Here is a 57,671-nt window from a genome sequence, read left to right as displayed (position 1 = left end):
AACTATTTTTTATAGAAAAATGTAGGCATTTACAAGAAGTTTCAATATTATAAGTTAGTTTTAAATTAACTAGATTAAAGGAATTTGTATGTAAATGTAGAATATTAGAATTAATAATAAATATTGTAAGAAAGGAGACGAAATTTTGTACTATGCGCATTCAAATGAAGAAGGGCAATATCAAACGGTTGAGGAGCATCTAAAAAATGTGGGTGAATTATCAGCAATGTTTTCTAAAGAATTTGGTGCAGAACATTTGGGGTTTATTTGTGGAATATTACATGACGTTGGTAAAAATAGCATTGAGTTTCAAAACAGGCTATTAAAAGGTGGGGAAAAAGTAGATCATTCAACAGCCGGTGCACTTGTAGTAGAAAAATTGCTTGGTAAAACTTTTAAAATACTGTTAGGTTATGTTATATCTGGTCATCATTCAGGTTTGATGGATTACGGTTCTGAAGAAGGTGGACTAATGCTTAGATTTAAGAAAAAGATACCAAATTATGAATATGATGAAAAGAAAATAAAAATAGATAAATCAAAAATAATGAAAGAAATACCAAAGAATAAATTTGGAAATGGTGGTTTTACGGTAGGATTTTTTATAAGAATGCTATATTCTTCTTTGGTTGATGCGGACTTTTTAGATACAGAAGATTTTATTCAGATTGATAAAGACAATATCAGAGGTGGTTATGAAAGTTTTTCTGATTTAACTGAAAAATTTGATATATATATGGAAGATAAGAGTAAAAAAGTTGTTAAAAGTATATTAAATGGTTATCGTCAACAAATCTTTAATGATTGTGTAAAAGCCGCAGAGCAAAAGACAAATTTATTTAGTCTCACAGTACCTACAGGTGGGGGTAAAACATTGGCTTCGATGGCATTTGCACTTAAACATTTAAAGTACAATAACATGAAAAAAATTATATGTGTAATTCCATATACTAGTATTATTGAACAAAATGCGAAGGTGTATAAAAATATTTTTGGCGAAAAAAGTGTATTAGAGCATCATAGTAATTTTGATTTTAGCATAAATGGAAATGGAGTTAAAGAAGAGGCTTATAGTATGCAGAAACTAAAGTATGCATCTGAAAATTGGGATATTCCAATAATAGTAACTACCAATGTCCAATTTTTCGAGTCTCTTTTTGCAAACAAAAGTTCCAGGTGTAGAAAGCTTCATAATATATCAAATAGTATTGTTATTATTGACGAGGCACAGATGATACCAATTAAGTTTTTAAAGCCTTCACTAGCTGCTATTAATGAGCTTGTTAATAATTATAATACAAGTGTAGTTTTGACTACTGCTACTAAACCTGATTTTCCAGAAAACTTGTTATCTCAAGAGCCCATAGAAATAATAAATAACCCTGAAACATTATATAAAGCACTAAATCGAGTTGAGGTTGAGTTTATTGAACAATTAAGTGATGAAAAACTGGCTTCAAATATCAATGAATTAAATCAGGTATTAGTCATCGTTAATACTAGAAATCATGCACAAAAGCTATATGAGCATTTACCGAAGAAAAATTTATTTCACTTAAGTGCAAAAATGTGCTCTAAGCATAGAACCGAGATATTAGAGGAAATAAGAGTTAAATTAAAAAATCATGAGTCTTGTAAAGTTATTTCAACTCAATTAATTGAATGTGGAGTGGATATTAGTTTTCCAGTAGTTTATAGAAGTCTTACAGGAATTGATTCCATAGCTCAAGCTGCAGGGAGATGTAACAGAGAAGGGGAACTAGATAAAGGTAAAGTTTATGTTTTTAATTCTACAGAAGACTATGGTAAAGCTATTATGTTTCAAAGTAGAACAGCAGAGTGCGGAAGGCAGGTATTAAAGAATTTTGAGGACCCATTATCATTAGATGCTATATCAGAATATTTTAATCTATTGTATGATGTGGAAAAAGATAGACTTGATGTGAAAAATATTATGGAAAATTTCGAAGAAGGGGCTAAAGACCTAGTATTTAATTTTAATAAAACGGCAAAAGATTATAAGTTAATAAATGAAACAGAGAGTTTAATAATACCTTTTGATAAAGCTGCTGATGATATTATAGAGGCTCTAAAATACACCCAGTACCCAAATAGTCAGGTAAGAAAATTACAGCCATATACTATTAGTATTCATGAGATACAATTAAAAAAGTTAATTGATGAAGGTGTTATAACTATAATATCTGGACGGTTTTATGTGCTTTCTTGTAAGGAAGGATTTTATGATAAAAACACAGGATTAGTATTAGGAAATAAAGAAATGTTAATAATCTAGAAAAAATCAAGTTGTTAGGAGGAGATTTTAGTTATGGCTTATGGCATTAAATTAAAGATATGGGGAGATTATGCTTGTTTTACTAGACCGGAAATGAAGGTCGAGAGAGTAAGTTATGATGTTATAACACCATCGGCTGCAAGAGGAATAATAGAAGCCATTTATTGGAAACCTGCCATTCGATGGATAATAGATAAAATTACTGTAATAAAACCTATAAAATTTGAAAACATTAGACGAAATGAACTACTTGGGAAAATATCAATGAGTACTGTAAAAAGAGCCTATATGGGAAATAAGGAAGTTAAACTTTATCAGAGTACAGATGATATAGTTCAAAGAGCTTCTCTTGTATTAAGGGATGTTTGTTATTATATCGAAGCTCACTTTGAATTAACAGATAAAGCTGGAGAAACGGATACTAAGGAAAAACATTATAATATTGGATTAAGAAGGGCAACAAAAGGTCAATGCTTTCATAGACCATATTTTGGGTGTAGAGAATTCCCAGTAAATTTTGAATTGGCTCAGGGTGAAGATCTAAGTAGTTTTTACGTAAATTCAGAAAAAGATTTAGGTTTTATGCTATGGGATATTGATTTTAAGAATGAGATGTCACCATTATTTTTCAGGCCAACCATGAAAGATGGAGTTTTAGATATTCCAGACCTGCAGGGAGGGGAAAAATTGTGATCTTACAAGACTTATGTAAATATTATGATATTTTATCCGAAGAGCGAGTAGCTGATTTGCCAAGAGAAGGGTACTCAATGGGTAAAATTTCTTTTGTGTTGATATTATCTAAAAGTGGAGAGCTTAATGGGGTTATGGATCTAAGGGAAATGCAAGGTAAAAAAATATTTCCTAAGCAAATGCTTATACCTGAACAAAGTGGACGCGCTGGGAAAAATGCTCCTTCATATTTTTTATCAGATAATGTTAAATACGCATTAGGAATAGGAGATGATGAGAATTTTTCTGCTTTTAATAGATTTAAAGAATTGCATATTAGGTTATTAAGAGATGATAACCCATTTATAAAATTTTTAAATGATTGGAATCCAGCTAAAGCGTATGATAATGCTAAAATCCAAAAATATAAGGATGAATTTGCTAAAAACCCTAATGTTATATTTAAAATTGAAGGGCAAACTGGATATCTTCATGATAATGACGGGATTTTTAATCAGTGGTATAAAAATTCAGATGACAATGAGGATGATATAAAAATGCAATGCTTAGTTACAGGAAAGTATGAAACTATAGCTAAAATTCACACGCCAATTAAAGGCATAAGAAATTCTCAAGCTGCAGGTGCTAGTATAGTATCATTTAATGATAAAAGTTTTTTGTCCTATGGCAAAGAATCAAGTTACAATGCTCCAATCGGAAAAGAATCAATGTTTAAATATACTACCGTACTAAAATACATGTTAAACAATAAAAAATACCATCTTTATGCAGGGGATGCAACAGTAGTATTTTGGGCAGAGAAAACTGGAATATATGAAGATTTAATGGCAGAATTATTTAATCCAAGTGAAGGTAAAGCTGATGAAGTAACCAATGAAAAAGATACGAAAACTAGAGACTTGGCTAAAGATATTATAGAAAAATATTCTATTGGTTTGAATCTTAGACAAGAAAAATACGATTTAGATCCTAGTACCAATGTTCATATTCTTGGGATTTCGCCTAATAATGCACGTTTATCTATAGCCTATTATGAAGTAAACACTTTCGAATATTTTATAAAAAGATTAGCTAATCATTATAATAACTTAAAAATAGTAGGCAATGAAAAGGCAATTCCCTTATGGATTATTTTAAATGAAACGTTGTCTAAAACTTCAACTGCAAAGAAGGTTTCACCAGTATTAAGTAAAGGTCTAATGAACTCAATATTTAGTGGAGATTTATATCCGGCATCTTTATATAATGCCATGATATCGAGGATTAGAGCAGATAGAGATATAAATTATAAAAGGGTTGCCATAATTAAGGCATGTTTGATGAGAAAATACAAACTATCTAAAATAGAGGAGGAGATATCAGTGAGTTTAAATGAAAATAGCTCAAGTGTACCATATCAACTAGGTAGATTATTTGCAGTTTTAGAAAAGGCACAAAAAGAGGCATTGGGAATTACAACTATAAAAGATAGATATTTTACAAGCGCGTCTGCAACACCGGCTTCTGTTTTTCCGGTTATGATGAAATTATCACTACATCACACTACAAAGGCAGAATATGGGGCTAACCTTGAAAACCAAAAGGGACAAATTTTAGACAAGGTGAATGAATTTCCTAAACACCTTTCATTGAATGAACAAGGTGAATTTATAATAGGATATTATCATCAAAATCAAGCATTTTATGTTAAAAAGGATAAAAAAGGAGAGGTTAAATAATGAGTGAAGTAATGAGTGAAGTAATAAATAAGAGGTATGAATTTGTTTTACTATTTGATGTAGAAAATGGTAATCCTAATGGAGACCCAGATGCTGGGAATATGCCAAGAATTGATCCTGAAACTGGACAAGGAATTGTTACTGATGTGTGTATAAAGCGTAAGATAAGAAACTATGTTGAAATTGCAAAAGAGGACATTCCTGGATACGATATTTATGTTAAGAAGGGTGAAGCTTTAAATTCTCAACATAAAAAAGCATATGATTTTTTAGGTATAAAGACAGATTCTAAAGAGGTAGCAAAAGACAAAGAATTACAAAAGAACTTAACGAAATTTATGTGTGATAACTTTTTTGATGTTAGAACTTTTGGAGCTGTAATGTCTACACAAGTTAATTGTGGAACAGTAAGAGGCCCAGTACAGATTAATTTTTCAAAGAGTATAGACCCTATTTTCCAACAGGAAGTAACTATAACCAGAATGGCTGTAACTAAAGAAGGAGAAGAGAAAAAAACGGAAATGGGAAGAAAACACATCGTTCCTTATGGTCTGTATAGAGCAGAAGGGTATGTCTCAGCTGAACTTGCTCGTAGGGTAACTGGATTTACTGAAGATGATTTGGAATTACTTTGGGAAGCGTTAATTAATATGTTTGAGCATGATCATTCTGCTGCAAGAGGTAAGATGGCAACAAGAAAACTTATTGTTTTTGAGCATGAGACTTCTCTTGGAAATGCACCTTCTCATATTTTGTTTGATAAAGTAAAAGTAAGTAATATAAAAAGCCCTGCTCGTAGTATCCAAGATTATGAAATAGTTATTGATAAGAGCGAAATACCTGGCGTAAATATAATTGAAAAATTATGATGTATGGTGAGGAGGATTTATTATCACTTTCTGGAATTCAGCATTATTATTTTTGTAAGAGACAATGGGCTCTAATTCATATAGAGCAGCAGTGGGCTGAAAATAGAGCTACCATGGAGGGGCAGGTTTTGCATGAAAAAGCTGATGATCCATTTTTAGTTGAGAGTAGAAAAAATATGTTCATCAGTCGTGCTATACCCTTGGTTTCTTATAAACTTGGTTTTTCGGGAATTGCTGATATTGTTGAATTTAAAAGTTCCAAAGTAGGAATTGAAGTCAAAGAAAGAAAAGGTAAATGGATACCTAATATTGTTGAATATAAGCATGGAAAACCTAAAGAGGATGATCGTGATATTGTCCAATTGGTGGCACAGGCATTGTGTATTGAAGAAATGCTAGGTTGTAAGTTAAACTCATCAGACTTGTTTTATAATGTAACTAAAAGAAGAATTAAGGTAGAAATAAATGATGATTTAAGGAATAAAGTAATAGGGATATCAATGGAAATGCATAAAGTTTATGATGGAAAAGTCACTCCTAAAGCAGAGGTTGGGAAGCACTGTAAAAGTTGCTCTTTGGTAGATATTTGTATGCCTAGACTAACGAGTAAAAAAGTTAGCGTTGCAAATTACATTGAAAAATACATTAATAGGGGGAGTGATGAAAATTGAGAAATCTATTGAATACTCTTTATGTTACAAATCCTGAAGCCTATATTTCAAGAGATGGAGAAAATGTTGTTATTAAGGTAAAGAATATTGAAATGCTTAGGCGGCCTATACACATATTAGAAGGCATTGTATGCTTCAATTATGTAGGAATAAGTCCCAAACTTATGAGCTTGTGTGTTGAAAACAATGTCGAGGTTTCTTTTCTTAATGAATTTGGTAAGTTTATGGCTAAGGTAACAGGCAAAGTGAAGGGTAATGTACTTTTGAGAAGGACTCAGTTTAGATATGCAGATGATAAAGAAAAATCCCTTCAAATATCTAAAAATTTTATAATTGGGAAAATAGTAAATTGTAAAAGTGTAATTAGCAGGGCACTTCGGGACCATAGTGACTCTGTTGATATTGAAAATATGAGACATACTTTAGAAAAGCTAACTTCCGCTTTGGGAAATGTTAAAATTGCTTTAAGTAATGACGAATTAAGAGGCATAGAAGGAGAAGCAGCTAGAACATATTTTTCTTCATTTAATAATCTTATATTACAGCAAAAAGAAGATTTTTACTTTGTAGAACGTAACAGGAGACCACCTAAGGATAATATTAATGCTTTACTTTCTTATGCTTATACACTTTTAACATATGAGATGGTGAGTGCTTTAGAAACTGTAGGGCTAGATCCATATGTAGGATTTATGCATGTTGATAGACCAGGCAGAGTGAGTTTAGCACTTGATATGATTGAGGAATTAAGATCTTACATGGCAGACCGATTTGTAATTTCATTAATTAATCGAAGACAAATTTCAGCTAAAGGATTTATTGTAAAAGAAAGCGGTGGTATTATTATGGATAAGGATACTAAAAATATATTTCTAACTGCTTGGCAAAAACGTAAGCAGGAGGAGATAACACATCCTTTTCTAAATGAAAAAATAGAGTTAGGCTTATTACCATATGTACAGGCAATGCTGATGGCTAGGTTTTTAAGGAATGATATTGAGGAATATCCTCCATTTTTTATGAGTTAGGTGGGTGAATAATCTTGATGGTTTTGGTAACTTATGATGTAAATACCGAAAGCGATGGTGGAAAAACAAGGTTAAGAAGAGTAGCAAAAGTATGCGTTAATAATGGTCAGAGGGTTCAAAACTCTGTTTTTGAATGTTTGTTAGATCCAGCGCAATTTGTAGCTCTAAAGAGTTCTTTATTTAAGATAATTGATAAGGATAAAGATAGTTTAAGATTCTATCTTTTAGGGAAAAAATGGGAAAGCAGAGTTGAGCTAATGGGTAAAAATAACACTTACCATCCTATTGATGATGTAATTATTATTTAATATCTGCGAAAGGTAAGCAAACACGAAAACCCGGAAGGTTCGCTGTTAAAAACTGATAAATAATGAGTCGTAATTGAAATTATATTAAATGTCAATTAAAAATGCTAATATTATTAAAAATATTTACTGATTTCTTAATGAATTATGTTAATATTTTAAGTAATATAATTTAAATGTTCTATTATGCGGTCGCATCCTTCACGGGTGCGTGGATTGAAATCTTAAATCAAAGAAATAAAAAAATACCTTAGGCTGTCGCATCCTTCACGGGTGCGTGGATTGAAATTCTATGTTTATTAGTTTGTTTAATAAGCAGAGATAGTCGCATCCTTCACGGGTGCGTGGATTGAAATTGCAAAAAATGTATAAGCATTTGATGGTAAATAAGGTCGCATCCTTCACGGGTGCGTGGATTGAAATGTTAGAATTGCATAGGGTACTGGAGGGATATTAGTGTCGCATCCTTCACGGGTGCGTGGATTGAAATCTCGATAACATTCCAAATATCTAAACCTACTAGTTGTCGCATCCTTCACGGGTGCGTGGATTGAAATCTAAACTCTTCAATAAGGTATATGAATAAATTTATGTCGCATCCTTCACGGGTGCGTGGATTGAAATTAATGTTAATTTACCTACCAACCTAATTATTACCGTCGCATCCTTCACGGGTGCGTGGATTGAAATAGAAGAAATAATAGCAGAACAACAACAAAAAGAAGGTCGCATCCTTCACGGGTGCGTGGATTGAAATTGTCAATACTTTTCTTTTATATTTTACATTTATTTGTCGCATCCTTCACGGGTGCGTGGATTGAAATCGCTGTAGCCTTTGCTTCCATTTTTTCTATATTCGGTCGCATCCTTCACGGGTGCGTGGATTGAAATTAAATTTATGGCAGAAGTTAAAGAAAAAACTGGCGGGTCGCATCCTTCACGGGTGCGTGGATTGAAATATTAAAAACAATTAAAACGATGATGACTTCAGAAGTCGCATCCTTCACGGGTGCGTGGATTGAAATCCAACGAATCAATACCTTCAACAAATATTATATAGTCGCATCCTTCACGGGTGCGTGGATTGAAATGCATATAGTCAAAGATGTTTTTATCCATTGTCTATGTCGCATCCTTCACGGGTGCGTGGATTGAAATACCTTTTGAGCTTTTATTTGTTTTAAATCCTGTTTAGTCGCATCCTTCACGGGTGCGTGGATTGAAATTAAACAATCCAGGTACAGTAACTCCACCTGCCTTGTCGCATCCTTCACGGGTGCGTGGATTGAAATAGCTTTAAAAGTTTTAATGGCAACTATGAATGTTTGTCGCATCCTTCACGGGTGCGTGGATTGAAATCTAAAAGTTTTGAGGCTAGTAAAACTGAAAATATAGTCGCATCCTTCACGGGTGCGTGGATTGAAATACTTAAAGCTTTTGCAATAATTACGTCCATATTTTGTCGCATCCTTCACGGGTGCGTGGATTGAAATTAAATTAAGAAGTTTAAGTGGCAAGACCCCAACTGTCGCATCCTTCACGGGTGCGTGGATTGAAATAACAATTATATGTTTCTTACGCTAGGTTAGGTCTTGTCGCATCCTTCACGGGTGCGTGGATTGAAATAAGATTATTGGACTTTATTATCACTGGATAAAATGTCGCATCCTTCACGGGTGCGTGGATTGAAATCACCTCATCCTGCTAATAAAATCATAAAAGAATCAGTCGCATCCTTCACGGGTGCGTGGATTGAAATCTTATATCATTTATATTCCCACACCATGCTCCATTGTCGCATCCTTCACGGGTGCGTGGATTGAAATCAACTATCTTAGGTATTTTGGCAGGTGCAAATGTAGTCGCATCCTTCACGGGTGCGTGGATTGAAATCCCTTTCAGTAGTCAAGGATCTCTTGACTACTCCTGTCGCATCCTTCACGGGTGCGTGGATTGAAATTCTTATAAATAGCTGTAATAACGCAGAAATGAATAGTCGCATCCTTCACGGGTGCGTGGATTGAAATGCCTTTGGATACGGTTAGTTTCTTCTTTATCAAACGTCGCATCCTTCACGGGTGCGTGGATTGAAATTAATGCTATGCCTCTAATATCTAAGTCAGATCCCTGTCGCATCCTTCACGGGTGCGTGGATTGAAATATTAGAAATATTATCATCAGTTGCTAACATTATAAGTCGCATCCTTCACGGGTGCGTGGATTGAAATAATTGTAACATTTTCAACTAGTCCAATGTAGCGAGTCGCATCCTTCACGGGTGCGTGGATTGAAATAAATGTTATAATGAAACTATAAGGAGTGTGTTATTGTCGCATCCTTCACGGGTGCGTGGATTGAAATTGCTTAAAATTAAGTAAGGGGTGAGGATATGCTAAGTCGCATCCTTCACGGGTGCGTGGATTGAAATGTAAAAAGGATAGTAAATATACAGCGCATATAGAATGTCGCATCCTTCACGGGTGCGTGGATTGAAATACAATATTTTATTAATTCATAGGGTATTTTTAAAGTCGCATCCTTCACGGGTGCGTGGATTGAAATATATAATCACTATAGTACAAATCGAAAAATATTTGTCGCATCCTTCACGGGTGCGTGGATTGAAATAATGATTTATTGCATAAGCTCCAATTATATTAGTGTCGCATCCTTCACGGGTGCGTGGATTGAAATCAATTTTAACCACCGCCTTTTTAGGAAAGGGAAAGTCGCATCCTTCACGGGTGCGTGGATTGAAATCTTCTTTTCAAAAGACCTTGCTTCTTCTTCTGCTTGTCGCATCCTTCACGGGTGCGTGGATTGAAATCTTAATTAGTTTTAGTGCTTCATGCTGTGTATATTGTCGCATCCTTCACGGGTGCGTGGATTGAAATTGTCTTTATTATAGCACAATATATAAAAAACTGTCGTCGCATCCTTCACGGGTGCGTGGATTGAAATGTTAAAATCATCCCAACTCATGAATACACTCCCAAGTCGCATCCTTCACGGGTGCGTGGATTGAAATACAATAAAGGAGTTGATAGAGTGAGATGTATAAAGAGTCGCATCCTTCACGGGTGCGTGGATTGAAATATCTAACATAAATAATACTGGTAGTCCTTTACTGGTCGCATCCTTCACGGGTGCGTGGATTGAAATTTTAAGAATATATCTAAAGAAGAATTACAAATGTGTCGCATCCTTCACGGGTGCGTGGATTGAAATATCCACAATAGGTATATTTGCGGTGCCTGTATTGATTGTCGCATCCTTCACGGGTGCGTGGATTGAAATTAAAAATACAAAAATAGTTACCACTGAAATAAGTAGTCGCATCCTTCACGGGTGCGTGGATTGAAATTTTATAGTCTATTCCACAACATTCAGTAGTTTGTCGTCGCATCCTTCACGGGTGCGTGGATTGAAATCTCAATATCGGTGTAGAAGTAGTCAACATGTCTTTGTCGCATCCTTCACGGGTGCGTGGATTGAAATCAATAGTAAGCGTCAAACCTTACCCACCTTCTAAAATACATATATGCATGAAAAACTAGAAATAAAAACCCCACACCTTCCATTGAAGTGGGGGAATTAATTTATGCTTTTGCACTTTCTAATTTTTCAATCTCTGTTTCAGCTGGCGCTTTACAAATTTCCGGTATAGTTGCTGACCAAGGAAGTAACTTATCCAATGAATTCACGTCAGTTATATCAGTATTAGGCAGTTGCTCAAAGAGGTAAGTTAAATATTCATAAGGTTTTAAATCATTTTCTTCTGCTGTTTCGATGATACTATAAATTATGGCACTAGCCCTAGCTCCGCGTTGAGAATTACTGAACAACCAATTTTTTCTTCCGATTACAAATGGTTTTATTGATCGTTCGGCTCTATTATTAGTTAGCTCTAGTCTTCCATCCAGGAGAAATGCTTCTAGATTAGTCCATTGATTTCTACAATAAGTAATGGCCTTTCCAAGCGAACTTTTGGGTAGTACTCTCTTGCTTTGTATATTAAGCCATGACGAAAAAGCCTCCAAAAGAGGTTTGCTTTTTTCTAAACGAGCCTCAAAACGTTCTTCACCCGTTAGAGCTGATGTGGCATGCTCTATAGAGAAAAGCTGATTACAGAAGTTCAATCCCTTTGTAGCTTCCAGTGCTGCTTTGCTTTTTTTATCTGGTACTGCTTTTAGAGTATCTGTAAAGTATCTTCGGGCGTGAGCCCAGCATCCAATTAGTTTGACATTAGGTATCCCATGATACCCTGCATAGCCGTCCACATGGAGATATCCTTTAAAATTTTCTAAAAACTTACGTGGATATTTACCGGCCCTTGTGGTTTGATACTCATATAAGACAATTTGAGTCTCATTATCAACTCCGGTACGATATAACCACATGTAAGAATCAGATTGCGCGGATCGCCCTGGCTCATTTAATACCTGCAATCTAGTTTCATCTGCATGAAGAATATCATTCTTTAGTAAATTAACATGCAAACGATCATACACAACCTTAAGCCAATTATTACTTCCATGCATCATCCAGTTAGCCATGTTTTGCCTAGATATTTCTATATCCAAACGACCAAACATCTTCTCTTGACGATATAAAGGCATAGCATTTACATATTTTTGAACCATTATGTATGCCATTAGTGAAGGTGATACTAGGCTTCCTGGTAATATTGATTTTGGCATTGGAGCAGTAATTACAGGGGTATTTATTTCGTTTTGTTCGCAATTACGGCAGCTGTAAACATATTTAATATGTTTTACAACTACTACTTTGGCAGGAATTATTTTAAGCTCTTGTCTTATTTCCGTGGTCATCTCATGTAGAATATTACCACATTGATCACATATGCGTTCCTCATCAGTAAGACGGTACTCTATAACTTCAACTGGAAGTTTTTTTAGGTCAGCGTCTCGTTTCCCAGCTTGTTTTTTGCGCTTATAGGTGATTTCTTCTACAGTAGGTTCAGGAATTTTTGAATCAGCTTCTTTTTCAGCTTCATCAAATAAAAAATTAAGCTGATCCATATCTGTTTTTTCACTAGAGGTTCCAAAACGTTTCTGTTGGCTTAATCGAAACTGTTCTTCATACCAATTAAGCTTAGCAGTTAGTTCCTCAATCTGAAACTCTTGCTTAAAGCACCGATTTTTCAGGTCATTTAATGTATATTCAGTTTCAGTATTTGCAGGAGAATTTTTAGAAATTTCCATTCATTATCACCCATATTTCATTTGATTTCTTTCTTATATTATAACATATTTCACACCTAAAAGAAAGAAAAATATGCTCTGAAGCACTGGTTCTAAAGGCTTTTAAGCATGCTGCTAATATGGATTTTTGTTTTATATTTATCACTTTTTATCAAATGATTATTCGCTCTGTTACTGGTTTATGTGCTTGCTTTTGTTCTAATGTTAAGCCATCTAATAACCACCTAAGTTGCCTTTGACTTATATTTAATGTTTCACCTTCTTTATTAGAAGGCCATTTAAATTTTCCTTTTTCTAGACGCTTGTAGTGAAGCCAGAATCCATCATTTTCCCATTCTAATATTTTTAGCTTGTCTTTGTTTCTATTAGAAAAAACAAAAAGGAATCTGGAGAAAGGATCTAGATTAAAGCTTTCCTGAACTATAATTGCTAAGCCATCAATATTTTTACGGAAATCAGTAGCACCACAAGCAAGATAAACGTTATCCACTATATTATCTCCTAACATAGTGATAACAACAGTTCTGTCACCTTTAAAAATAAATTCTTATTAAAATCTGAATTTATCTCCATGGATGCATTACCTATATTCACAATTAAGGGTTGTTCTTTAGATATGACTTTCAATTCAGAGGTGTCAACTGAAATCCAACTAGTTGATTTTTCAGTTACAGTGTTGTTTGGTTTGAATACCCGAATCCAGTAACGTAGCGTAGCCGGTCTAATCTTTTTTGATTCGCACCACATTGTCGCTGTTTGGCCACTAGCTTTAAAGTCTGCCACTCGTTGTTCCCAAATATAGCTAACTTTTGTTCTTGACATAACAATAACCTCCTTGCTTTGAAGTTATTATCTCACGAATTCAAATGCAAAGAAATGTGGGTAGTATTTGACGCTTACAATCAATAAAAGATATATTAGATTTGGCAGATGTAGAAGTCGCATCCTTCACGGGTGCGTGGATTGAAATTCTAAATCCAGTAGTAGTTGAACCTATATATACAGTCGCATCCTTCACGGGTGCGTGGATTGAAATCAACATTAGGTTATGGAATGACAGGCAGAGAGATAGTCGCATCCTTCACGGGTGCGTGGATTGAAATCCAAAAGAGAACTCGAAGTAAGCAAATAATTTTACGGTCGCATCCTTCACGGGTGCGTGGATTGAAATTTTTTATTCCATGTAAAGGATGGACTTTTTTCACTGTCGCATCCTTCACGGGTGCGTGGATTGAAATTACTTTATTCGACCTTATTATATATAATATGTGCGTCGCATCCTTCACGGGTGCGTGGATTGAAATTTTAGTATTTGCAGGTACTTGAATATTTAAATTAGTCGCATCCTTCACGGGTGCGTGGATTGAAATTCTTTGTGTTATTATATATTTTAAACCATAAAATTCGTCGCATCCTTCACGGGTGCGTGGATTGAAATCTTTATACTGGCATAATCCATTATTTATATTAATGTCGCATCCTTCACGGGTGCGTGGATTGAAATCAGTTCAGTTTTGTATCAAATGTAGATTTAGAAATGTCGCATCCTTCACGGGTGCGTGGATTGAAATTTACCATAGAACTAATAGTTTATAAGGTTAATAATGTCGCATCCTTCACGGGTGCGTGGATTGAAATCTCAGTAATTCTATCAAAGTCACTTTTAAATATTGTCGCATCCTTCACGGGTGCGTGGATTGAAATTTTTTTGATGTGCTTTTAGGTATTTCAAACTCTGGTCGCATCCTTTACGGGTGCGTGGTTTGAAATTTTTGATACTCTCTTACTTGTCTGTTAATAATTCTACGTCGCATCCTTCACGGGTGCGTGGATTGAAATTTTTAAGTTCAAAACCTTTAGAGCTATCGCTCCAGGGTCGCATCCTTCACGGGTGCGTGGATTGAAATAAACAATATAGGTTCTCTCCCTATGCTCCGCTGAGTCGCATCCTTCACGGGTGCGTGGATTGAAATTCCTGTAGCAAATACAGCGTTTGAAGCTGCGGACAAGTCGAATTTTCACATGTTATCTTCAACAAATATGGTGTTTTGTACATTGAAAAAAGCAGCTCCATAAATGCACGCATTTTTTTCTTTGAATTTGTAGATTAGATTATGTTTATAAACTTAAGGTTTCAAATCTCAATGTAATAAGCAAAGTGTTCGGTTGGAGTATACCGCAGACGAACTTGAACTAATAGCCTTCAAAGGGGCATTATATGGCGGTGAATATACATATAATTAGTTCGTCTAATATATCGACTTTAAACGAACCGTTATATAGAATTATCTAAAAGAAAATCAAATTTAAAAAGAAAGAAACACATGGAGCCAGAAGGTTCCGTTTGGGTTAATATAACATTTTTTAATGGTTTTTATAGTTTAGAACTACAAAATAATCATATGAAACATATGGTATAATTAAGAAAATAAGTTAATTCAAACTTGTAAAATATAAAAAAACCAAAAGCAATTAAATAAAAAAAGTTGGAGGTCCTGTTGTTGGGTTTATTAAAAGTAAAAAATGAATTTTTTTCTCCTATTATATCTTTCATTAATGATAATAAATTTATTAAAGCTTGTTTAATTATAAGTGCAGGTGCTTTAGTATTTTTATTAGGAACCAAAGTTGGAGCGTCTATAAAGATGTAAACCATGCATGAAAGTAGTGCATATTTTTTAAAAGGATTGTAGATCTATAATATAGAATAAGATAATTAAGCAAGTATTTTGTAGGGGGGAGAACTTTTTGAAAAAGAAAGTAGGTTTTGCTGTTTTAGCAATAATGATTATTTCACTATTCTCAATGTTTTTAATTATTAAATTTGGTAACGGTGTAAAAACAATAGAGGAAGCCGTAATCACGCCTGGTTCGCCATTAAGTATTATCCATGAAGAAAAAACTGATAAAGGAAGTATTGTATTTTGTAATACTGTAGGTTTTGATAGTTTATTTACAGCCATCGTAAGGAAAACTTTAAGCGGTTATAAGACTGTTTATACTGGTTGGCAATCAGATATTAAACGTGTAGCAAATACTTTTGGAGTATCCTACACATATTTTCCTAACATAGAAAAAACTTCACTTCCCATATATTTCGGAATCATTGGTAATACTGATATTAAGCAAGTGAAAATTGTAGAAAAGAAGAGAAATATTGAAGGTCAAGCGAAGATTATTAACGCTAATGGAACAAGAATATGGCTTGTATATATGAATAAATTTCAGGGTTCAGATTTTGATATAATTGGTATTTCAGCAGATGGTAAAGAATTAACTAAAATAGACGGCGATATATCTCCATATTATGCAGAGCAAAAACCATTCTAAGGTTTTAAATAATTAATATACTTTAGTTCGGAATGTTCTAATATTCCGTCGCAAGTAACCCCATATCTAATGATGTGGGGTTTAATATATTTAGTTTATATTAATATTCTGAAAGTAATACAATGGTAATTATGATTCAATATATATTATTAGTCGAAATTATATTTTACTGTGTTCTAAATAAGGTTTTGGGAATAATAGTGAGAAACAATAAGCTTGTCCAATTCTTGGCTAACTAATATTGTTCTTTCATCCAAAGGTCCTTTTTCATTTATAAGTTTTATTAATTCATCTCTTAATTCTTCCATAATCTTCCTCTTTCTTTAACAATATGTTTTTTTCAACAACCTTATCCATTATATTGCAAACTTTACATTTTTACAATATAAAATATAAAAATTACAATATTAAAACTATTCAAAAAAAACAAAGTGAGCAATTAAGCCACTTTGAGGACTATTTAAAATTACTTAGAACACTACTTTATGAACCAGTTGGTTTCAGGTGAACATGTTAACGTCTTGCTAATCTATATTTAACAAAACAACTGCATATAAAAATTATTGAAGTGTTTTTGTTAAATTTATATTGAAAAAAAATTATATATAATGTATAATTAATTTAACACATATACTGCATATTAAAACAAGTGAAGAATATTTGTTAAAGAGGTGAAAGTATGAATGAAATAATAAAACAAGAAATTAAAGAATTATTTTTCGAAAATAAAGGCTATGCTACAACAAAAGAAATATCAGACAAGGGTATAAATAGATATTATGTTAGTACCCTTGAAAAATCAGGTTTTATTTCAAAAATAAAAACAGGATTATATAAGTGGGTAGATTATGATTTTCAATTCAATTTTGAATTAGTTGATGTATTTAAAATAGTCCCTAAAGGTATATTGTGCCTTACCTCGGCATTAGCTTATCATGATTTAACAACGATTAATCCTTGGCAGTATGAGATTGCTATAGAAAGAAGCAGTAAAGTTATAATTCCTGAGTATCCACCAATTAAACTTCTATATTTTTCACAAAAACAACTAAATTTAGGTATTGGCAATATAGAAGTAGATGGGCATTTAATTAAGATATATGATATAGAAAAGACAATATGTGATTGTATAAGATATAGAAATAAAATTGGAATTGATATTGTTAAAGAAGCAATTAATGAGTATATAAAAAAGAAAGATAGAAACTTTAACAAATTAATGAAATATGCTGAAGTTTGTAGAGTTCAAAAAATACTAAAACAGTATTTGGAGGTGCTTGTATGAGTATGTCAATAAAAGACATTACTGCATCGGTAAGAGCAAGACTTGCGATTATAGCAAAAAGGAACAAAGAAGTTTCGATTCAGTATTACTGTTATACATGCAAGAAAGAATATTATATAGATTGTCTATTTCAAAGTATTGTGAGCGATTTATATTAAAGGGTGGACTATTAATATTCATGTTAACAGAGTATAAGGGAAGACCTACAAAGGATATAGACTTTGTAGCAGAAAAAATATCAAATGATATAGAAAATATAAGGAAAGCATTTTCAGAAATATGTAACGTTCAATGTGAAGATGATGGACTAGTTTTTAGTGGAGATGAAATTGAAGTTGAAGAGATAAAGAAAGATGTAGACTATCACGGTATAAGAGTAAAGACCAATTGTTTTTTAGGTAATGCGAGAAAGGTGTTACAACTAGATATTGGGTTTGGGGATGTTGTTGTTCCAAAGCCACAAATGATGTAATGTCCAATCTTACTTGATATGAAAGCACCAGTAATAAAAGTATATTCTTTAGAGTCCATTATTTCAGAAAAGTTTCAAGCTATGATTTCATTATCAGTAATTAATAGTAGAATGAAAGATTTCTATGATATATTTACTCTTTTAAACAATAACAGTTTTGATGGAAGGAAGCTGCAGGCGGCTGTAGATGAAACATTGCAAACGAGGCACACGATTATTGAAAGAGAAAATATTATTTTCACAGAAGACTTTATGAAAGATGTGAATAGAATTAAAATGCGGGAAGCTTTTTTAAGAAAAATAAACTCTGTAAGTATTGAGTTTGATGAAGTTATGAGAGAAATTATAATATTTCTTAAACCCATTTATGATGTAATTGTTCATGAAGAAGAATTTTTCGAGTTTTGGGATCATAATAAGAAACAGTGGGGTAAGCATAAAAATAATATAGAGAAATAGGATAGCTATTCTGGTTTAAATAGTAAGCAAGATTATAAACTGATATGTTAACATATTTTGGCCTAGTGTAACTAATCTAGTTTATAGTAATTATAAAAAAGATATTAGTAATAAATTCTGAAACAAAAGGAGCCATTGGACTATTCAACGTTAGATTGTTGAGCTTTACAGCGGAATCTCCTTGCATGTAAGGTAATATGCGACTATAAGTATCAAGAGTTATAATAATACTGCTATGGCCAAGTCTCTCAGAAACTACTTTAGCAGTTGTGCCACTGAGTAAAAGTAGAGCTAGATGTGTATGCCGCAAATCATGGAATTTTATTTTGCAAATGTTAAGTTCAGTGATGATTTTAGTCATCTGTCTTAGAAAGTTTCTAGAAATATAGCCAGGGTCATAAGGTTCATCATTGTCCTTGTAGCAAACAAGATGACACTCTTTATATTCGAATCCAAGTGAAGTTTGTAAAACGAATTGAGCAATACTAGTAGGAATGAAAGCAAGTTCAATGTGTTCAATATAAACTGAACTGTCAGGGGTCATAAATAAGTGTGTCCATATTTAATTTCATATGCAGACATAGAAGAGCAGAGAGAATAGATTGGATAAAATCAGTGTTGCAAGATGAGTATGCAGAGTTATATGAGGGATATGATAGCAAAAGCAAAACCTGTGATAATAGTAGAAGAGTAGCTATAATAACAGAAGATGATTATTTTGTCATTATAAGATTCACAAATGGATTAAAAAGAAAAATGACCACTGATTCGGGTTCAGTAGTCGAAACCTTTATATATCCCAAACTATAAGTAAAGAATTATTTGAATAAAGTGTAACACAATGTAATGACAAATGTAATACAGATCTATTGTTGTTTGGAGTACATTTAGTTGATTTAGGGCATAATTATATTCTGATGCCAATACCACATCACTATTATATGCCTAAAAAACACTTGCAAAAGTACGAAAAAGCACCGTTTGTAAATTATTTACAAACGGTGCTAGATATTTTTCTGTAGCATTATTATATGGAGGCATTTTATTAATAGTTAATCTTGGTATTGAGATAAATATATTCTTAGTATTTTAATTACACGTGTAGATTAATGTTTAATTAATTAACTATTTTAGATCTATTATCTACTGTATGATCTACTTGAACTATTATTTGAATTACTTCTTGAATTACTCCTGGAACTACTTCTTGAACTACTGCTTGGACTTATATCTGATATACTTAAATTGCTATATGATTCGCTCAAATTACTATAAGATTCACTATTGTATTCATCTCTTATTCTGTAGTTTCTATGACCTTTACATGATTCATCCTTTAAATTATACATAAAGGCAACTCCTTTAATTTATATTTTATTTAGACTGATATTAAGTTAAGGTTCTTAACTTAATATATATTATGCCCAAGCCCTATATTTTGTTAGTAGTTATTATTGATGATCCAAAAATATTTCTTTTATAAATTTTTCGAAGTTTTCTAATTGGGAATATTTATTGCTTTCATATATATCTGTTGCAGTTAATATGGTGTTATACTTTCTAGAACTTAAGGATGGCATTTTTTCATATTCATTTTTTTCGTATAAATTTCTTAGAGTAGCACCTATTAATAAAAGGTTTTCATAGTGTTTACCGTTAGAAAATCCTCTTATTTTAGAGGGGTCATTGTTAGTAGGTCCAAAGAATAATGATTTAGCTAGCCATCCTTTGTTAGCTTTGCCAACTCTTGTAGTTTTAGTTAAAATAAGATTTATATATGGTGTAAATTCTATAAAACTTCCTTTGTGTGTCTTTATACCAGCTATTGGATACCATAACCCCTTTATTTTTCCGCTATTGGTTCCAGAAGATCTATAAAAAGCTAAGGTTACTGTTTCCATGGTATCATTAAACATAATACCTAAATCTATTAAACCTATCATCCTAAAAGGATCTAAAGTGTAGATATTTGCCCTAAAACTTTTAGGATACATTTTATATATGCTAACTGAATTTGGCATTATACATTCCTCCTTCCTTTAGAAGTGAAATATAATTTTTTTAATATGAAATAACAAAACTTTATTTATTTATCTAATTAATTTTCTTTAACTTTGCTAGATCTTGTCTAGCTTCTTCAAGATTTTTATACTCACCATCAAGTCCCATAAGCTTCTTTAAAAAATGTCTTTCTTCCTCCAATAGATCAAGTTCTTCATACCAAGGTTTTTCTTCTTCTGAATCTTCGCCCACATAAGAGGAATAATATAGATGAATTAAAAAATCAGAAAAGAACCAATAATCTACTTCTTTTGTATATCTTTTATTATCTATGAATCTTGCCAATCCAAAGTCAATTAATAATAATTCTTTATTATCATTAACAATTACATTAGAAGTTCTAATATCTCGGTGTACAATATTTTCATTATGCAATTTTTTTATCAAATCTAAAAGCTTATCAGCAATTTCGTAAATATTCTCTTTGGTAAATTCATATTGGGTTTTAGACAATATTTGATGAAATGTATTTCCCTCCATATATTCTAATATATAGCCTTCTCTATCCTCATCTTCAAATCTTGAAATAAATTTAGGAAAACCTAGATAATTATCTAAATGTCTCAATATTTTTTCCTCATAAAACAATTTTTTTCTAGTATATTCAAGTTCTTCTACCTTCAATTGTTTTATTACACATTTTTCACCTTTATCATTTACTCCTAAATATGCAATACCATAACGTCCTTCACCTAAAAATTTCTCAATAATATATTTATCTAGCACTTCTCCTTTGTTATAATACTTGTCCATATTCTTATCACCTATTCTTTTAAAAATTTAGAATAAGACTATACTTGTTAATACTGATTTGGTCATTTAAATTTCTTATAACTACATATACCATTAAAATATTTTCAACATAAGAGTTATATATCGAAAATATGTTCCATTAAATCAAATCAGTATTTTTAAATGCCTTTATTATAAATTTACAATAGGTTGATTAAGGAGCTTGTACAGAATATAGCTAGCATATACTCTATATATTTAATATATTCTATTAAAATATTTATGTGAGCAAAAATAAAAACATAAGCACACGTCAAAATTCAATGTAAACTATGGGGAAACAGGGTTCGGAAGGTTCGACTCCTATCTGATGCATCATACAAGAAACCCTAGAAGAGTTAATGCTTCTAGGGTTTCTTTATTTTCTTTAATTTTTAATAATAATGTAGAAAATTAAGTTGCAGAGATTGAATTATCATAACTTTTAAATTTAGAAAACTTATTAGATATTTTTATTATTACAAATCTTATTTCGATATTCCATAGGTTTCAAACCAGTAATACTTTTAAAGAGTTTATTGAAATAAGTTACGTCTGTAAAACCTATCATTGCTGAAACCTCATAAATTTTGTATTGGGGTTGAACTAATAGTTTTTTAGCTTGGTCAATACGGATTTCACTTAAGATATCAATGAAGGTGCTACCAGTCTCTTTTTTTATAAGTTTACTAAGGTACCAGGTACTGATATATAAATAGGCTGATACATCTTTTAAGGTTAAACCCATATTTACATTATCCTTCATAAAAGACAGGGCTTTAACTACAAGAAGCTTAGAACTTTTTTCGTTAGTATTAAGTGATTTATCTTCTGTAATTGTAACTCTATTACTTAAACTGTAATCTTCTTTAACCTTTTTTTTCAAATTTTCAAAGATTTCTTCATTTGATTTTAATTTTTTAAGTTCAATAATAGCTTCTTCAACGGAGAGGATTATTTCCTTAGTATTTGTGGGTTTAAGAAGAAACCTAAAGGCTCCAAGTTTAATAGCTTGTTGGGCATACTCAAAATCTCTAAAGCCAGATAATATTATTACTTTACATTCATGCTTATGTTTTTTTAATTTAGAAATCATTTCTAAACCATTTAAACCAGGCATCCTAATGTCAGTAAATACAATGTCGGGCTCTTTTGATAAAAGCATTTCTAGACCTTCGTCACCGTCTTCAGCTTCACCTATAACCTTGCATCCCAACGTTTCCCAATCAATAACAGTTTTTAGACCTTCTCTTATGATTTCTTCGTCATCAATTATAAGTACTTTATACATTTAAGATACACCCCTTTCTATATGTTTACGGGTACTGTAATCGTAACAATAGTCCATATACCTTCCTTACTTTCTATTTTTAGTCCGTAGTCTTTACCATAAAGCAATCTAATTCTTCGATGCACGTTAATTATACCTATTTTAGAATTATCCAAGAAATTTTCATGTCCTGAAAATTTATCATCGCTCATAGCTTCTATTAGGGCTAATAATTTGTTTTTTTCAATACCTAAACCGTCATCTGCTACAGTAATAATTAGTTGATTATTTTCCTTTTTTATTGTAATAGTTACTGTTCCTCCACCCTTTTTCATTTCAAGTCCATGGTAGATTGTGTTTTCAATTATAGGTTGAATTAAAAGCTTAGGAAGTCTGTTATTAAGGGCATCTTCATCAATATCTAAAATAAATTCTATTTTCTTTCCAAATCGTTTCTGGATTAAGAATTTATAGCTTTGGATGTATTCGATTTCTTTAAAAATAGGAATAAATTTTTCGTTGCTCCTATTTAGGTTTGCTTCTATAATGTACGAAAAGGCAGAAATCATTTCACTGACCTCATCATCGCCATGAATTTTTGCTTTCCAGTTAATGGACTCAAGTGTATTATATAAAAAGTGAGGATTAATTTGAGCTTGCAGCGCATTAATTTCAGATTGCTTCATTACAAGTTGTTCTTTATATACGGTATCAATTAGGTTCTTTATATTTTCCGACATTTTATTAAAGGTACCAAATACGAAACCAAATTCATCCTTACGATTACTTTCTATTATTACACCAATGTTACCATTTTCTATTTCTTTCATTCTTTTTATTAATAGATTTAGTGGACGTATCATTGTACTATGTAAATAATTTATAAGTAATAGGCAAATAGGAAGGGTAGCAATACAAAGAAGTATACTAATTTGGGCTACTTTTCGGAGATCTTTAAATAATACATTTCTTGAAATTCCAACAACAAGTTTCCAATTGGCCGGTTTTATTGTGTCATATATCATATATATAGAATCATTTTTAGTCTTTATCTCGCCTTCACCTTTGTCTAAATTAGAATCAAGGAAAGATTGTATGGACTTATTAGAATTTATATCAAAACTATTATTTATAAATATTATTTGACCATCGCTGCCATAGAGGCCTAGAGTTTGCTTAGAGTCAATTATTATATTATTGAATACCTCCATAAAATACTGATTATCTATTTTAAAGGCTAAAAGCCCCACTACCTTATTCACATCTAATGGGTCGTATATGGATTTTGCCAGGTATATATCATTTATTTTACCGTTTTTACTTACTACAGACCATACTGGAGAGCCTTTCCCTTTTATGGCTATCTCATTTAATTTATCTATGTTGGCATAACATTCTGTAGTAGCAACAAAAGATCTGTTTGCTTGAAAAACTTTTCCACTCTTAGAATATTTGATGAGAATTTCGTTTAGCTCATATTTAGAAAAAAGTAAAGATTGTAAATACTGTTGAAAATTATTTTCATATATAAAATCTAAATTATTAGTATTAATTAAGGTATTTGTATCAATTATTTTACGGTCATAAAAAAGCTGTATTGAAAAAAGGGTAAGCTTGTGCATTCTGTCTGAAAGCGATTGAGTTAGTTGCGCTGCTGCACTTTGATAGTCAACTATAGCTTTTTTTTTAATCATTTTTGAATAATTAATATATCCTAAATATCCAATAATTATTGTAGGATAAAGAATAAATAGAATTGCAATAATAATAAGCTTGGATTTCATAGAATGTTTTATCATAATAAAAGTCCTTTCATAATATGATTTAATTTTTAGTATGTTTTATATTATTATACATTATATTGCGCTGGATGAATTAGAAATTCTATGATTTCGTTTACAAGCCAAAATAAACAAATAAATGCCAATATTAACAGATTTAATGTTTTTGGTATGGATGATATAATATGTTTGTAAGTTGATAGTAGACATGAAAACATTTACAAAACTAACTTAAAAAGATTCAATCAGTATTGTTAATAAGAGTAAATCTCATACTTTGATATATTAATAATATTGTAGAAATAAAAAATAGGGGGATATCAAAATGAAGAAATCCAAAAAATTGATTTGTTTGATTATGACAACTGCTGTTTTATCTTCAGCTTTAGTTGGATGCGGTACCAAGAATTCGGGTACAACTACAAGTACAACAGCTGTTGCGGAAAAAGAAGTAACAATTAGAGTAGAAACAACTTTTACTGGTGCAGACCCATACACAGAAGTATGGCAACAGGCTATAAAAGATTTTGAGGTGAAAAATCCTAAAATTAAAGTTATAGACGAAGCTACTTCTGCTGCAAGTGAGGCTTTTAAAACTAAAATAAATACTGATTTTGCCTCAGGTAATGAACCAGATGTAACATATGGATTTAACGGCGCAGCTGGGAAACCGCTTGTTGATTCCGGTAAGGTAATTTCTTGGGAAGATGAATTAGCTAAAGATGCTACTTGGGCTGGAAACTTTAAGAAAGCGGGTCTGGATGCAGGTAAGTATGATGGTAAGCTTTATGCACTTCCTTACATTGGATTTTTTGAAGGAGTATGGATAAATACCGATTTATTTAAGAACAACGGACTTGAAATCCCTAAGACTTATGAAGATATTTTAAAGGCTATTCCAGTACTTAATGCAAAGAACATAACCCCAATCGCTTGTTCTTTTGCTGAAGAACCACATTATTTAATTGAGACATTATTACTTTCACAAGGTGGAGTAGAAGGTCATAATAAATCATTTGATGCCAGCTGGGCTCCAGCACTTGCACTGGCTAAAGATCTCTATGATAAAAAAGCATTTACAAAAGATGCCTTAACAATTAAACAAGCTGCTTGTGCTCAGATTTTTGCTGATAAAAAAGCTGCAATGTTTATTTCGGGTTCTTGGTCAGGTGGAGCATTTCAAGGAATAGAAGGTGTTAACGTAATACCGTTCCCTCTAGTACCGGGTGCAAAAGCTAATGCTAATGACATCATCGGTGGTACAGGAACAGGGTGGTATGTAACTAAGGCTCTTAATGACGAGAAAAATGGAGCTGGTATGAAATTTGTTAAGTTTATGACTCAGCCAGAGATGCTTGCGAAATTTGCTGAAAAAGGTGGGGTACCACTACTAAATGTACCAGTTTCAACTACAGGTGGTAAACTTTCAAAAAATATCGGTGACTTTATGACCAGTGCCACTAGCATGTCTAGTCCTGCTGGAGATAATATGAATCAGGAAGCATTTACAACTATATGGAAAGGTATGCAATATATAGTTGCTGGAAAGAAGACTTCACAGCAAGTACTTGATGAAGCACAAAAACTAGCAAAATAATTAATATTTAGTAATAATATCTCAAATCAGTAATACACAATGCACAATAGATAATGAATCTGTGCATTGTGTATTTTAAAATAATGATTCAAGGAGTAATGAATATGATTTTAAAGAATAAGAAATATGCTTTTCTATTTTTAGCACCAGCTCTTACTTTAATTACGATTTTTCTATTTAATCCGTTAATCCAAACTGTTTATTTTAGCTTAACTGATTGGCATTATTTTTCAATGAAAAAGTCTTTCATTGGACTGGAAAATTATCGGAGACTTCTACAAGATCCAGTAGTTGGAATAGCAATTAAAAATACATTATTATTAATATTATTATGTATTATATTTGAAATTGGAATAGCGCTACTTCTTGCTATGTTAATGGACGGAGTTAAGAGGGGTTTTAAGATTTATAGAACAATTTTCTTTTTTCCGGTTGTAGTATCAGGTTCTGCAATTGGACTTTTGTTTTCGCTCACATACCAGTATGATGCAGGTCTTTTGAATAACATTTTAGGTGTATTCGGTATATCAAAGATAATATGGCTAACTGAAAAAACTTCAGCTATACTTTCTATGGCACCATATATTTGGCAAATGACTGGTTTTTATTTTGTAATATTTATGACTGCACTTACAAAAATACCAAGCGATATATATGAATCAGCATCTTTGGATGGTGCAACAGGGTTTGCCAAATCAATATATATAACTCTTCCACTTATACGGGATGTAATAATTACAACTATTGCCCTGGTAATTACATCAGCTATAAAGGTTTTTGATATTATATTTGTAATAACGCAGGGAGGTCCTATGAATTCAAGTCAGGTATTAAGCACGTATATATATCAAACTACATTCCAATCTATGAATCAAGGATATGGGTCTGCACTATCTATTCTTATGGTTGTTATAGGAATTGGACTTACTATTATTACTACATTAATGTCAAGGAAAGAGCCGATAAGTTATTAGTTGTTTATGAAGGGATGTTAGAGTATGTTAAATACAAAAGTTTCAAAAGATATTTATATAGAAAAAAAACATAATAAATCAAAATTTAAGATGTCTAAGGTTATTACACATTTTATATTAATGCTATGGGGTATAACAACAATTGCACCAATAGCATGGGTTATTATGAATAGCTTTAAGAGTTCATCTGAAATAATTTCCAGCGCTCTTAGTTTTCCTGCTAAAATTAATTTCGATAACTTCGCTGCGCTTGGGAAATATTCTCAAATAGATATTCCTAGGGGATTTTTTAATAGTCTTGTTATTTCGGGCAGTGTCGTTGTATTAGTGTTATTTTTCGGAGCTATGGCTGCATTTGTATTAGGAAGATTTAAGTTTTTTTTAAATGGTCCAATAATGGTACTTTTAGTTGCTAGTATGCTTGTTCCACAATTTGCAGTTATTATTCCTAATATTAAAATATTGCAGTTTTTTCATTTTAATAACACTTTTTTAGCTGTAATAGTACCACATACTGCTGGATTTTTAAATTTTGCTATAATCATGATGGCTGGATTTATGAAGTCTCTTCCTATTGAGCTTGAAGAAGCTGCCATAATAGATGGGTGTAGTATACCAAAAATATTCATGAAAATAACACTCCCCTTATCTACTCCAATGCTCGCCACCACAGGTATAATGGTTTTTTTATGGTCTTATAATGATTTACTTCTTCCACTTGTATATCTTACAGGAAAATTAAGACCTATAAGTGTTCTTTTATCACAAATTTCAAGCCAGTTTACTACGGATTATGGCGCTATGATGGCAGCACTTACAATAACAATAGTTCCAGTAATAGTACTCTATATATTTTCTCAAAAATACGTAATTAAGGGTATGACAGCTGGTGCAGTTAAGGGATAAGGATAATAAACCAACTACTAAAGAAAGAATGTGACTTTAGATTTAACATTACAAGTGAAAGGGATAAGATAAAATGAAATATGGATATTTTGATAATGCACACAGGGAATATGTTATTCAGCGACCTGATGTTCCGGTATCTTGGACGAACTATCTTGGGGTAAAGGATATGTGCGGGGTAATTTCTCAAAATGCAGGTGGGTACCTATTTTATAAAAAGCCACAATATAATAGAATAACTCGGTTTAGACCAAACAGTGTACCACTAGATAGACCTGGGCACTATGTTTACCTTCGGGATGATGAATCTGGCGACTACTGGACAATTTCTTGGCAACCAGTAGGCAAGGATCTTAAAAAGGCTAATTATGAATGCCGTCATGGGCTATCTTATTCCAAATTTTCCTGCGAATATAGCGATATAAGTGCTAAGCAGGTATTGTTTATTCCCCTAAACGATGATGTAGAATTATGGGATGTATTGATAAAAAACAATGGAACAGTTCCGCGTAAATTAAGTGTATTTTCTTACGTAGAGTTTTCATTTCAAAATATTGATATGGATAATGAAAACTTTCAAATGAGTTTATATGCATCAGGTTCTAGTTATGAAGATGGAATTATAGAAAATGATCTTTTTTATGATACTGATGAGACCGGCTATCAATACATAGCATCCAGCTTTCAGCCAGATGGCTATGATTGCATGCGAGATAAGTTCCTCGGAAACTACCACACTGAAGATAATCCAATAGCTGTAGAAAAGGGGATTTGTAGTGGAAGCTCAGAACTCGGTGGAAACCACTGTGGTGCGTTACATAAAAAAATAACCTTAGCTTCAGGAGAAGAAACTAGAGTTATATTTATGGTTGGTGTTGGGTCAAGAGCTGAAGGCATGAAAATGAAGGCTAAATATTCAAATTTTGATACTGTAGATGGAGCATTTACTGAACTTCGCGAATATTGGGAAGAAAAATTATCTGCATTTCAGATTAAGACACCAAATGAAGGCATGAATACAATGATAAATACATGGAACCTTTATCAAGCAGAAACAAACGTTGTGTTCTCGAGATTTGCTTCATTTATTGAAGTAGGTGGAAGAACAGGACTTGGATATAGAGATACTGCTCAAGACGTTATGTGTGTTCCTCATACAAACCCTAAAAAGTGTAAGCAGCGTATAATTGAACTTCTTCGTGCACAGACGTCTGTAGGCTACGGACTACATTTATTTGAGCCAGAGTGGTTTGACCCAGATACTTCGAAGACCTTACCTTCAAAATCACCAACAGTTGTACCAACTCCAAGTATGTCGGATGTAGTGCACGGATTAAAGGATGCATGCTCAGATGACGCATTATGGCTAATTGCAGCAATATGTGAATATGTACAAGAAACTGGTGAAGCTCAGCTATTTGATACAATGGTTACTTTTGCTGATGGAGGAGAAGCCACAGTATATGATCACATGAAGAGAATACTTGATTTCTCAACTGAGCAGGTTGGAGCTACAGGGATATGCAAAGGGCTTAGAGCTGACTGGAATGACTGCCTAAATCTTGGAGGTGGGGAAAGTGCTCTAGTATCTTTCCTGCATTTTTGGGCACTTAGAAACTTTGTTGAATGTGCTAACTTCTTGGGTAGAACAGAAGATGCAAGGGTATATGGGGAAGTAGCGAGTAAGGTTAAAAAAACATGTGAAAATGAGCTTTGGGATGGAGAATGGTATATTCGTGGAATTACAGGGGATGGAGAAAAAATAGGAACTCAAAAGAATGCAGAAGGAAAGGTTCACCTTGAGTCAAACACTTGGGCAGTTATTTCTGGTGTAGCTGGACCAGAAAGGTCTAGAGCCTCAATGAATGCAGTAGATAAATATTTATATTCAGATTTTGGGCTACAGTTAGTATCACCATCCTATGCCAAACCAAATGATGGAATAGGTTTCGTAACTCGTGTATACAAGGGAGTTAAGGAAAATGGAGCTATCTTCAGTCATCCAAACCCATGGGCATGGGTTGCTGAATGCAAACTTGGACGTGGTGACAGGGCAATGAAGTTCTATAATGCCTTATTACCTTATAATCAAAATGATATGATAGAGACTCGTGAGGCTGAACCATACTCATATTGTCAATTTGTCATGGGAAAAGATCATACAGCTTATGGTAGGGCGAGACACCCTTGGCTTACAGGAAGTGCTGGTTGGGCATATTATGCAGCATCTCACTACATGCTGGGAGTTCGTCTGAACTTTGATGGTATGATTATAGATCCATGTATCCCAGGAGAGTGGAAAGGATTTGAAGTAACTCGTGTATGGCGCGATGCAACTTATAATATAACTGTACAAAATCCAAATGGAGTACAAAAGGGCATTAAAGAGTTAATACTAAATGGAACAGTAGTAGAAGGCGCAATTAAGCCGCAAAAGGCGGGAACGCATAATACTATAGTTGCTATAATGGGCAAGTTAAAATAGTTATATTTAAATTAGTAAAGGAGCTAAGAATATGATTAAATTTGGGACTGGGGGATGGAGAGCTTTTATAGGAGAAGATTTTACAAAAAAAAATGTACAACTTCTTTCGCAAGCACTTGCAACCCACATGAAAAATGAGAAATGTGAAGGTAGCGGTTTTGTAATAGGTTATGATAACAGATTTTTATCTGACAAAGCAGCAAAATGGGTTTCTGAGGTAATGGCTGGAAATGGAATAAAGGTTTTTTTAGTAGATAAATCTGCGCCTACACCTCTAATAATGTTTACTGTGAATTCTTTAGACTCGTATTATGGTGCGGCTGTAACAGCAAGCCATAACCCAGCTGATTACAATGGACTCAAAATTTTCACTAGGGGAGGACGAGATGCCAGTGAAGATGTTACAAGAAGTCTTGAAGAAATTATAAACAATATTACTATAGATGATGTTGTGCTTGTTAACTTTGATACTGGAATAGCAGATGGTTTAATTGAAATTATAGATCCCTTTAACGAATTTATAGATTCAATTATTAGCATGATCGATATGGAATCTATAAAAAATAGTAAACTAAAGGTAGCTCTTGACCCCATGTTTGGAGTTTCCAAGACTTGTCTTCAAACTATACTTTTAACTGCAAGATGTGATGTTGAAGTAATAAATAATAGACACGATACCTTATTTGGTGGGAGATTACCTTCCCCAAGTACGCATACACTACATCGTTTAAAGGACTTAGTAGTTGAAAAAGGATATGATATTGGCATAGGTACAGATGGAGATGCAGATAGACTTGGAATCATAGATGAAAAAGGTAATTTTATTCATCCAAACGATATCCTTTCTGTGTTATATTACTATTTATTAAAGTACAAGGGATGGAAGGGTGGCGTTGTAAGAAATCTTGCAACCACTCATCTTCTAGACAAAATAGCAGCGGGATTTGGCGAGCAGTGTTACGAAGTTCCAGTTGGATTTAAGAATATAAGCTCAAAAATGGAAGAAAAGAATGCATTAATCGGGGGAGAAAGCAGTGGTGGATTAACTATTCGTGGACATATTAAGGGAAAAGATGGAATATTTGCTGCCAGCCTTTTAATCGAACTTCTAAGTGTAACAGGAAAAAGTTTATCAGAATTACTCCAGGAAATTCATAAGCAATATGGATATTTCTATATGACAGAATTTGATTATAAATTTAGCATAGAAGATAAAGAGCGAATTAGGACAAAACTTCTTGTAAATAAGTTAATCCCAGATTTTGGTTATGAAGTAGAAAAAACAAGCTATGAAGATGGCTTAAAGGTATATTTTAAAAATGGTGGCTGGATTATAGCAAGGTTCTCTGGTACAGAACCACTACTCAGAGTGTTTTCTGAAATGGAAAATGAAGCTATGGCAAGTGGTATAAGTAATACTATGAGAGAATTCTTAAATTTATAAGTATATTAACAAGGTTTGTTAAAAATAATTTAGCTAGATTTGTGTAAACAAATCTAGCTAAATCACCTTGGAATGAAAAACGGACAATCAGTAAAAGTTTAAAATATATTTAAGGGTGTTATTTTAAGCAAATGTGTTCTACCCTTGTAATTTTAAGCTTTATTTTTACAATCATTCTTTCTACAATTGTGTTATAGGTAATAGCAAAATCTGGTGCATCTGTTGCAACATCATTTGGATCTAATAACTCATCTTCTTCGCAGACTACTACAGCACTTAATATTTCAACTTTGTCAGTTTTACAGAGTGGATCTTTAGTTTTTACTTCAACAAAAGTTGTAAAAGGTATTCTCGTTGTAAACTGATATACTGGTCCACCTACAGCACTATCTGTAAAGTCTGTTATTGTTTTATAAAGTATATTTTTATCAATAAAACCGTCTACTATTACTTTTGTGTTATAGTGTGATTGACAACCCTCAGGTATACAAACTAATGTTAATTTAGAATTTGAGATTATAACTTCTTTATCAATATCTACAATACGAAAAACAGGAGGATTTGGTGGGGATATTGTTAATTCACTTACTATTAATTCTTCTTTTTCTCCAAATCCTTTAACTACAGGAACTTGAATCATTTTTGCTGGTTCTGGTATGGGTTTAACTGGTTCTGATTTATGCTTAGTTGTATATGGTATGCTACATAAATTCTGTTTAAACATATTATTTAAAACCCCTTTCAGTAAATTATTTAATAACATAGCTTATTAATAAAGATACCTTATTAAGGCTTAATGTTATGTAATCATTTGTTTATAATATATTCTATGCAGTTAAATTACTTATGCTACTAGATTATTTACTATAAAGCACCTACAAATATAGTGTTAACTTTGTTTTATGATTAGGTATTTGGTGCAGGGATTGAACATTTAAACGCGAAGACATATCGACATAATAGCTTATGTTCACATAGCCAGAAGGCGTGCAAGTATTTAAAAAATTAATTGATAAGGCATGCATAAAAGAAAACCCAGTAACCATAGCAGTTACTGGGTTTATTTATTTCTTGGTCTTTTCTTCGCCTAAAGGGACACTAGTAATATCACTAGTCATATTGGATATGTTATACATAATAGACATTTCAGTATTTGAAACTCCACTACTGCTTTTGTTAGCATCTAATTGATTAATTGAATTTTTTGATTTTCCTAATTTATTATTCATTAATATTCTCCTTCCAAATACAATAATTACACTTCATAAATTAAGTGTATTATAGTTTACCCATTTTACTATAAAGTATTTTTGAATAAATGTTGAACAATTTGTAGTTTATATTTAGGATATTAAACTATAAGAACACCGTAGGAAGATTTAAAACAAATAATACTATATAATTAAAAATTAAAGGGTTTATGTTAAAATATATAAATAAATATTTTTTTGATTATTCGAAACATTATGAAATATTTGTAATTGCTGATGAACATGAATTAGGGGGGGGTTTTATGGGAATTAAACATTGGAATTTTATAAATAAATATGAAAATAAAGACAATGTAACAAAAGAAAAAACAAGGTTCAAATTATTTAATATTGTAAAAAACAATAATAAAAAAGGTACTTCAATTAGAAAGAAAATACCAATTCTTATTGGGACACTAATAATTATATCTATGGTGGCAACTTCTATTTTTACTTATATAAAATCATCCACCATTATATTTGATCAAAGTAAGGCTGAAATGATGTCTCTCAATAAAGCAACAATAGAAACCATTTCTGTTATGATAGAAAAGCAGCAAGCGCAAGTACAAGGTCTATGCAATATTAAGCAAATAATGGATGTAATGGGACTTAAGGATAAGCTGGATGCAGTTTCAGTGGGACAATATAAAAATGCAGTAATTGAAAATAATGACAAATTCACTACATATATTTCAAATAATAAAGATATTGAAAGAGTTTTTTTAGTTGATATAAATGGGAACATATTATCAGATAGTGATAGTGCTTCTATAGGAAAAAGTGTAGCAGATCAAAGTTACCATTCAATTAGCTCAAGTGGGGGACTAGCTATTAGTGAAACCATGAAATCTAAACTAACAGGGAAGGCGGTTATGGTGTTTACTAGCCCCGTTGTAACCGAAGATAAATATGGTCAAACAGTAGGTTATGTAGCAGTATCTGTATATGCAGATAGCTTTTCAAAGTATATGAAAGATGTAAGCATATCTAATAGTAAATCAAGCTATGCTTATTTAATTGATGAAAAAGGTAAAATATTATACCATAGAAACAGTGAAAAGATAGGAAAGGATGTTGAAATTACATCAATAAAGGAGCTAGTTGACAAGGTTTCAAAGGGACAAAAAATTAAGGCTGGCACCATAGAATATGCATTTGATGGAATTGAAAATTTTTCAGCTTATGGAGTTGTTCCAGTTACAAACTGGACGTTGGTTGTTACCGGAGATATGAATGAGATTAGACAACCAGTAAATGAAATGACACAGAGAATTCTAATAATAGCAGCACTTATAGGTATACTTTCTATATTAATTGGCATAGTTGTATCAAGGATAATAGTGAGTCCGTTGACAAAGGTAACTTTACTTGTAGATAAAACTTCTAAATTGGATTTAAGTGAGGACAAGGATATAGACGACTTAATTAGAACTAATGATGAAATAGGAACTATATCTAGAGCTATAGTTAATATGAGAAAAACATTGAAAGATGTTGTACTAGATTTAATGGAAGCTTCAGATAATATCACAAGCAATGCGCTTACGGTTGAAGACCTTACAAAAGTGAAAGCAGAAGAAAGTTCTTTTGAAACTGAAAATTTATCAGCTGGAATGGAAGAAACTGCAGCTACGGCGGAGGAAATTTCTGCTTCATCAGGAGAAATGAAAAACATGGTTAGTATAATAGCTAATAAAGCTTCAGATGGTACTAATATAGCCAAAGAAATTGTTAAAAAAGCAATGGGAATTACTGTTTCTACTAAAGGGTCTAAGGAAGATACTGATAAGCTTTATAATGATATAAAGAAGCAGTTAGAAGTTGCAATAGAGGATTCAAAAGCCGTTGAGGAAATACATGAATTGGCAACTTCCATATTGCATATAACTAGTCAAACCAATTTATTAGCGCTAAATGCTGCTATAGAAGCTGCCAGAGCTGGAGAAGCAGGAAGAGAGTTTGCAGTAGTAGCTGATGAGGTTAGAAAGCTGGCAGAGCAATCTGGAGCAACTGCAGCTAATATTCAAAATGTAGTTAAAGTTGTAAATGCTTCTGTAAAGAATTTATCTAGTAGTTCTACTAGAATGTTAGATTTTATGAATGAAGAAGTTTCTCTAAATTATGAGATTATTATGGGCACGGGAAAAGAGTACATGGATGATGCAGAGAATTTTAATAAGTTCATGAGTGAATTTGATGAGACAGCGCAACAATTGAATTCATCAATAAATGGAATTACAATTGCAATAGAACAAGTAGCAGGTACTGTTAATGAAGGATCAGAGGGTATATTTAAAATTTCAGATAAGAGCATCGATATAGTAAATAAAATGGAAGAAATAAAAGGTACAACCAGTGGAAACAAGATTAGTGCGGAAAAATTAAAAGATATAACATTAAAATTTAAGATATAATGAAAAAATAGGACTGAAAGTTTATTTCAGTCCTATTTCTTCGCCCATGGCTACAGAAGTTTCAAAACCTAATTGTGTTTGGGCCAGTATTTCCTCATTAACTTTTACAGAACCTTTTTTAAAAAATAGGATTACGGTTGAACCACCAAACTTGAAATACCCTTTTTCTTCTCCCTTTTTTATTTTGGAGTTTGGATTATAATTTTGAATAATTGAGCCTACGCAAGTAGCACCAATCTCCATACAAATGATATCATCAAAATTATCGGAGTGAAATATACTCCATTCTCTCTTGTTTTGACAAAACAACTTATTTATATTTTTTAAGGCTATGGGATTTACAGAGTAATAATGGCCATTAATTTTAGTTGTATCACCACATATTCCATCATCAACAAAATGAAACCTATGATAATCAGTGGGGCATAATCTAAAAATCAAGCAAGTGCCACCTTGATATAGCTTGTATATTTTATTATCTTGGAGGAGCTCTTTAAGTGAGTAAGTAAATCCTTTTATTTGAACTAAATTATCCAAATCAATATCCTTGTATGCAGAAAATTTTCCGCTACAAGGTGAAATTAGAGTATTATTATTTTTAGAAATTATTCTAGCATTTGAATTTAAAGTTCTTGTAAAAAAATCATTGAAAGAGGAGTACTGATCATAACTCTTATCGTATATTGACATGTCAATATGCAAATCCTCAATAAAACCTTTGATTTTTCTAGAACTTATTTTTGTATCACAGTAATAGCCATATAATTTTGAAAAAAGTTTTTTCTTGAAAAGTAATTCAACTAAACCCTTTCCAACAGGAGAGCAGTAAACCCAATTCAAATACTTTTCTCCCGCTACTCTTTCAATTTCGTATTTATTTTCTTTTTTATTGTAATATTTAATCATAAAATACCTCGTTTTTTAGTTTATAGTAAAGTCTTATAGTTTCCCAGATCTTAATATAGAAATTAATAACCAAAAGCCCATAAATGCTGCAGTTATAAAACCAGTTATACCAATAATTGATATACTATATATTTTAGGTCCTATGTTAGAGTTTAAAAGTGTAGAAGAACCTATAATCATAGAGGAAATAATAAGAGCAAAAACTAGTCTGTTTATACCCTTATTTAGTTCACTTATAGGAGTATTTAAATTTTTATGCTCGAGTTGTAGTTTAGCTCTCCCACTAATCAAGCTATCAGATAATTCCATGATTTTTGATGGAAGTCTAAAGGAGTCTTTTACAAATGCATAGGAACGGATAAGTAAAGTGTCAAAGTCCAAATGGCTTAATAGCGAAAACTTATTGTTAGTTTTCACATAAGGAATAGCTATATCTATAATTTTTATATCTGGAGCAATGCTCGCAATTACTCCCTCTAAAATAACAAGGCCTTTTATTAGTAGTGTTAAATCTCGAGGTAGACGTATATTGTTTTGTTTTGCTATATCAAAGATTTCAGAGAGCATAACTGAAACTTGAATATTGTTTAAAGAAATTGAAAGATAGTTTGCAAGAAGATAATCTATATCCTCATACAGTTTATTTCTATCTACATATCCTTTTTTTATTCCTATAGCTAAAAGAGCTGAAATCATTTTATTTATGTCATTAAAAGCAACTGCTGAGATCATATCGTTTAGTGTAGATTTTATAGAAGTTGAGAGACTCCCCATAATTCCAAAATCTATAAAACAAATTTTACCTTCGCAGATAAATATATTTCCAGGATGTGGATCTCCGTGGAAAAAACCATCTTCTAGAACTTGTTTTAAGTAAGACAAGGCTAGTTTTTTACCTAAATCATCAAGGTCATAATGGCCGATATGTAGTTTTTTAAGATCATCTACTTTAAAACCGTAGACTCTTTCCATAGTCAAAACCTTAGTGCTACATAAATCCTTAACCACATAAGGTACATATAAGAATGCAACATCTTTATTTAAGTCTTTAAAAATATTTATATTTTTAGCTTCATTATTAAAATCAAGTTCAAGCTCAGTAATCAAAAGTATTTCATGTAAGGCTTCTTCGGGGTCGATTAGTGCATCAGCAAATCTTGCCTTTGTAAATTTTATTAGGCGTACTAATATAGAGATATCGAGTTGCATTTTTTCAGCAATATCTGGTCTTTGTATTTTTACTACCACTTCTCTACCGTCTTTTAATATGGCTTTATGTACTTGAGAAATAGATGCAGAGGCTAGTGGTTTTTCATTAAATTTTTCAAAACAATCAGTTGTTGACATTGCAAATTCATCAAAGAATACTTTGTTTATTGTTTCAATATTTTCTGGAGCAACATCATTTTGAAGCTTTGATAGTTCGGTTATATAATCTGGAGATAATAGATCTGGTCTTGTACTAAGTATTTGGCCAATTTTTATAAAAGTTGGGCCAAGCTCTTCAAATGCTTTTCTTAAATTCTGAGGAAGTTTATTTTGTTTATTAAACTTAGAGTCTACAATATATCCAAAACCATAGGAGCCAAGAACTTTAACAATTTCTCTAAATCGATTAACAGATTTTCGTCGCATTTTATACCTCTCTTAAAGTGAAAAGTCCTAGAGTTAATAGTAGGACTTTTATTTGTACTATATGTTAATTTATGGAAGAGTTATTTCTAAATTTGCTAATCTTTTATTTAGTTTTTCAATGTCTTCTTTGGTTGCAAAGTTCATATCTTTTAAGAGTAAAACCATATCTTCTTTTGTAAGTGGATTCTTCTCTTTTGTAGAAGAGATATTTATATCTTTTTTTGATTTTACAGTTCTTTTTAGCTCTTCAGATAAATCTTTGCCTTCTTCTAAGGTTAATTTACCCTTTTGCACAAAATCATCTATTAGATTTGTAGCTTTATCATAAGTATAAGCTGCAGACCCAAGTCCTGCTAGAAAAAAATTTTTGATATCGTTATTCAATTAAAACACCTCCAGTTAATAGTATATAATCTACATTATATACTATTAACTGTATAAAAATACTAATAATAAATTAACACCTTCAATTAAAAATAAAACCCTCAATTTTTATTGAGGGTTTTATTTTTAATTATATAGGCTGACTCTCAGTTTCAGTTCTTATTTGGTCCACAGAGGGATTTTGTTTTTTGTTTTTAATAAATTCTTCAGCAATTTGAGGAAAAGCTAAGTAAGATAAAATGTCCTCATCACTATTAGTTAAATCTTTTAAATATTCCTTTGCATTTTCAAAAGCTGGTGGCAAGGTGGCGGCATACCTCCCAATTATAGGTTTATCATCATCTAAGGCATTCTTTAGAAGGTCCGAATTAATTGGTCCAGGTGCTGTGCCATATTCACCCCTACAATAGGCTTTAACTTCTTTTAATATCATTTTATATCGTACGCCAGTTAAAACATTCATTGTAGCTTGAGTACCAACCATTTGACTCATGGGAGTTACTAGTGGTGGAAATCCTAGATCTTTTCTTACCCTAGGCACCTCTGCTAAAACAGCATCTAATTTATCAATAGAGTTTTGTGACTTAAGTTGTGAAATCATGTTAGAAAGCATACCACCAGGAACTTGATTAGTTAAACCCTCAGGACTCGGAGTTAAAACTATTGGATCTAATAATCCTGAAGCTAAAACTTCTTTTTTTATAGGTTTAAAAAAATCGTTTATGTTCTTAAGTTTTTTAATATCTAGTCCAGTATCATATCCAGCAGTAGTTAATGCTTGATGCATGGTTTCAGTAGGTGGTTGGGAGGTTCCACTAGAGAAGGATGATATAGCACAATCAATGCCAGTTGCACCAGCTTCTATTGCTTTATAATAAGACATTTCAGCAAGTCCATTTGTACAATGAGAATGAAGATATACAGGTATTTTTACTGTTTCAACTATTCCTTTAACTACATCATAAGCAATACTTGGCATAATAAGACCGGCCATATCTTTAATACATATTGAATCTGCACCCATTTCTTCAAGTTGTTTAGCTAGTTTTGTATAATTATTGACATCATGAATTGGGCTTACAGTATAAACTATAGCACCCTGTGCATGTGCTCCTTGTTTTTTAGTTTCATCAATAGCAACTTTTATATTTGTAAAATCATTTAGAGCATCAAATATCCTTATTATATCTATGCCATGGTATACAGACATTTTAATGAATTTTCTTACTACGTCATCAGGATAGTGTTTATAACCTAATATGTTTTGACCACGAAGAAGCATTTGTAGTGGAGTTTTTTTAGCAATACTTTTTATTTTTTGGAGTCTTTCCCAAGGATCTTCATTTAAATATCTTAAACAGGAATCAAAAGTAGCGCCGCCCCAACACTCTAATGAATGATAACCTGCATTATCTAAAGCAGGAAGTATAGGAGCGAAATCTTCGAATTTTAGTCTTGTAGCAATTAGAGATTGGTTGGCATCCCTAAGAATTGTCTCTGTTATATGAACTTTTTCCATTTAATCACCTCATAATTTAATCTTATTTAATGATAGTTTAGCATAAAAATTGATAAAAAACATGCAATAAATTATTTATTTATCAGAAAAAAGCAATTTATCTTGCAATTTATATTTTTGTTTATAATTTTTATAAATTTAAGTTTAATTAAGCTATAGGTTGACATACTTATAAAAGTGTAATAGTATATTAGGGTACAATTAAATATGCACCCGTAGCTCAGTAGGATAGAGCGTCCCCCTCCTAAGGGGAAGGCCGGAGGTTCGACTCCTCTCGTGTGCACCAAGGAAACTAGTGAAGTATTACTTTGCTAGTTTTTTTATTTTATTATAAAATAAATATTATAGCCATTAAATAAAAATATATAATGGATTGAAATTTGCAAAGCTAAGAAGTATAATAAAAACTAATTAATAATAATTATCATTAAAGTAAAGGGGTTCATATGGAAAATGCATTTATTCAAGAAGCACTAAGAGAAGCAAAAAGATCATTATTATTACATGAAGTACCTGTAGGTGCAATTATAGTAAAAGATAATAAAATAATTGCGAGAGCCCATAACCTCAGAGAAATACTTCAAGATGTTACTGCTCATGCAGAAATTTTAGCTATAAAAAAAGCTTGCGAGGTATTAGGTAGTTGGAGATTAACTGGATGTGACATGTATGTAACATTAGAACCATGTCCTATGTGTGCAGGAGCTATATTACAGTCTAGGATAAATAAATTATATATAGGAATTTTTGATCCTAGTGTAGGAGCTTGTGGCTCAGTTATAAATCTTATTCAAAATGAAGCATTAAATCATTGGACAGAGATAAATTGGTTATATAACGAGGAATGTGGTAATTTATTGACAGATTTTTTTAAAGATAAAAGATAATGTAAAGGAGAAAAATATGATGGATCAGAATATAAACAATGAAATAATGGATAAACTTACAAAGGTATGTTTATGTAAAGCCATACCTAGATCTACAATAAAAAAGGCTATTCTTAATGGAGCAAGGACTGTTGAGGAAGTTCAAAAGGCTACAGGAGCTGGTTCTGGTGGATGTAAAGGGCATAGATGTACTCCAAAAATAGAGGAACTTTTGAAAAGCTATTTAGAAAATGAATAGTATAGTTTGTTATTAAATAGGAGCTAATAGATAAATAATTATATATTTTAAATGGAGTTAATATAATAAAAACGAAGCCAAAGGGTTTCGTTTTTGTTTTTTTAAAATTATTATAATGACAATACATAATTATAAAACAAAAGTAAAAATTAACATAAAAAACATTTTTTTCTTATTGACAACGATATCATAATATACTAAAATGAACATAAGCGAAAGTAAATGAAACTTAAACATACCAAAACGAACATTGTTATTCTAAATATGATAAAAGGAAGTTTGAAAATTATGTTTGCAGAGGAAAGAAAATTAAAAATATTAGATAGTTTAAATAGAAATGGAAAAGTAAAAGTGTGTGAATTATCTAAGACATATGAAGTGTCGGAAGTTACCATACGGCGTGACCTTCAAGAATTAGAAGAGTCGGAACTTATAAAAAGGGTACATGGTGGAGCGGTATTAAATGATAATACTAAATTTGAACCTACGTTTTCAGAAAAGATAGATAAGTTTTATGACGAGAAAGAATCCGTAGGAAAGCTTGCCGCATCCATGATAGTAGATGGGGATACCATAGTGCTAGATGCAGGGACAACTACTCTTAATATTGCAAGGAATATAACAGCTAAAAATATTACGGTGCTAACAAATTCAGTAGACATAGCTTTTGAGCTTGCTAAAAAACAGAATGTAGAGGTTATTGTTACGGGGGGCACATTGAGATGGGAAACCAGAGCACTTGTGGGACCGGTAGCAGATAATACATTTAAAAGCTTTAGGGTAGATAAAGCTTTTATAGGCATTAATGGTTTATGCATTATTAATGGGATAACTACTCCAAATATTATTGAAGCAAATACAAAAAGAGAAATGATAAAAATAGCCAGGAAAATTATAGTAGTATGCGACCATACTAAATTCAACAAAGTTTCATTTGCTAAAATAGTTGACCTAGATAGTATTGATTTAATTATTACAGATAATCAATTAGACGATGAAGTATTAGAAAAGTTTAAAGAAAAAGAAGTGAAAATTATAAAAGCAAAACAAGGGGTGAAAAAATGATAATAACAGTGACTCTAAACCCAGCATTAGATAAAACCATAGAAATAGATGAATTTAAAATTAACTGTGTTAATAGAATTTCGTCTACAAGAGTTGATGCTGGTGGCAAAGGTATTAATGTATCTAAAGTTATTAAGGAATTAAAACATGAAAGCATGGCTTTAGGTTTTTTAGGTGGGGGCAGTGGTAATCAAATAAAAAATTATTTGGATAGGCTAAATATTAACAATGATTTTTTATCTTTAAAAGGCGAAACTAGGACTAATATAAAAATATTTGATAAGGTAAATAATACACATACAGATATAAATGAAAGGGGACCTAGCTTAGGTAAAGAAGATATTACAAATATAAAAGAAAAAATCGCGGAATATTGCAAAGAAGATTCTTTAGTAGTGCTTTCGGGTAGTGTACCAAGTGGAGTAGACATATCTATATATGGTGAAATAATTAAAAGTGTAAAAAATAAGGGCGGCAAGGTTATATTAGATGCTGAAGGTGAACTATTAATGGAGGGAATCAAGGCTGGTCCATATATGGTGAAACCAAATGTCGAAGAACTTGAAAAAGCCTTTGGTGTGAGTATTAATAACCAGGATGAAGTTATTGAAATTGCTAAAAAAGTATTAGAGTATGGAGTAAAATATGTAGTAATATCACAAGGATCAGAAGGGTCAATATTCATAAGTAATGATAAAATTGCAAAAGTAAAAGGCCTAAAGGTAGAAGTTAAGAGTACTGTAGGAGCTGGTGATTCAATGGTTGCAGCAATGGCTGTAGCAGTTCAAGAAAAATATAGTTTCGAAGAAACTATGAAGCTAGCGTGTGCAACAAGTACAGCGAATGTAATGACGAAAGGAACTCAAACAGGAAGACTTGTTGACATAGAGAACCTTAAAAAGAAAATAACTATAAATTACATAACAAAATAACTATAAATTATATAATGAAAGGATGATTATTAATGAATATTACTGAATTATTAAATGTTAATCTAATTAAACTTGAACTTACTAGTAAAACAAAAGAGGACGTAATAAAAGAAATGGCAAAAATGTTAGATGAAGATGGAAAATTACTAGATAGTGATATATACATAAAGGCTGTAATGGATAGAGAAAAGGAATTTTCAACAGGAATAGGTATGGGAATAGCTATTCCTCATGGTAAAAGTAGTGGAGTTAAAGAACCTGCATTAGTATTTGGAAAAAGTACTGAGGGAATTGATTATCAGTCTATGGACGATGAACTAGCTCATATATTCTTTCTAATAGCAGTACCTGAAGAGTCAAGTGATGAACATTTGAAAATATTAAGCCAAATTTCTAGGAAATTAATGCATAAAGAGTTAAGAGATAGTTTAATGAAAGCTAAGAATGCGCAGGAAATAATTACTTTATTAGAACAATAGACAGTATGTTAAAAACAATTTTTTAAAATAAATAATCTATTATACTAAAGGGGGAAAATTTATGAAATTTGTAGCAATAACTTCATGTCCAACAGGAATAGCTCATACTTATATGGCAGCTGAAGCTCTTGAAATGGCAGCAAAGGAAATGGGTGAAGAAATTAAAGTAGAAACTCAAGGATCTGTGGGGGCAGAAAATCAATTGACAGAGAAAGATATAAGGGAAGCCAGAGTAGTAATAATTGCAGCAGACACTAACGTTTCAAAGGAACGTTTTGCAGGAAAGACTGTAATTGAAGTTGGCGTAAAAGATGCAATTAAAGATGCAAAGGGTCTTATTCAGAAAGCAATAGACATAAAATTAGAAAATAAAAATACTTCAAAACAAGGCAGTGAAATAAAAGAAGAAAAAGTTGAAAGAAAAGGTATTTATAAGCACCTTATGACAGGAGTTTCTTATATGATTCCTTTTGTAGCAGCGGGAGGTATTTTAATTGCACTTTCTTTTGCTTTTGGAATATATGCATTTAAAGTAGAAGGATCTATACCTGCTGCATTAAAGGACGTTGGTGGTGTTGCTATGGGACTTATGTATCCAATATTGGCAGGGTTTATAGCATTCTCTATAGCAGATAGACCGGGTATTGTACCAGGTATGGTTGGTGGTTTACTTGCTTCAACGGTAGGAGCTGGCTTTTTAGGTGGAATGGCAGCAGGTTTCATAGCTGGTTATACTGTAGTTTTATTAAAGAAAATAATAAAACTACCAAAATCATTACAAGGTTTAATGCCGGTTATAATATTGCCAGTGTTATCTACATTGATAGTAGGACTTATAATGGTATTTGTTATAGGAAAACCTGTAACTGCTATAAATGTAGCAATGACTGGTTGGTTAACTAATTTAAGTGGAACAAACGCAGCAATTCTCGGAATTATTATTGGACTTATGATGGCATTTGATATGGGTGGACCATTCAACAAAGCAGCATATACTTTTGGAGCGGCAACGGTGGTTGCTGGTCAAACTTCGATGATAATGGCAGCAGTAATGGCGGCAGGAATGACTCCTCCACTAGGAATAGCGCTTGCAACAGTTATAGCAAAAAAGAAATTCACAGCAGAAGAAAGAGAAGCAGGAAAATCTGCTTGGGCGTTAGGGGCTGCATTTATAACAGAGGGCGCAATACCATTTGCTGCAGCAGATCCACTTAAAATAATACCTTCATTAATGGTAGGTTCAGCTGTTACTGGAGCACTATCTATGGTATTTAAAGCAGCTATAGCAGTTCCTCATGGTGGTGTATTTGTACTATTTATTCCTCATGCAGTTACTAATGTAGGTCTATATGCCGTATCTATAATAGTTGGTACTGTAGTAACCGCGCTTATGGTTTCAGTATTAAAGAAGGATGTTTCAGTTAAAGAGGATGTTAACATTAAAGCATAATTTTAATATTAAAGTATAAATAATATTAAAGAAGGATATCAATAAATAATTCAACACAATATTAATAAATTTAATCATTGTTTATAAATGCAGAATAGAGTAAAATATAAATGAAAGCATTAAAAAATAATTTGATTTTAATCGGAATCTAAGATAAAAAGGAGATATTTCTATGTACGAAGCAGAAATTGTATTGATGAATGAACAAGGTTTACATGCAAGACCAGCTAGTATTCTTGCAAAAAAAGCATCTAAGTTTAGTTCACATATAACTTTAATCAAAGACGGTAAAGAGTATAATGCAAAAAGTATAATAAACATATTAAGTATGGCAGCTTCAAAAGGTGATAAGATTAAAATTATTGCAACTGGAGACGATGAGGTAAAGGCTGTAGAAGGTTTAAGAATAGTAATTGAGCAAGAGATTGTAGGACTTTAAAAAGTATTAAGTATAAAGTAAAATTCACTCCTAGGTCAGTAAAAACACTTAAGTTTACTGCAAGGGGTGAATTTCGCTTATAAGGAGGTAATTAAATGAAAGGCATTGGAGTTTCGCCTGGAATAGTAATAGGAAAAGCATTATTAAAAGAAGAAAAGAAAATTGTCATAGAGAAAAAAAGTATTGTAAACTGTGAAGAGGAAATTGAAAGATACAAGGCGGCAATGGAAAATAGTAAGAGTGAAATTCAAGAGATATATAATAGTGTACTAAAAAGTATGGGTGAAAAGGAAGCAACCATATTTGAAGCACATTTAATGATATTAGAAGATCCTGAAATGTTAGAGCAAATCGAGAAAAAAATCAAAGACGATAAAGTCAATGCCGAGTGGGCACTAAAAGAAATATCAGAGACGTTCATAGCTATGTTTGATGCTATGGACAATGAATACATGAAAGAAAGAGCAGCAGATATTAAGGATGTAACATCAAGACTTATGAAAAAATTGTTAAATATTGAAGAAGTTAATTTTGGTAATTTAGCTAATGAAGTTGTAATAGTAGCTCATGATTTAACACCTTCAGATACATCACAGATAGACAAAAACAAGGTTTTAGGGTTTATAACAGAAATTGGTGGAAGAACATCTCATTCTGCTATAATGGCTAGGACTTTAGAAATTCCGGCTATAGTTGCGGTAAAAGAGATAACCACTAAAGTTAAAAATGGAGATTTAATTATTTTTGACGGTGAAGAAGGTTTAGTATATGTTAATCCAGAAGAAAAAATAGTAAATATTTACCAAGAGAAAAAAGCAGAATATAATAAATCCAAGAAACAGATGGAGTTATTAATAGGAAAAGAAAGTATCACTAAAGATGGAATAAAAGTAGAATTATCCGCCAATATTGGAACTCCAAAGGATTTGGATAGTGTTATAAGACATGACGGTGAAGGTATAGGCTTATATAGGTCAGAGTTTTTATATATGGATAGGGAGTCGGCACCAACTGAGCAAGAGCAATATGAAGCTTACAAAGAAGTTGCACAGAGAATGAAAAATAAACCTGTGGTTATTAGAACATTAGATGTTGGTGGAGATAAGGAATTAGATTATTTAAATCTGCCTAAAGAGATGAATCCCTTCTTAGGATATAGAGCTATAAGGGTTTGTTTAGATAAGGTAGATATATTTAAAACTCAATTAAGAGCTATACTTAGAGCTAGTGCTTATGGAAATATTAAAATAATGTTTCCTATGATATCCAGCATTCAAGAATTAAGAGCAGCAAAGGCTATTTTGCAAGATGTTAAAAATGAATTAAAGAAAGAAAAAAAATCATTCAACGATAATCTAGAAGTGGGAATTATGGTAGAGATACCTGCAGCGGCTATTATTTCTGATATGTTAGCTAAAGAGGTAGACTTTTTTAGCATAGGAACTAATGACCTTATTCAATACACAACTGCGGTAGATAGAATGAATGAGAAAATATCTTATTTATATAATCCATTCCATCCAGCATTACTAAGATTAGTAAAGTTGGTTATAGAAAGTGCTCATAAAGAAAATAAATGGGTGGGTATGTGTGGAGAAGTAGCAGGAGATCCTAAGATAATACCTATTTTAATTGGTATGGGACTAGATGAATTTAGTATGAGTCCTATATCTATTCTAAAAGCTAGAGGAATTATTAGGAATATATCTCAAAGCGAAATGAAAATTTTAGCAGATCAAGTTGTTAACTTACCTACAGCGGACGAGGTTGAAAAGTTCATAGAAAAAAATATAAATTTGAAATAATATAACAAAGAATTTTTAAAAATAGATAACTCTAAAATTTTAGAGTTATCTATTTTTTTTATACTAAAGTTTAATGAGACAAAATAAAGTAAATTTAAAAAACAGAATATTGCCAATATTCAATAAAATACGTTTACATAGGGGGTTAAAAGTTGTATTATTAATTTGTAAATTGATATTTTATTAACAGTTGAGTCATACAATAAAATAAAAAATATTTTTTGAATTTAATGTAAGGAGATGTTTTTAATGACCCAGGAAAAATGCTGCAAAGAATGTGGGGAAATCGACATTAGATATGAAAAAGTAAAGGACATTACTAAGAAATTCAAAGATATGAAAGGTGCTTTAATTCCGGTACTTCATGAGGTACAAAAAATCTTCGGATTTTTGCCGGAGGGTGCGTTACAAATAGTATCAGAGAAGCTTAGTATTCCTATGTCTGAAATCTATGGAGTAGCAACTTTTTACTCGCAATTTTCTCTGCAACCTAAGGGAGAACATATAATTAAGGTATGTCTTGGTACTGCCTGTTATGTAAAAGGGGCACAGGATATTTTAGAAAGATTATCTAGTATTCTAGAAGTTGAGGTAGGCAAGACAACCCAGGACGGACAGTTCACACTTGAAGCCGCTAGATGCCTTGGAGCCTGTGGATTGGCACCAGTTCTTATGGTAGATGACAAAGTATATGGAAGATTAATACCTGATGATGTAATAAGGATAATTGAAGAATATAAGTAAAAAAATGTGCTTAGTGAATTTATTTATGGAGGTATATTAATGAAGACAGTGCAAGACCTTGAAGAGATAAGAAGAAATACTTTTAATAGAGTTAACCAAGGTTTAAATAGAAAAAGTACAAGAATTCTTGTTGGCATGGCTACTTGTGGAATAGCGGCAGGAGCGGATGAAGTTTATGATGCAATTTTAGATGAAGTTAATAAACTTGGACTTGCGAATGTAGTAGTAGCAAAAACTGGTTGCATAGGTGTATGTAGGTTAGAACCTATTGTAGAAATTATAAGGCCTGGAGAAGAAAAAGTAACTTATGTTAAGATGTCTCCTTATAAAGCAAGAAGAGTTGTAGCTAGTCATGTACTAGTTGGGACAGTTAGAGATGAATATACAATGCATGTAATTAAGGGAAAAATTCTTAATGACTATACTATAGATAACGACTATTAAATTTCATCTAAAGTAAGGAATAGGGGGAGGGATTATAATGGAGGTTTACCGCGCTCAGGTACTGGTTTGTGGAGGAACGGGATGCATTTCTCCAGAATCAGTAGATCTTTATAGAACTATAAAGTCGGAAATAAGAAAGCATAACTTAAATCATGAAGTTGAAGTATTAAGAACATCATGTCTTGGACTTTGTGAACTGGGACCTGTTGTACTAGTTTATCCAGATGGAGTTTTATATAACAAAGTAAAAACGGAGGACATTGCGGAGCTTGTAGAATCTCATTTTATTCACAATAAAGTATTAGAACGGCTTAAGTACCAAGTTTCTGAGGGTGAGGGAAAGGTTAGAAACCTTAATAAATTAGATTTTTTTAAAAAACAACTAAGAATAGCATTAAGAAATTGTGGAATTATAGATCCAGAGAATATTGATGAATATATAGCCTGTGAAGGGTACAAGGCTTTGGAAAAGGTACTTACAGAAATGTCCCCACTAGAAGTTATTGAAAACGTTGTGAAGTCAGGACTTAGAGGAAGAGGCGGCGGCGGTTTTTCTACAGGGATGAAATGGCAATTTGCAGCTAAGCAAGGCGGCCATGAAAAATATATAATTTGTAATGCAGATGAGGGGGATCCCGGTGCTTTCATGGATAGATCAGTTCTAGAAGGAGATCCACATTCCGTGCTAGAAGCTATGACTATAGGGGGCTATGCTATAGGAGCAAGCAAAGGATTTATATATGTTAGGGCGGAATATCCACTAGCTGTAGAAAGACTTCAAATAGCTATTGATCAGTCAAGGGAATATGGACTGCTTGGAGGAAATATTTTAGGGTCGAATTTTAGTTTTGATATAGAGTTAAGACTTGGCGCGGGTGCTTTTGTATGTGGAGAAGAAACGGCTCTCATGCAGTCAATTGAAGGTAGACGAGGCATGCCTACGCCAAAACCACCATTCCCAGCAGTGAGTGGACTTTGGGGCAAGCCAACAATTATAAATAATGTTGAGACTTTTGCGAATATTGTTCCTATTATTTTAAAAGGAGCTGATTGGTTTAGGGGAATAGGTACAGAGAAAAGCTCAGGTACAAAGGTTTTTGCATTGGGAGGTAAAATTACCAATACTGGTCTTATTGAAATTCCTATGGGAACTACTCTTCGGGAAACTATTTTTGATATAGGTGGAGGGATACCTAATGGAAAGAAATTTAAAGCAGTTCAAACAGGAGGACCATCAGGCGGATGTATTTCAGAAAGTGATTTAGATACTCCTATTGAATATGATACCTTAACTGCTCTTGGATCAATGATGGGATCCGGAGGTATGATAGTTTTAGATGAAGATAATTGCATGGTAGATGTAGCTAGATTTTTCCTTGATTTTACAAAGGATGAGTCTTGTGGTAAATGCACTCCTTGCAGAATTGGAACTAAAAGATTACTTGAAATGCTTGAAAAGATCACAAAGGGAAATGGCGAAATGGAGGATATAGATAAACTCGAACATTTAGCCCTGGGAATAAAAAAAGTTGCCCTATGTGGGCTTGGTCAAACTGCGCCTAATCCAGTTCTTTCTACTATAAAGCATTTTAGAGATGAATATATTGCTCATGTAAAAGATAAAAAATGTCCAGCTAAAATTTGTAGGTCTTTAGTTCAATATGTAATTTTAGAGGATAAGTGCAAAGGCTGTGGACTATGTACTCGTAATTGTAATATAGGTGCTATTAGCGGCAAATTGCAACAAGTGCATGTAATTGACCAAGATTTATGCTTGAAATGTGGTATGTGTATACACATATGTAGGTTTAAAGCTATTGTTAAAATATAATATTTATTCTAGGAGGTGAATAAAATGGAAACAGTAAATTTGATTATAGACGGAATAAAGGTAGAAGTTGAAAAAGGAACTACGGTACTTGAAGCATCAAAATTAGTTGGTGCTAAAATACCTACCTTATGTTTTTTAAAAGAAATCAATGAGGTGGCTAGTTGTAGAGTGTGTGTGGTGCAAGTAGGTCAAAAATTGATAGCTGCATGCACACTTGTAGCTGAAAATGGAATGAATATAAAAACTAGCACCCCTGACGTTCGTGAAGCTAGAAAAATGGTGGTTGAGTTATTATTATCTAACCATAAAAGGGAATGTACAACTTGTATAAGAAGTGAGAACTGTCAGCTACAGGCAATAGCAAAAGATTTAAATATTAGAGACATAAGATATAGTGGAGAGAAAAGTTGTGGAAGTTTAGATAATTCTTCTAGCTCAGTAGTAAGAGATGCTGAAAAGTGTATTCTTTGTGGGAGATGTATTGCAACCTGTGGAAACGTTCAAAGCGTTCATGCAATAAACTTTTCAGATCGAGGGTTTGAAACTTTGGTTACCCCTATATATGGGAGAACTCTTAAGGATTCAGTATGTGTGAATTGCGGCCAGTGTATTTTAGCATGTCCAGTGGGGGCCTTGCATGAAAAAGACAGTATAAAGCCCGTTTGGAGAGCTATAGAAGACCCGGATAAATATGTGGTAGTCCAAACAGCACCAGCGGTAAGAGTAGCATTAGGTGAAGAATTTGGAATGGTTATAGGTAGTCGCGTTACTGGCAAAATGACATCAGCATTAAGAAAAATAGGTTTTGATAAAGTGTTTGATACTGACTTTGCGGCTGATCTTACTATTATGGAAGAGGGAACAGAGTTATTAAGTAGATTAGCTAGTGGAGAAAATCTTCCGCTAATGACATCTTGTTGCCCTGGATGGGTAAAATTTGTTGAACACAATTTTCATGATATGATTCCTAATTTATCTACTTGCAAATCTCCTAGTGAAATGGAAGGTGCTCTAATTAAAAGTTATTTTGCTAAGAAAGCTGGTATTGATGCTAAGAAAATTGTTGTTGTTTCAATTATGCCTTGCGTTGGTAAAAAGTTTGAAGGTGAAAGAGAAGAATTAGGAAATGACGGTATGATGGATGTAGATTATGTCTTAACAACAAGAGAACTAGCGCAAATGATAAAAGAGTCAGGTATAGATTTTGTTAATTTAAAGGATGAAGAGTTTGATAGTCCTTTTGGAGAATCTACTGGGGCATCAGTAATTTTTGGTGCAACGGGAGGAGTTACTGAGGCAGCTTTAAGAACTATATTTGAACTCCTAGCTGGAAGTGAATTAGAGAAAATAGAATTCTCAAATGTAAGGGGCCTTCAGGGTATAAAAGAAGTGTGTATAGAATTGCCAGATGGAAGAAATATAACTGCAGCCGTGGCTCATGGACTGGGTAATGCTAGAAAATTATTGGAATTAGTTAGAAAGGGTGAAAAGCATTATGATTTTATTGAAGCTATGGCATGCCCAGGTGGATGTGTAACTGGTGGAGGTCAGCCAATAGTTTCTGCTGAAATAAATGAAAAAATTAATGTTAAGGAGGAAAGAGTAAAAGCTATATATGATGAGGATAGAAATCTTCCTATTAGAAAATCCCATAAGAATCCATATATAACTAAAATTTATGAGGAGTTTTTAGGGAAACCTGGTAGCCATTTAAGTCATAAAATTTTGCATACTAAATATGAAATAAGAAATAAATTTTAAAGATTTTTCTTTACTTTTTTACCATAGTAAGTAATAATTATTGTTAAATTGATTTTAAAGAATCAAGTTCAATTAATAGACTTGATTCTTTTAACGACATTTCAGAAGGAAAGTCTCCCACTTCTATAAGTTGGAGTTACATACACTAACAAATAAAAAACTTCAGTGGGAGTATAAATCTCCTTCTGAAGTCGTTAATATTGCAGCATCGCAGATGATGATTTAATTGTGTTTTAGTGAGTTTATAAAAAATTTAATACAAAAGGAGAGGGTAACTTATGGATCCAATAGCTTTTAATATATTTGGATTACCGGTTGCATGGTACGGTATTTTTATTGCAACAGGAATGATGGTTGGAATTATACTGGCGAGTTATACGTCTAAGTTAAAAAGTGCTAATTATGATGAACTTTTAAATATTATATTAATATCTTTTCCTATAGCTATTATTGGCGCTAGAGCATATTATGTAGTCTTTGAATTTGATCAATATAGGGATAATTTAATACAAGTATTTAATATTCGCCAAGGTGGGCTTGCTATACATGGTGGGGTTATATTTGGCATGCTAGCTGCATTAATATATACAAGGTATAAAAAAGAGAATCTTATGCAATTTGCTGATGTTGCAGCACCATCTATAATTATTGGTCAGGCAATAGGAAGATGGGGGAATTTTTTTAACAGTGAGGCCCATGGTGGACCAGTTACTCAAGCTTTTATAAGCAAATTCCCTAATTTCATACAAAAGGGAATGCTAATAGACAGAGTATATTATCATCCAACTTTTTTATATGAATCAATGTGGAATGTGATGGTATGCTTAATATTGATTTATTTATTAACAAAGACATATAAAAAAGGAACTGTGTTTTTCACCTATATAGGATTATATTCTATTGGAAGGTTTTTTATAGAAGGACTCAGAACTGACAGTTTAATGTTTGCAGGTATAAGGGTAGCACAACTAATAAGTTTAGCAGGAATTGCGCTATGGATTATATTCATTGCAATTAATTACAAAAGGAAGACCTTAGAATAATATCTAAGGTTGGGATAAGTTTCAAAAATATTTAAATAAAAAACTATTGAACTTACTACTTATTAATAGTATAATTGTTTTTGTTGCACTACTTTTGTGCATACAAAGCACAAAATATACTATGTTTTATACTTTATGGAGAGATGTCCGAGTGGCTTAAGGAGCACGCCTGGAAAGCGTGTGTAGGGGAAACTCTACCGAGGGTTCGAATCCCTCTCTTTCCGCCAGTTTATATTTCCGTACTAGCTGGGGAGTTAGCGGTGTCCTGTAACCTGCAATCCGCTACAGCAGGAGTGAATTCCTGGCTTAGGTTATAAAATGTGTGGTCTGACCTATATAAGTGGTGTTGAGAATTGGGCCCCACGCAATGGAAACTCATGAACCCCGTCAGGTCCGGAAGGAAGCAGCGGTAAGTGAATATTTCTATGTGCCGTGGATCAACCTGATTTGAGCTAACTGTATAGGTAACGCGCATAGTTTATACATCGAAGCCAGGTGTACGGTCTACAATTAAAAGATAAGATGCCTATTATGGCATCTTTTTTTTTATAAATATAAGCTTATAATTTGATTTAAATGATATACTTATTTAAGAGGGTAAATACAAATCATAAGAATTATGTTTGTTATTTTATAAGTATTTGCAATCAAAATATACACTATTACTTAAAAGAGGTGGAATTTGTGGCATATAAGGCTTTATATAGAGAATGGAGACCAAAAACTTTTCAAGATGTAGTAGGTCAGGAGCATGTTACTATAACCTTAAAAAATCAAATAAATAGTAAACGAATTGCTCATGCATATCTTTTATGTGGTACAAGAGGAACGGGAAAAACTTCAACGGCCAAGATACTGGCAAAAGCGGTTAATTGTACAAATTCGGATCATGGAGAGCCTTGCAATAAGTGTGAAATGTGTTTGAAGATAGATTCGGGAACAGCAATAGATGTTATTGAGTTAGATGCAGCTTCACATAATGGAGTAGATAATATCCGGGATATAATTGAAGATGTCCAGTATCCACCTCAGGAAGCTACATATAAAGTATACATTATAGATGAGGTTCATATGTTGTCAATAGGGGCAGTTAATGCTTTCTTAAAGACACTGGAGGAACCGCCAAGTAACACAATATTTATTTTAGCCACAACTGATCCTCAAAAATTGCCAATAACTATACTATCTAGATGTCAAAGATTTGACTTTAAAAGGATAAAAAGTGCAGATATATTTGATAGACTTAGGAAAATTGCTACGGAACAAGGTGTTTATGTAGAGGATAATAGTCTAAAATTAATATCAAGAGTTTCTGATGGAGCAATGAGAGATGCCCTAAGTATTTTAGATCAATCTATATCAATGAATGAAGGTAAGATAGAGTATGATGATGTTATAGATATGTTGGGACTTGTGACGTCTGAAAGTCTTATAATACTTTCCAACAATATAATAGATAGAAATATTGAAGGCGCTATAAAGAGTATAAATGAAATAGTTTTTAGTGGTAAGGATATATATGTATTTATAAAAGATATGACTACTCATATGAGAAATCTACTAATGGCTAAAGTAAGTGACAATGTAGAAGAAATTCTAGATATGTCTAGTGAAAATATAAATATTCTAAAACAGCAAGCATCTAAAATTAGAGTAGAGGAAATCATGAGAAACATAAAGATACTTCAAGATGCACAGGAGCAAGCTAAATGGAGTAAACAAAATAGAATTTATTTAGAACTTGCAGTTATTAAAATGTGCAAAATAGAATATGACACATCAAAAGAAGTGTTATTATCTAGAATAAACAAATTAGAAGAAATAATAAAACAGGGAAAAATAACTGTAGCTTGTGAAAGTATAACTCCTGTGGTATCTGGAAAAAATAATGAAACAAAAGAAAATGCACAAAAGAAAAACATTCAAATAAGACCAGTGAAAAAGTTTAATCCTAATTCTAAATTAACTGTGGATACCGTTAAAAAGTCTTTTAAGGATATTTTAGACATGTTTAAAGCGAAAAGACACATGGTAATATATGCTTCGTTGCTTACTGGAGAAATTACGTCCTGCGAAGGTGGCGTAATAGAGTTAAGTTATGAAAAACAATATGCATTTAATAAAATTAGGCTTGAGAAAGAGGAAAATAGAAATATAATAGAAGAAACATTTTCTGAATCACTAAAAGAACCAGTAAAAATAAAATATACTGTAGAAGCTGAGGAAAAAGAAAGCAAATCACCGGAGGATATTCTAATAGAAACATTTGGGGAAGATCTTGTAGAAATACTAGATGAGTAAGGGTTAGAATAAATGCATATTATTTATAAAAAATATTTATTTGTTTTATGGAAATTATTATAGGTATTAGTATATAATAATAAAGAATAGGTATAATGGATCAAAAATATATATCAGTTTAGATTATAAACAATTAAATTAAGTGTTATTTGTTATAAATCTAAAAGAGATAAATATAATAATATTAAATTAATAACTAATAAATAGGAGGTAACTATTATGGCAAAAGGTGGATTTCCAGGTATGGGTGGAAATATGAATAGTTTAATGAAACAAGCACAAAAATTTCAACAACAAATGGAAGAAATGCAAAAGGATTTAGGAGATAAGAGATTTGAAGCATCTGTTGGTGGTGGAGCAGTCACTGCAATAGCTAATGGAAAGAGACAATTAGTTGAGGTAAAGATAAAACCAGAGGTAGTAGATCCAGATGATGTTGAAATGCTTGAGGATTTAATTATGAGTGCTTGTAATGAGGCACTAAAAAAGGCAGAAGAAGAAACAAGTAGTGAAATGGGTAAATTAACAGGCGGATTAAATATGCCAGGAATGTTTTAATAAAAAGTAGTTTAAAAGCTATATTGTTATGAGGTGACTAGAGTGGATTTTTATCCAGTGGCAATAGAAAAACTTATAGAAGAATTTGCTAAACTCCCAGGTATAGGGAGAAAGACAGCTCAGAGGCTTACATTATTTGTTCTGAACCTTCCAAAGGAAGAAGTGGAAGAGTTTGCTTCCGCACTGGTTAAAGCTAGAGGAACTTTAAAATACTGTTCTGTATGTGGATGTTTTACAGATACAGATCCTTGCGCAATTTGCTCTAACCCTAACAGGGATAAGAGTATTATATGTGTAGTTGAAAATCCGAAAGATATTATTACCATGGAAAGAGTAAGAGAATTTAATGGGGTTTATCATGTTCTTCATGGAACAATATCGCCTATGGCAGGTAGAGGTCCTGAAGATATAAAATTAAGAGAACTTATAAGAAGAATTAATGGAGAAGTTCGCGAGGTAATAGTAGCAACTAATCCAAACATAGAGGGAGAGGCTACAGCAATGTATATATCTAAAATATTAAAACCACTAGGTGCAAAAGTTACAAGAATTGCACACGGTATTCCAGTTGGTGGAGATTTAGAATATACTGACGAAGTAACACTTTCTAAAGCTATGGAAGGAAGAAAAGAAATATAGAATATTACTCCTGTTTTATGTCAAGAATTTAAAAAAGATATAAAATGGGAGGTTTTTTTATTATGAACAGAAAAAAAATAATTGAAATATTATTTTCAAACCTAAAATATACTGAGGAACAGAAAGATATTATTATGGGATTAGAAGAAGCTAAACTTCAATGGGAAGCAGCAAAAAAATATTTTGCAGTGGCAGATGATCCCAAACTTATAGATTATGCAATCCATAGGGAAGACGAATGTAAAGCTAAATACATATATTTTTTATTAGAAGCTAGGAAAAAGGGCGTTACTATTGATGCTAGCTATATGATAGAAGAACTTGATGTTATTAATGTATAATTTTTTTTATAAATTGATAATATTTTATAAAGTTATAAGTATATTATTAATAATAAGTAAGATTAAAATTTTAGATTAACATAGGGGGATTTGGATATGGAAGTAGTATTATATTTTTTAATTGCTATAGTGGGCATGGTAATTATAGTAAAACTTTTTTCTTGGCCGTTAAAAGTCTTAGGTAAGTTAGTATTGAATGGAGCGTTGGGAGTTTTACTTTTACTATTTGTTAATTTTGTGGGCGAGTATGTGGGTATAACTATTGCAATAAATGCTGTAACCGCACTTATTGCAGGATTTTTAGGAGTGCCAGGAGTGATATTTCTAATAATTTTTAGTAAATTAATGTAATATTATTATAATGAAGATGGGTTATTCCAATAGTAAAACAAGAATAGAGTAGGGCATATTCAAAGAAATAACTACTTAGTACCTTAGTTATTCCTTGGAAGATGCCCTATACTTTTATTTTTTATAAATAAATTGTTTTATGATAGTATATTTCTAAGCTATAAAGGAGAATACTTAACATATATGATAATTACTAATTTTATCATTTATTGTAGGGATAGCTTAAGATAACTATCCTGGTGTATCAATATAAGGTATATAGAGAGAAAGGTTAAAAATTAAAGAATAACGAACTTGTTTTATTTTAATTACTTTAAACTAAAGTATATGATATATTTTCTGTGATAAAATGTTAAATGTTGCTGATGACAAGTAATCATATATTAATAATTGTGTAAAGAAGTTTTGTGATGATTATTAAAAATATGTTGACAATATGAAACTAAACTGATAAAATAGTAGAAGTCGTCCGATGATGACAAATAAAATTGGTCTTTGAAAATTAAACAGAGAAATAGGTAAAATAACGAAATAATATTTCGTTAGACCAGTTAATTACTTTAGATAAACAAGTAAAATTTTAGTCGTAAGACTAAAAAGTATGTAATGAGC

Annotated in this window: 52 protein-coding genes, 2 tRNA genes, 1 other RNA gene, 1 pseudogene and 2 CRISPR repeat arrays; of the genes and pseudogenes, 40 read left to right on the top strand and 16 right to left on the bottom strand. The window is 32.2% G+C overall.

The genetic code is table 11. The features are described from left to right. Positions 1–145 precede the first annotated feature (145 nt). From cas3 to cas2, 7 genes are read left to right on the top strand one after another with little or no spacing between them, the layout of a single operon-like run. Positions 146–2,296 (top strand): CRISPR-associated helicase Cas3', encoded by a 2,151-nt coding sequence (gene cas3 / locus ACREVU_RS18975; RefSeq protein ID WP_431553161.1) that lies wholly within the window; start codon positions 146–148, stop codon positions 2,294–2,296. Positions 2,297–2,329: 33 nt separating this feature from the next. Continuing rightward, positions 2,330–2,989: a type I-C CRISPR-associated protein Cas5c gene (gene cas5c / locus ACREVU_RS18970; protein ID WP_431553160.1), complete on the top strand. Its 660-nt coding sequence runs from the start codon at positions 2,330–2,332 to the stop codon at positions 2,987–2,989. Further along, on the top strand, positions 2,986–4,707 hold the full coding sequence (gene cas8c, locus ACREVU_RS18965) for a type I-C CRISPR-associated protein Cas8c/Csd1 (protein WP_431553159.1): 1,722 nt from the start codon (positions 2,986–2,988) through the stop codon (positions 4,705–4,707). The genes cas5c and cas8c overlap by 4 nt, the downstream gene beginning before the upstream one ends. A gap of 11 nt (positions 4,708–4,718) precedes the next feature. Next, on the top strand, positions 4,719–5,576 hold the full coding sequence (gene cas7c, locus ACREVU_RS18960; RefSeq protein ID WP_431553173.1) for a type I-C CRISPR-associated protein Cas7/Csd2: 858 nt from the start codon (positions 4,719–4,721) through the stop codon (positions 5,574–5,576). Next, positions 5,573–6,247, top strand: a complete 675-nt coding sequence (gene cas4, locus ACREVU_RS18955; RefSeq protein ID WP_431553158.1) for a CRISPR-associated protein Cas4 — start codon at positions 5,573–5,575, stop codon at positions 6,245–6,247. The genes cas7c and cas4 overlap by 4 nt, the downstream gene beginning before the upstream one ends. Then, positions 6,244–7,275 (top strand): type I-C CRISPR-associated endonuclease Cas1c, encoded by a 1,032-nt coding sequence (cas1c, locus tag ACREVU_RS18950; RefSeq protein WP_431553157.1) that lies wholly within the window; start codon positions 6,244–6,246, stop codon positions 7,273–7,275. Before cas4 ends, cas1c begins: the two co-directional genes overlap by 4 nt. Before the next feature lie 14 nt (positions 7,276–7,289). Continuing rightward, positions 7,290–7,583, top strand: coding sequence for a CRISPR-associated endonuclease Cas2 (gene cas2 / locus ACREVU_RS18945; RefSeq protein ID WP_431553156.1), 294 nt, complete (start codon positions 7,290–7,292; stop codon positions 7,581–7,583). Between the two features lie 188 nt (positions 7,584–7,771). Beyond that, a CRISPR array of direct repeats spans positions 7,772–11,078; the repeat unit is 32 nt; unit sequence GTCGCATCCTTCACGGGTGCGTGGATTGAAAT. A gap of 101 nt (positions 11,079–11,179) precedes the next feature. Here cas2 and tnpC read toward each other — a convergent pair. From tnpC to tnpA, 3 genes are all read right to left on the bottom strand, one after another. Further along, positions 11,180–12,805, bottom strand: coding sequence for an IS66 family transposase (gene tnpC, locus ACREVU_RS18940; protein WP_431553155.1), 1,626 nt, complete (start codon positions 12,803–12,805; stop codon positions 11,180–11,182). A 151-nt stretch (positions 12,806–12,956) separates the two neighbouring features. Next, positions 12,957–13,295 carry an IS66 family insertion sequence element accessory protein TnpB gene (tnpB, locus tag ACREVU_RS18935; protein WP_431553154.1) on the bottom strand — a complete coding sequence of 113 codons (339 nt, stop codon included), beginning with the start codon at positions 13,293–13,295 and terminating at the stop codon, positions 12,957–12,959. 11 nt (positions 13,296–13,306) lie between these two features. Further along, positions 13,307–13,627, bottom strand: coding sequence for an IS66 family insertion sequence element accessory protein TnpA (gene tnpA, locus ACREVU_RS18930; RefSeq protein ID WP_431553153.1), 321 nt, complete (start codon positions 13,625–13,627; stop codon positions 13,307–13,309). Between the two features lie 116 nt (positions 13,628–13,743). Continuing rightward, positions 13,744–14,778: direct repeats of the CRISPR family, unit length 32 nt; unit sequence GTCGCATCCTTCACGGGTGCGTGGATTGAAAT. A 528-nt stretch (positions 14,779–15,306) separates the two neighbouring features. Between tnpA and ACREVU_RS18925 the strand changes: the two genes are divergently transcribed. Both ACREVU_RS18925 and ACREVU_RS18920 read left to right on the top strand, forming a co-directional pair. After that, positions 15,307–15,456 (top strand): hypothetical protein, encoded by a 150-nt coding sequence (locus ACREVU_RS18925; RefSeq protein ID WP_431553152.1) that lies wholly within the window; start codon positions 15,307–15,309, stop codon positions 15,454–15,456. A gap of 97 nt (positions 15,457–15,553) precedes the next feature. Beyond that, a complete protein-coding gene (locus ACREVU_RS18920; RefSeq protein WP_431553151.1) occupies positions 15,554–16,135 on the top strand; it encodes a hypothetical protein in 582 nt (193 codons plus the stop codon). A gap of 176 nt (positions 16,136–16,311) precedes the next feature. On the opposite strand, the gene ACREVU_RS18915 is transcribed toward ACREVU_RS18920, so the two are convergent. Next, a complete protein-coding gene (locus tag ACREVU_RS18915) occupies positions 16,312–16,443 on the bottom strand; it encodes a Spo0E family sporulation regulatory protein-aspartic acid phosphatase (protein WP_431553150.1) in 132 nt (43 codons plus the stop codon). A 371-nt stretch (positions 16,444–16,814) separates the two neighbouring features. Between ACREVU_RS18915 and ACREVU_RS18910 the strand changes: the two genes are divergently transcribed. The 3 genes and pseudogenes from ACREVU_RS18910 to ACREVU_RS18900 all read left to right on the top strand — a co-directional run bounded on the left by ACREVU_RS18910 (position 16,815) and on the right by ACREVU_RS18900 (position 18,351). Next, positions 16,815–17,420, top strand: coding sequence for a type IV toxin-antitoxin system AbiEi family antitoxin domain-containing protein (locus ACREVU_RS18910; RefSeq protein WP_431553149.1), 606 nt, complete (start codon positions 16,815–16,817; stop codon positions 17,418–17,420). Beyond that, positions 17,417–17,578: a hypothetical protein gene (locus ACREVU_RS18905; protein ID WP_431553148.1), complete on the top strand. Its 162-nt coding sequence runs from the start codon at positions 17,417–17,419 to the stop codon at positions 17,576–17,578. Before ACREVU_RS18910 ends, ACREVU_RS18905 begins: the two co-directional genes overlap by 4 nt. After that, positions 17,518–18,351: pseudogene (locus tag ACREVU_RS18900) on the top strand (nucleotidyl transferase AbiEii/AbiGii toxin family protein). Before ACREVU_RS18905 ends, ACREVU_RS18900 begins: the two are co-directional and overlap by 61 nt. Before the next feature lie 76 nt (positions 18,352–18,427). Here ACREVU_RS18900 and ACREVU_RS18895 read toward each other — a convergent pair. Further along, a complete protein-coding gene (locus ACREVU_RS18895; protein WP_431553147.1) occupies positions 18,428–18,895 on the bottom strand; it encodes a tyrosine-type recombinase/integrase in 468 nt (155 codons plus the stop codon). Between the two features lie 8 nt (positions 18,896–18,903). On the opposite strand from ACREVU_RS18895, the gene ACREVU_RS18890 reads away from it, so the two are divergent. Continuing rightward, on the top strand, positions 18,904–19,161 hold the full coding sequence (locus ACREVU_RS18890) for a hypothetical protein (protein ID WP_431553146.1): 258 nt from the start codon (positions 18,904–18,906) through the stop codon (positions 19,159–19,161). 329 nt (positions 19,162–19,490) lie between these two features. Here the strand turns inward: ACREVU_RS18890 and ACREVU_RS18885 are convergent, their stop codons facing one another. The 5 genes from ACREVU_RS18885 to ACREVU_RS18865 all read right to left on the bottom strand — a co-directional run bounded on the left by ACREVU_RS18885 (position 19,491) and on the right by ACREVU_RS18865 (position 24,252). After that, complete coding sequence (locus tag ACREVU_RS18885; RefSeq protein ID WP_431553145.1) at positions 19,491–19,700, bottom strand: hypothetical protein; 210 nt, start codon at positions 19,698–19,700, stop codon at positions 19,491–19,493. Between the two features lie 102 nt (positions 19,701–19,802). Then, the gene (locus tag ACREVU_RS18880) at positions 19,803–20,372 is read right to left on the bottom strand and encodes a hypothetical protein (protein WP_431553144.1); all 570 of its coding nucleotides are present in this window, start codon (positions 20,370–20,372) and stop codon (positions 19,803–19,805) included. Positions 20,373–20,445: 73 nt separating this feature from the next. Beyond that, entirely contained in the window at positions 20,446–21,165 is a 720-nt protein-coding gene (locus ACREVU_RS18875; RefSeq protein ID WP_431553143.1) for a protein kinase domain-containing protein, read from the bottom strand. Positions 21,166–21,646: 481 nt separating this feature from the next. Then, the gene (locus tag ACREVU_RS18870) at positions 21,647–22,474 is read right to left on the bottom strand and encodes a response regulator transcription factor (protein ID WP_431553142.1); all 828 of its coding nucleotides are present in this window, start codon (positions 22,472–22,474) and stop codon (positions 21,647–21,649) included. Between the two features lie 17 nt (positions 22,475–22,491). Then, positions 22,492–24,252, bottom strand: coding sequence for a cache domain-containing sensor histidine kinase (locus ACREVU_RS18865; protein WP_431553141.1), 1,761 nt, complete (start codon positions 24,250–24,252; stop codon positions 22,492–22,494). A 307-nt stretch (positions 24,253–24,559) separates the two neighbouring features. On the opposite strand from ACREVU_RS18865, the gene ACREVU_RS18860 reads away from it, so the two are divergent. The 5 genes from ACREVU_RS18860 (at position 24,560) to ACREVU_RS18840 (ending at position 31,640) form a co-directional block, all read left to right on the top strand. Further along, a complete protein-coding gene (locus tag ACREVU_RS18860; protein ID WP_431553140.1) occupies positions 24,560–25,831 on the top strand; it encodes an ABC transporter substrate-binding protein in 1,272 nt (423 codons plus the stop codon). Between the two features lie 104 nt (positions 25,832–25,935). Next, positions 25,936–26,805, top strand: coding sequence for a carbohydrate ABC transporter permease (locus ACREVU_RS18855; protein ID WP_431553139.1), 870 nt, complete (start codon positions 25,936–25,938; stop codon positions 26,803–26,805). 24 nt (positions 26,806–26,829) lie between these two features. Further along, entirely contained in the window at positions 26,830–27,711 is an 882-nt protein-coding gene (locus tag ACREVU_RS18850) for a carbohydrate ABC transporter permease (protein WP_431553138.1), read from the top strand. A 73-nt stretch (positions 27,712–27,784) separates the two neighbouring features. Continuing rightward, on the top strand, positions 27,785–30,196 hold the full coding sequence (locus tag ACREVU_RS18845) for a glycoside hydrolase family 94 protein (RefSeq protein ID WP_431553137.1): 2,412 nt from the start codon (positions 27,785–27,787) through the stop codon (positions 30,194–30,196). A 31-nt stretch (positions 30,197–30,227) separates the two neighbouring features. After that, the gene (locus ACREVU_RS18840; RefSeq protein ID WP_431553136.1) at positions 30,228–31,640 is read left to right on the top strand and encodes a phosphoglucomutase/phosphomannomutase family protein; all 1,413 of its coding nucleotides are present in this window, start codon (positions 30,228–30,230) and stop codon (positions 31,638–31,640) included. Positions 31,641–31,758: 118 nt separating this feature from the next. Here ACREVU_RS18840 and ACREVU_RS18835 read toward each other — a convergent pair whose 3' ends face one another. Further along, positions 31,759–32,364, bottom strand: a complete 606-nt coding sequence (locus ACREVU_RS18835; protein WP_431553135.1) for a DUF3794 domain-containing protein — start codon at positions 32,362–32,364, stop codon at positions 31,759–31,761. Between the two features lie 340 nt (positions 32,365–32,704). Continuing rightward, the gene (locus tag ACREVU_RS18830) at positions 32,705–32,869 is read right to left on the bottom strand and encodes a hypothetical protein (protein WP_431553134.1); all 165 of its coding nucleotides are present in this window, start codon (positions 32,867–32,869) and stop codon (positions 32,705–32,707) included. Positions 32,870–33,153: 284 nt separating this feature from the next. On the opposite strand from ACREVU_RS18830, the gene ACREVU_RS18825 reads away from it, so the two are divergent. Beyond that, complete coding sequence (locus ACREVU_RS18825) at positions 33,154–35,307, top strand: methyl-accepting chemotaxis protein (RefSeq protein WP_431553133.1); 2,154 nt, start codon at positions 33,154–33,156, stop codon at positions 35,305–35,307. 21 nt (positions 35,308–35,328) lie between these two features. Here the strand turns inward: ACREVU_RS18825 and ACREVU_RS18820 are convergent, their stop codons facing one another. From ACREVU_RS18820 to ACREVU_RS18805, 4 genes are all read right to left on the bottom strand, one after another. Continuing rightward, positions 35,329–36,213: a phosphatidylserine decarboxylase gene (locus ACREVU_RS18820; RefSeq protein WP_431553132.1), complete on the bottom strand. Its 885-nt coding sequence runs from the start codon at positions 36,211–36,213 to the stop codon at positions 35,329–35,331. Positions 36,214–36,246: 33 nt separating this feature from the next. Then, positions 36,247–37,848, bottom strand: coding sequence for an ABC1 kinase family protein (locus tag ACREVU_RS18815; protein WP_431553131.1), 1,602 nt, complete (start codon positions 37,846–37,848; stop codon positions 36,247–36,249). Between the two features lie 69 nt (positions 37,849–37,917). Next, positions 37,918–38,232, bottom strand: a complete 315-nt coding sequence (locus ACREVU_RS18810) for a phasin family protein (protein ID WP_431553130.1) — start codon at positions 38,230–38,232, stop codon at positions 37,918–37,920. A 130-nt stretch (positions 38,233–38,362) separates the two neighbouring features. Then, the gene (locus tag ACREVU_RS18805) at positions 38,363–39,751 is read right to left on the bottom strand and encodes a pyruvate carboxylase subunit B (RefSeq protein WP_431553129.1); all 1,389 of its coding nucleotides are present in this window, start codon (positions 39,749–39,751) and stop codon (positions 38,363–38,365) included. A 209-nt stretch (positions 39,752–39,960) separates the two neighbouring features. On the opposite strand from ACREVU_RS18805, the gene ACREVU_RS18800 reads away from it, so the two are divergent. The 21 genes from ACREVU_RS18800 to ACREVU_RS18700 all read left to right on the top strand — a co-directional run bounded on the left by ACREVU_RS18800 (position 39,961) and on the right by ACREVU_RS18700 (position 57,059). Beyond that, positions 39,961–40,037, top strand: a tRNA-Arg gene (locus ACREVU_RS18800). A 160-nt stretch (positions 40,038–40,197) separates the two neighbouring features. Then, complete coding sequence (locus tag ACREVU_RS18795) at positions 40,198–40,638, top strand: nucleoside deaminase (protein WP_431553128.1); 441 nt, start codon at positions 40,198–40,200, stop codon at positions 40,636–40,638. Positions 40,639–40,657: 19 nt separating this feature from the next. After that, the gene (locus ACREVU_RS18790) at positions 40,658–40,876 is read left to right on the top strand and encodes a (2Fe-2S)-binding protein (RefSeq protein ID WP_431553172.1); all 219 of its coding nucleotides are present in this window, start codon (positions 40,658–40,660) and stop codon (positions 40,874–40,876) included. 288 nt (positions 40,877–41,164) lie between these two features. Further along, on the top strand, positions 41,165–41,941 hold the full coding sequence (locus ACREVU_RS18785; RefSeq protein ID WP_431553127.1) for a DeoR/GlpR family DNA-binding transcription regulator: 777 nt from the start codon (positions 41,165–41,167) through the stop codon (positions 41,939–41,941). Continuing rightward, positions 41,938–42,873, top strand: a complete 936-nt coding sequence (pfkB, locus tag ACREVU_RS18780) for a 1-phosphofructokinase (RefSeq protein WP_431553126.1) — start codon at positions 41,938–41,940, stop codon at positions 42,871–42,873. Before ACREVU_RS18785 ends, pfkB begins: the two co-directional genes overlap by 4 nt. 32 nt (positions 42,874–42,905) lie before the next feature. Further along, positions 42,906–43,352, top strand: coding sequence for a PTS sugar transporter subunit IIA (locus ACREVU_RS18775; RefSeq protein WP_431553125.1), 447 nt, complete (start codon positions 42,906–42,908; stop codon positions 43,350–43,352). Positions 43,353–43,413: 61 nt separating this feature from the next. Then, positions 43,414–44,802, top strand: a complete 1,389-nt coding sequence (locus tag ACREVU_RS18770) for a PTS fructose transporter subunit IIC (protein WP_431553124.1) — start codon at positions 43,414–43,416, stop codon at positions 44,800–44,802. Positions 44,803–44,974: 172 nt separating this feature from the next. Then, positions 44,975–45,241 carry an HPr family phosphocarrier protein gene (locus ACREVU_RS18765; protein WP_431553123.1) on the top strand — a complete coding sequence of 89 codons (267 nt, stop codon included), beginning with the start codon at positions 44,975–44,977 and terminating at the stop codon, positions 45,239–45,241. A 95-nt stretch (positions 45,242–45,336) separates the two neighbouring features. Continuing rightward, the gene (gene ptsP, locus ACREVU_RS18760; protein ID WP_431553122.1) at positions 45,337–47,046 is read left to right on the top strand and encodes a phosphoenolpyruvate--protein phosphotransferase; all 1,710 of its coding nucleotides are present in this window, start codon (positions 45,337–45,339) and stop codon (positions 47,044–47,046) included. A 249-nt stretch (positions 47,047–47,295) separates the two neighbouring features. Continuing rightward, a complete protein-coding gene (nuoE, locus tag ACREVU_RS18755) occupies positions 47,296–47,790 on the top strand; it encodes an NADH-quinone oxidoreductase subunit NuoE (protein ID WP_431553121.1) in 495 nt (164 codons plus the stop codon). 39 nt (positions 47,791–47,829) lie between these two features. Then, the gene (locus ACREVU_RS18750) at positions 47,830–48,234 is read left to right on the top strand and encodes a (2Fe-2S) ferredoxin domain-containing protein (protein ID WP_431553120.1); all 405 of its coding nucleotides are present in this window, start codon (positions 47,830–47,832) and stop codon (positions 48,232–48,234) included. Between the two features lie 37 nt (positions 48,235–48,271). Then, positions 48,272–50,065: an NADH-ubiquinone oxidoreductase-F iron-sulfur binding region domain-containing protein gene (locus ACREVU_RS18745; protein WP_431553119.1), complete on the top strand. Its 1,794-nt coding sequence runs from the start codon at positions 48,272–48,274 to the stop codon at positions 50,063–50,065. Between the two features lie 24 nt (positions 50,066–50,089). Next, complete coding sequence (locus ACREVU_RS18740; protein WP_431553118.1) at positions 50,090–51,826, top strand: NADH-dependent [FeFe] hydrogenase, group A6; 1,737 nt, start codon at positions 50,090–50,092, stop codon at positions 51,824–51,826. A 278-nt stretch (positions 51,827–52,104) separates the two neighbouring features. Continuing rightward, positions 52,105–52,869, top strand: a complete 765-nt coding sequence (gene lgt, locus ACREVU_RS18735) for a prolipoprotein diacylglyceryl transferase (protein ID WP_431553117.1) — start codon at positions 52,105–52,107, stop codon at positions 52,867–52,869. A gap of 137 nt (positions 52,870–53,006) precedes the next feature. Continuing rightward, a tRNA-Ser gene (locus ACREVU_RS18730) sits at positions 53,007–53,096 on the top strand. A 10-nt stretch (positions 53,097–53,106) separates the two neighbouring features. Continuing rightward, an RNA gene (gene ffs, locus ACREVU_RS18725) (signal recognition particle sRNA large type) lies at positions 53,107–53,372 on the top strand. Between the two features lie 181 nt (positions 53,373–53,553). Beyond that, positions 53,554–55,170: a DNA polymerase III subunit gamma/tau gene (dnaX, locus tag ACREVU_RS18720; RefSeq protein WP_431553116.1), complete on the top strand. Its 1,617-nt coding sequence runs from the start codon at positions 53,554–53,556 to the stop codon at positions 55,168–55,170. 219 nt (positions 55,171–55,389) lie between these two features. Then, complete coding sequence (locus ACREVU_RS18715; RefSeq protein ID WP_216166307.1) at positions 55,390–55,728, top strand: YbaB/EbfC family nucleoid-associated protein; 339 nt, start codon at positions 55,390–55,392, stop codon at positions 55,726–55,728. A 42-nt stretch (positions 55,729–55,770) separates the two neighbouring features. Beyond that, positions 55,771–56,367: a recombination mediator RecR gene (recR, locus tag ACREVU_RS18710; RefSeq protein WP_431553115.1), complete on the top strand. Its 597-nt coding sequence runs from the start codon at positions 55,771–55,773 to the stop codon at positions 56,365–56,367. A gap of 62 nt (positions 56,368–56,429) precedes the next feature. Beyond that, entirely contained in the window at positions 56,430–56,708 is a 279-nt protein-coding gene (locus ACREVU_RS18705; protein ID WP_431553114.1) for a DUF2508 family protein, read from the top strand. Between the two features lie 96 nt (positions 56,709–56,804). Continuing rightward, positions 56,805–57,059, top strand: coding sequence for a pro-sigmaK processing inhibitor BofA family protein (locus ACREVU_RS18700; protein ID WP_431553113.1), 255 nt, complete (start codon positions 56,805–56,807; stop codon positions 57,057–57,059). Positions 57,060–57,671: the final 612 nt, after the last annotated feature.

The sequence above is a fragment of the Clostridium sp. genome (assembly GCF_050717535.1).
In the GTDB taxonomy this organism is placed as follows: domain Bacteria; phylum Bacillota; class Clostridia; order Clostridiales; family Clostridiaceae; genus Clostridium_AD.
The sequence above is the reverse complement of the archived record's forward strand: the minus strand, read 5'-3'. Positions and strand labels throughout refer to the sequence as shown.

Coding starts and splice junctions, on each gene's coding strand:
- cas5c (WP_431553160.1), top strand. CDS start 2,330: ATGGCTTATGGCATTAAATTAAAGATATGGGGAGATTATGCTTGTTTT.
- ACREVU_RS18880 (WP_431553144.1), bottom strand. CDS start 20,372: ATGCCAAATTCAGTTAGCATATATAAAATGTATCCTAAAAGTTTTAGG.
- ACREVU_RS18875 (WP_431553143.1), bottom strand. CDS start 21,165: ATGGACAAGTATTATAACAAAGGAGAAGTGCTAGATAAATATATTATT.
- ACREVU_RS18905 (WP_431553148.1), top strand. CDS start 17,417: ATGAGTATGTCAATAAAAGACATTACTGCATCGGTAAGAGCAAGACTT.
- ACREVU_RS18765 (WP_431553123.1), top strand. CDS start 44,975: ATGTACGAAGCAGAAATTGTATTGATGAATGAACAAGGTTTACATGCA.
- ptsP (WP_431553122.1), top strand. CDS start 45,337: ATGAAAGGCATTGGAGTTTCGCCTGGAATAGTAATAGGAAAAGCATTA.
- lgt (WP_431553117.1), top strand. CDS start 52,105: ATGGATCCAATAGCTTTTAATATATTTGGATTACCGGTTGCATGGTAC.
- ACREVU_RS18830 (WP_431553134.1), bottom strand. CDS start 32,869: ATGAATAATAAATTAGGAAAATCAAAAAATTCAATTAATCAATTAGAT.
- ACREVU_RS18885 (WP_431553145.1), bottom strand. CDS start 19,700: ATGTATAATTTAAAGGATGAATCATGTAAAGGTCATAGAAACTACAGA.
- ACREVU_RS18775 (WP_431553125.1), top strand. CDS start 42,906: ATGAATATTACTGAATTATTAAATGTTAATCTAATTAAACTTGAACTT.
- ACREVU_RS18740 (WP_431553118.1), top strand. CDS start 50,090: ATGGAAACAGTAAATTTGATTATAGACGGAATAAAGGTAGAAGTTGAA.
- ACREVU_RS18845 (WP_431553137.1), top strand. CDS start 27,785: ATGAAATATGGATATTTTGATAATGCACACAGGGAATATGTTATTCAG.
- ACREVU_RS18820 (WP_431553132.1), bottom strand. CDS start 36,213: ATGATTAAATATTACAATAAAAAAGAAAATAAATACGAAATTGAAAGA.
- tnpC (WP_431553155.1), bottom strand. CDS start 12,805: ATGGAAATTTCTAAAAATTCTCCTGCAAATACTGAAACTGAATATACA.
- cas7c (WP_431553173.1), top strand. CDS start 4,719: ATGAGTGAAGTAATAAATAAGAGGTATGAATTTGTTTTACTATTTGAT.
- ACREVU_RS18870 (WP_431553142.1), bottom strand. CDS start 22,474: ATGTATAAAGTACTTATAATTGATGACGAAGAAATCATAAGAGAAGGT.
- ACREVU_RS18815 (WP_431553131.1), bottom strand. CDS start 37,848: ATGCGACGAAAATCTGTTAATCGATTTAGAGAAATTGTTAAAGTTCTT.
- ACREVU_RS18700 (WP_431553113.1), top strand. CDS start 56,805: ATGGAAGTAGTATTATATTTTTTAATTGCTATAGTGGGCATGGTAATT.
- ACREVU_RS18895 (WP_431553147.1), bottom strand. CDS start 18,895: ATGACCCCTGACAGTTCAGTTTATATTGAACACATTGAACTTGCTTTC.
- ACREVU_RS18915 (WP_431553150.1), bottom strand. CDS start 16,443: ATGGAAGAATTAAGAGATGAATTAATAAAACTTATAAATGAAAAAGGA.
- ACREVU_RS18835 (WP_431553135.1), bottom strand. CDS start 32,364: ATGTTTAAACAGAATTTATGTAGCATACCATATACAACTAAGCATAAA.
- ACREVU_RS18785 (WP_431553127.1), top strand. CDS start 41,165: ATGTTTGCAGAGGAAAGAAAATTAAAAATATTAGATAGTTTAAATAGA.
- cas4 (WP_431553158.1), top strand. CDS start 5,573: ATGATGTATGGTGAGGAGGATTTATTATCACTTTCTGGAATTCAGCAT.
- nuoE (WP_431553121.1), top strand. CDS start 47,296: ATGACCCAGGAAAAATGCTGCAAAGAATGTGGGGAAATCGACATTAGA.
- ACREVU_RS18865 (WP_431553141.1), bottom strand. CDS start 24,252: ATGATAAAACATTCTATGAAATCCAAGCTTATTATTATTGCAATTCTA.
- ACREVU_RS18910 (WP_431553149.1), top strand. CDS start 16,815: ATGAATGAAATAATAAAACAAGAAATTAAAGAATTATTTTTCGAAAAT.
- ACREVU_RS18770 (WP_431553124.1), top strand. CDS start 43,414: ATGAAATTTGTAGCAATAACTTCATGTCCAACAGGAATAGCTCATACT.
- tnpA (WP_431553153.1), bottom strand. CDS start 13,627: ATGTCAAGAACAAAAGTTAGCTATATTTGGGAACAACGAGTGGCAGAC.
- ACREVU_RS18795 (WP_431553128.1), top strand. CDS start 40,198: ATGGAAAATGCATTTATTCAAGAAGCACTAAGAGAAGCAAAAAGATCA.
- ACREVU_RS18750 (WP_431553120.1), top strand. CDS start 47,830: ATGAAGACAGTGCAAGACCTTGAAGAGATAAGAAGAAATACTTTTAAT.
- ACREVU_RS18705 (WP_431553114.1), top strand. CDS start 56,430: ATGAACAGAAAAAAAATAATTGAAATATTATTTTCAAACCTAAAATAT.
- pfkB (WP_431553126.1), top strand. CDS start 41,938: ATGATAATAACAGTGACTCTAAACCCAGCATTAGATAAAACCATAGAA.
- ACREVU_RS18860 (WP_431553140.1), top strand. CDS start 24,560: ATGAAGAAATCCAAAAAATTGATTTGTTTGATTATGACAACTGCTGTT.
- ACREVU_RS18715 (WP_216166307.1), top strand. CDS start 55,390: ATGGCAAAAGGTGGATTTCCAGGTATGGGTGGAAATATGAATAGTTTA.
- ACREVU_RS18745 (WP_431553119.1), top strand. CDS start 48,272: ATGGAGGTTTACCGCGCTCAGGTACTGGTTTGTGGAGGAACGGGATGC.
- ACREVU_RS18825 (WP_431553133.1), top strand. CDS start 33,154: ATGGGAATTAAACATTGGAATTTTATAAATAAATATGAAAATAAAGAC.
- ACREVU_RS18805 (WP_431553129.1), bottom strand. CDS start 39,751: ATGGAAAAAGTTCATATAACAGAGACAATTCTTAGGGATGCCAACCAA.
- ACREVU_RS18855 (WP_431553139.1), top strand. CDS start 25,936: ATGATTTTAAAGAATAAGAAATATGCTTTTCTATTTTTAGCACCAGCT.
- ACREVU_RS18790 (WP_431553172.1), top strand. CDS start 40,658: ATGGATCAGAATATAAACAATGAAATAATGGATAAACTTACAAAGGTA.
- ACREVU_RS18850 (WP_431553138.1), top strand. CDS start 26,830: ATGTTAAATACAAAAGTTTCAAAAGATATTTATATAGAAAAAAAACAT.
- ACREVU_RS18840 (WP_431553136.1), top strand. CDS start 30,228: ATGATTAAATTTGGGACTGGGGGATGGAGAGCTTTTATAGGAGAAGAT.